The sequence below is a fragment of the Brachybacterium sp. AG952 genome (genome assembly GCF_004362645.1).
In the GTDB taxonomy this organism is placed as follows: Bacteria; Actinomycetota; Actinomycetes; order Actinomycetales; family Dermabacteraceae; genus Brachybacterium; species Brachybacterium conglomeratum.
The window spans coordinates 168,413-223,348 of sequence record NZ_SNXV01000005.1 but is presented as its reverse complement, the minus strand read 5'-3'; the positions used below and the strand labels follow the sequence as shown (position 1 = coordinate 223,348).

52 protein-coding genes and 1 riboswitch (2 of these 53 only partly in view) are annotated in these 54,936 nt (G+C 73.3%); of the genes, 18 read left to right on the top strand and 34 right to left on the bottom strand.

The genetic code is table 11. From position 1 onward, the window contains the following. Positions 1-381: the end of an extracellular solute-binding protein gene (locus tag DEU31_RS13440; RefSeq protein ID WP_133677512.1), read on the top strand. Its footprint begins 939 nt before the window's first position; only the last 381 of its 1,320 coding nucleotides appear in the window; its start codon lies off the left edge, out of view; its stop codon occupies positions 379-381. 66 nt (positions 382-447) lie between these two features. Here the strand turns inward: DEU31_RS13440 and DEU31_RS13435 are convergent, their stop codons facing one another. Next, the gene (locus DEU31_RS13435; protein WP_133677511.1) at positions 448-1,383 is read right to left on the bottom strand and encodes an acyl-CoA thioesterase II; all 936 of its coding nucleotides are present in this window, start codon (positions 1,381-1,383) and stop codon (positions 448-450) included. Between the two features lie 53 nt (positions 1,384-1,436). Between DEU31_RS13435 and DEU31_RS13430 the strand changes: the two genes are divergently transcribed. Further along, positions 1,437-1,967, top strand: a complete 531-nt coding sequence (locus DEU31_RS13430) for a thioesterase family protein (RefSeq protein ID WP_010551111.1) — start codon at positions 1,437-1,439, stop codon at positions 1,965-1,967. A 19-nt stretch (positions 1,968-1,986) separates the two neighbouring features. Here DEU31_RS13430 and DEU31_RS13425 read toward each other — a convergent pair whose 3' ends face one another. The 7 genes from DEU31_RS13425 to DEU31_RS13395 form a co-directional block, all read right to left on the bottom strand. Next, positions 1,987-2,286 carry a hypothetical protein gene (locus DEU31_RS13425; RefSeq protein WP_010551110.1) on the bottom strand — a complete coding sequence of 100 codons (300 nt, stop codon included), beginning with the start codon at positions 2,284-2,286 and terminating at the stop codon, positions 1,987-1,989. Between the two features lie 95 nt (positions 2,287-2,381). Further along, positions 2,382-2,885, bottom strand: coding sequence for a hypothetical protein (locus tag DEU31_RS13420; protein WP_133677510.1), 504 nt, complete (start codon positions 2,883-2,885; stop codon positions 2,382-2,384). Positions 2,886-2,975: 90 nt separating this feature from the next. After that, positions 2,976-3,428, bottom strand: coding sequence for a globin (locus DEU31_RS13415; protein WP_010551109.1), 453 nt, complete (start codon positions 3,426-3,428; stop codon positions 2,976-2,978). A 34-nt stretch (positions 3,429-3,462) separates the two neighbouring features. Then, positions 3,463-4,413 (bottom strand): mechanosensitive ion channel family protein, encoded by a 951-nt coding sequence (locus DEU31_RS13410; RefSeq protein ID WP_010551108.1) that lies wholly within the window; start codon positions 4,411-4,413, stop codon positions 3,463-3,465. A 70-nt stretch (positions 4,414-4,483) separates the two neighbouring features. Then, entirely contained in the window at positions 4,484-7,033 is a 2,550-nt protein-coding gene (pepN, locus tag DEU31_RS13405; protein ID WP_133677509.1) for an aminopeptidase N, read from the bottom strand. A 34-nt stretch (positions 7,034-7,067) separates the two neighbouring features. Next, on the bottom strand, positions 7,068-7,721 hold the full coding sequence (locus DEU31_RS13400; RefSeq protein ID WP_040367472.1) for a DUF402 domain-containing protein: 654 nt from the start codon (positions 7,719-7,721) through the stop codon (positions 7,068-7,070). A gap of 169 nt (positions 7,722-7,890) precedes the next feature. Next, positions 7,891-9,141, bottom strand: a complete 1,251-nt coding sequence (locus DEU31_RS13395) for a serine/threonine-protein kinase (protein WP_133677508.1) — start codon at positions 9,139-9,141, stop codon at positions 7,891-7,893. Between DEU31_RS13395 and DEU31_RS13390 the strand changes: the two genes are divergently transcribed. Further along, positions 9,140-10,441, top strand: coding sequence for a hypothetical protein (locus tag DEU31_RS13390; protein ID WP_133677507.1), 1,302 nt, complete (start codon positions 9,140-9,142; stop codon positions 10,439-10,441). The two genes, DEU31_RS13395 and DEU31_RS13390, sit on opposite strands and share 2 nt — an antisense overlap. Positions 10,442-10,676: 235 nt before the next feature. On the opposite strand, the gene DEU31_RS13385 is transcribed toward DEU31_RS13390, so the two are convergent. Together DEU31_RS13385 and DEU31_RS13380 are read right to left on the bottom strand one after the other, a co-directional pair. After that, entirely contained in the window at positions 10,677-11,768 is a 1,092-nt protein-coding gene (locus tag DEU31_RS13385; protein WP_010550913.1) for an acyl-CoA desaturase, read from the bottom strand. A gap of 63 nt (positions 11,769-11,831) precedes the next feature. Next, complete coding sequence (locus DEU31_RS13380; protein ID WP_133677506.1) at positions 11,832-13,664, bottom strand: histidine kinase; 1,833 nt, start codon at positions 13,662-13,664, stop codon at positions 11,832-11,834. Between the two features lie 56 nt (positions 13,665-13,720). On the opposite strand from DEU31_RS13380, the gene DEU31_RS13375 reads away from it, so the two are divergent. Beyond that, on the top strand, positions 13,721-14,416 hold the full coding sequence (locus tag DEU31_RS13375; RefSeq protein WP_010550915.1) for a response regulator transcription factor: 696 nt from the start codon (positions 13,721-13,723) through the stop codon (positions 14,414-14,416). Between the two features lie 19 nt (positions 14,417-14,435). Here DEU31_RS13375 and DEU31_RS13370 read toward each other — a convergent pair whose 3' ends face one another. Together DEU31_RS13370 and DEU31_RS13365 are read right to left on the bottom strand one after the other, a co-directional pair. Then, the gene (locus tag DEU31_RS13370; protein WP_243733842.1) at positions 14,436-16,301 is read right to left on the bottom strand and encodes an ABC transporter ATP-binding protein; all 1,866 of its coding nucleotides are present in this window, start codon (positions 16,299-16,301) and stop codon (positions 14,436-14,438) included. Then, positions 16,298-18,064 carry an ABC transporter ATP-binding protein gene (locus tag DEU31_RS13365; protein ID WP_133677505.1) on the bottom strand — a complete coding sequence of 589 codons (1,767 nt, stop codon included), beginning with the start codon at positions 18,062-18,064 and terminating at the stop codon, positions 16,298-16,300. Before DEU31_RS13365 ends, DEU31_RS13370 begins: the two co-directional genes overlap by 4 nt. 126 nt (positions 18,065-18,190) lie before the next feature. Between DEU31_RS13365 and DEU31_RS13360 the strand changes: the two genes are divergently transcribed. The 4 genes from DEU31_RS13360 to DEU31_RS13345 all read left to right on the top strand — a co-directional run bounded on the left by DEU31_RS13360 (position 18,191) and on the right by DEU31_RS13345 (position 20,899). After that, positions 18,191-18,811: a hypothetical protein gene (locus DEU31_RS13360; protein WP_010550918.1), complete on the top strand. Its 621-nt coding sequence runs from the start codon at positions 18,191-18,193 to the stop codon at positions 18,809-18,811. Positions 18,812-18,873: 62 nt separating this feature from the next. Then, the gene (locus tag DEU31_RS13355) at positions 18,874-19,362 is read left to right on the top strand and encodes a ribose-5-phosphate isomerase (protein WP_010550919.1); all 489 of its coding nucleotides are present in this window, start codon (positions 18,874-18,876) and stop codon (positions 19,360-19,362) included. Further along, complete coding sequence (locus DEU31_RS13350) at positions 19,362-20,393, top strand: DNA-formamidopyrimidine glycosylase family protein (RefSeq protein ID WP_010550920.1); 1,032 nt, start codon at positions 19,362-19,364, stop codon at positions 20,391-20,393. Before DEU31_RS13355 ends, DEU31_RS13350 begins: the two co-directional genes overlap by 1 nt. Before the next feature lie 29 nt (positions 20,394-20,422). Continuing rightward, entirely contained in the window at positions 20,423-20,899 is a 477-nt protein-coding gene (locus DEU31_RS13345) for a GNAT family N-acetyltransferase (RefSeq protein ID WP_243733841.1), read from the top strand. A 16-nt stretch (positions 20,900-20,915) separates the two neighbouring features. Here DEU31_RS13345 and DEU31_RS13340 read toward each other — a convergent pair whose 3' ends face one another. The 6 genes from DEU31_RS13340 to DEU31_RS13315 all read right to left on the bottom strand — a co-directional run bounded on the left by DEU31_RS13340 (position 20,916) and on the right by DEU31_RS13315 (position 27,602). Next, positions 20,916-21,317: an ankyrin repeat domain-containing protein gene (locus tag DEU31_RS13340; RefSeq protein ID WP_133677503.1), complete on the bottom strand. Its 402-nt coding sequence runs from the start codon at positions 21,315-21,317 to the stop codon at positions 20,916-20,918. Between the two features lie 12 nt (positions 21,318-21,329). Continuing rightward, positions 21,330-23,387 carry an ATP-binding cassette domain-containing protein gene (locus DEU31_RS13335; RefSeq protein WP_133677502.1) on the bottom strand — a complete coding sequence of 686 codons (2,058 nt, stop codon included), beginning with the start codon at positions 23,385-23,387 and terminating at the stop codon, positions 21,330-21,332. A gap of 26 nt (positions 23,388-23,413) precedes the next feature. Next, complete coding sequence (locus tag DEU31_RS13330) at positions 23,414-23,995, bottom strand: ECF transporter S component (RefSeq protein WP_010550924.1); 582 nt, start codon at positions 23,993-23,995, stop codon at positions 23,414-23,416. A gap of 47 nt (positions 23,996-24,042) precedes the next feature. Beyond that, positions 24,043-24,148: riboswitch (TPP riboswitch) on the bottom strand. 31 nt (positions 24,149-24,179) lie between these two features. Further along, complete coding sequence (locus tag DEU31_RS13325; protein WP_133677501.1) at positions 24,180-24,746, bottom strand: hypothetical protein; 567 nt, start codon at positions 24,744-24,746, stop codon at positions 24,180-24,182. Then, positions 24,743-26,767, bottom strand: a complete 2,025-nt coding sequence (locus DEU31_RS13320) for a M13-type metalloendopeptidase (RefSeq protein WP_133677500.1) — start codon at positions 26,765-26,767, stop codon at positions 24,743-24,745. The genes DEU31_RS13325 and DEU31_RS13320 overlap by 4 nt, the downstream gene beginning before the upstream one ends. A gap of 31 nt (positions 26,768-26,798) precedes the next feature. Beyond that, positions 26,799-27,602 (bottom strand): hypothetical protein, encoded by an 804-nt coding sequence (locus DEU31_RS13315; RefSeq protein WP_133677499.1) that lies wholly within the window; start codon positions 27,600-27,602, stop codon positions 26,799-26,801. A 70-nt stretch (positions 27,603-27,672) separates the two neighbouring features. Here DEU31_RS13315 and DEU31_RS13310 point away from each other — a divergent pair, with 70 nt between their 5' ends. Then, entirely contained in the window at positions 27,673-28,728 is a 1,056-nt protein-coding gene (locus DEU31_RS13310; protein WP_133677498.1) for an ADP-ribosylglycohydrolase family protein, read from the top strand. Beyond that, positions 28,725-29,462: an endonuclease/exonuclease/phosphatase family protein gene (locus DEU31_RS13305; protein ID WP_166649515.1), complete on the top strand. Its 738-nt coding sequence runs from the start codon at positions 28,725-28,727 to the stop codon at positions 29,460-29,462. The genes DEU31_RS13310 and DEU31_RS13305 overlap by 4 nt, the downstream gene beginning before the upstream one ends. A gap of 18 nt (positions 29,463-29,480) precedes the next feature. Here the strand turns inward: DEU31_RS13305 and DEU31_RS13300 are convergent, their stop codons facing one another. Continuing rightward, positions 29,481-30,239, bottom strand: a complete 759-nt coding sequence (locus tag DEU31_RS13300; RefSeq protein ID WP_133677497.1) for a PIG-L family deacetylase — start codon at positions 30,237-30,239, stop codon at positions 29,481-29,483. Then, entirely contained in the window at positions 30,236-31,444 is a 1,209-nt protein-coding gene (locus DEU31_RS13295; RefSeq protein ID WP_133677496.1) for a glycosyltransferase, read from the bottom strand. The genes DEU31_RS13300 and DEU31_RS13295 overlap by 4 nt, the downstream gene beginning before the upstream one ends. A 125-nt stretch (positions 31,445-31,569) precedes the next feature. Here DEU31_RS13295 and DEU31_RS13290 point away from each other — a divergent pair, with 125 nt between their 5' ends. Beyond that, entirely contained in the window at positions 31,570-32,169 is a 600-nt protein-coding gene (locus DEU31_RS13290) for a class I SAM-dependent methyltransferase (RefSeq protein ID WP_010550932.1), read from the top strand. 60 nt (positions 32,170-32,229) lie between these two features. Here the strand turns inward: DEU31_RS13290 and DEU31_RS13285 are convergent, their stop codons facing one another. The 5 genes from DEU31_RS13285 to DEU31_RS13265 all read right to left on the bottom strand — a co-directional run bounded on the left by DEU31_RS13285 (position 32,230) and on the right by DEU31_RS13265 (position 37,797). Then, entirely contained in the window at positions 32,230-34,077 is a 1,848-nt protein-coding gene (locus tag DEU31_RS13285) for an HNH endonuclease (protein WP_010550933.1), read from the bottom strand. 287 nt (positions 34,078-34,364) lie between these two features. Then, positions 34,365-35,006: a response regulator transcription factor gene (locus DEU31_RS13280; RefSeq protein WP_010550934.1), complete on the bottom strand. Its 642-nt coding sequence runs from the start codon at positions 35,004-35,006 to the stop codon at positions 34,365-34,367. After that, a complete protein-coding gene (locus tag DEU31_RS13275) occupies positions 34,994-36,313 on the bottom strand; it encodes a sensor domain-containing protein (RefSeq protein WP_133677495.1) in 1,320 nt (439 codons plus the stop codon). Before DEU31_RS13275 ends, DEU31_RS13280 begins: the two co-directional genes overlap by 13 nt. Before the next feature lie 99 nt (positions 36,314-36,412). Beyond that, positions 36,413-36,832 (bottom strand): SRPBCC family protein, encoded by a 420-nt coding sequence (locus tag DEU31_RS13270; RefSeq protein ID WP_133677494.1) that lies wholly within the window; start codon positions 36,830-36,832, stop codon positions 36,413-36,415. Further along, positions 36,829-37,797 (bottom strand): NAD-dependent epimerase/dehydratase family protein, encoded by a 969-nt coding sequence (locus DEU31_RS13265; RefSeq protein ID WP_133677493.1) that lies wholly within the window; start codon positions 37,795-37,797, stop codon positions 36,829-36,831. The genes DEU31_RS13270 and DEU31_RS13265 overlap by 4 nt, the downstream gene beginning before the upstream one ends. 109 nt (positions 37,798-37,906) lie before the next feature. Between DEU31_RS13265 and DEU31_RS13260 the strand changes: the two genes are divergently transcribed. Beyond that, the gene (locus DEU31_RS13260; RefSeq protein ID WP_133677492.1) at positions 37,907-38,602 is read left to right on the top strand and encodes a TetR/AcrR family transcriptional regulator; all 696 of its coding nucleotides are present in this window, start codon (positions 37,907-37,909) and stop codon (positions 38,600-38,602) included. Here DEU31_RS13260 and DEU31_RS13255 read toward each other — a convergent pair. After that, positions 38,586-38,924: a hypothetical protein gene (locus DEU31_RS13255; RefSeq protein ID WP_133677491.1), complete on the bottom strand. Its 339-nt coding sequence runs from the start codon at positions 38,922-38,924 to the stop codon at positions 38,586-38,588. The two genes, DEU31_RS13260 and DEU31_RS13255, sit on opposite strands and share 17 nt — an antisense overlap. A 145-nt stretch (positions 38,925-39,069) precedes the next feature. Between DEU31_RS13255 and DEU31_RS13250 the strand changes: the two genes are divergently transcribed. Beyond that, on the top strand, positions 39,070-39,846 hold the full coding sequence (locus DEU31_RS13250; RefSeq protein ID WP_133677490.1) for a class I SAM-dependent methyltransferase: 777 nt from the start codon (positions 39,070-39,072) through the stop codon (positions 39,844-39,846). Between the two features lie 16 nt (positions 39,847-39,862). Here the strand turns inward: DEU31_RS13250 and ilvD are convergent, their stop codons facing one another. From ilvD to DEU31_RS13235, 3 genes are read right to left on the bottom strand one after another with little or no spacing between them, the layout of a single operon-like run. Continuing rightward, on the bottom strand, positions 39,863-41,596 hold the full coding sequence (gene ilvD / locus DEU31_RS13245) for a dihydroxy-acid dehydratase (RefSeq protein WP_133677489.1): 1,734 nt from the start codon (positions 41,594-41,596) through the stop codon (positions 39,863-39,865). Between the two features lie 50 nt (positions 41,597-41,646). Beyond that, a complete protein-coding gene (locus tag DEU31_RS13240; RefSeq protein ID WP_133677488.1) occupies positions 41,647-42,906 on the bottom strand; it encodes an alpha-hydroxy acid oxidase in 1,260 nt (419 codons plus the stop codon). A gap of 47 nt (positions 42,907-42,953) precedes the next feature. Further along, positions 42,954-44,639, bottom strand: a complete 1,686-nt coding sequence (locus DEU31_RS13235; protein ID WP_010550943.1) for an L-lactate permease — start codon at positions 44,637-44,639, stop codon at positions 42,954-42,956. 254 nt (positions 44,640-44,893) lie between these two features. Between DEU31_RS13235 and DEU31_RS13230 the strand changes: the two genes are divergently transcribed. Further along, positions 44,894-45,679, top strand: a complete 786-nt coding sequence (locus tag DEU31_RS13230; RefSeq protein WP_133677487.1) for an FCD domain-containing protein — start codon at positions 44,894-44,896, stop codon at positions 45,677-45,679. 27 nt (positions 45,680-45,706) lie between these two features. On the opposite strand, the gene DEU31_RS13225 is transcribed toward DEU31_RS13230, so the two are convergent. The 4 genes from DEU31_RS13225 to DEU31_RS13210 are packed head-to-tail and all read right to left on the bottom strand — an operon-like array spanning position 45,707 to position 50,071. Beyond that, complete coding sequence (locus DEU31_RS13225; RefSeq protein WP_133677486.1) at positions 45,707-46,873, bottom strand: bifunctional 2-methylcitrate synthase/citrate synthase; 1,167 nt, start codon at positions 46,871-46,873, stop codon at positions 45,707-45,709. A 5-nt stretch (positions 46,874-46,878) separates the two neighbouring features. Further along, positions 46,879-47,832, bottom strand: a complete 954-nt coding sequence (gene prpB / locus DEU31_RS13220) for a methylisocitrate lyase (RefSeq protein WP_133677485.1) — start codon at positions 47,830-47,832, stop codon at positions 46,879-46,881. Beyond that, positions 47,832-49,349 (bottom strand): MmgE/PrpD family protein, encoded by a 1,518-nt coding sequence (locus DEU31_RS13215; RefSeq protein ID WP_133677484.1) that lies wholly within the window; start codon positions 49,347-49,349, stop codon positions 47,832-47,834. Before DEU31_RS13215 ends, prpB begins: the two co-directional genes overlap by 1 nt. Next, the gene (locus DEU31_RS13210) at positions 49,346-50,071 is read right to left on the bottom strand and encodes a GntR family transcriptional regulator (RefSeq protein ID WP_133677483.1); all 726 of its coding nucleotides are present in this window, start codon (positions 50,069-50,071) and stop codon (positions 49,346-49,348) included. Before DEU31_RS13210 ends, DEU31_RS13215 begins: the two co-directional genes overlap by 4 nt. Before the next feature lie 376 nt (positions 50,072-50,447). On the opposite strand from DEU31_RS13210, the gene nagE reads away from it, so the two are divergent. Beyond that, entirely contained in the window at positions 50,448-52,388 is a 1,941-nt protein-coding gene (gene nagE, locus DEU31_RS13205; RefSeq protein WP_029360548.1) for an N-acetylglucosamine-specific PTS transporter subunit IIBC, read from the top strand. 116 nt (positions 52,389-52,504) lie between these two features. Here the strand turns inward: nagE and DEU31_RS13200 are convergent, their stop codons facing one another. Next, positions 52,505-53,350: a fused MFS/spermidine synthase gene (locus DEU31_RS13200; protein WP_133677482.1), complete on the bottom strand. Its 846-nt coding sequence runs from the start codon at positions 53,348-53,350 to the stop codon at positions 52,505-52,507. A 72-nt stretch (positions 53,351-53,422) separates the two neighbouring features. Here DEU31_RS13200 and DEU31_RS13195 point away from each other — a divergent pair, with 72 nt between their 5' ends. From DEU31_RS13195 to fmdA, 3 genes are all read left to right on the top strand, one after another. Next, positions 53,423-53,905 carry a GNAT family N-acetyltransferase gene (locus DEU31_RS13195; protein WP_010550951.1) on the top strand — a complete coding sequence of 161 codons (483 nt, stop codon included), beginning with the start codon at positions 53,423-53,425 and terminating at the stop codon, positions 53,903-53,905. A gap of 172 nt (positions 53,906-54,077) precedes the next feature. Continuing rightward, positions 54,078-54,362, top strand: coding sequence for a zinc ribbon domain-containing protein (locus DEU31_RS13190; RefSeq protein WP_133677481.1), 285 nt, complete (start codon positions 54,078-54,080; stop codon positions 54,360-54,362). Positions 54,363-54,420: 58 nt separating this feature from the next. Further along, positions 54,421-54,936, top strand: the 5' portion of a protein-coding gene (gene fmdA / locus DEU31_RS13185) for a formamidase (protein ID WP_133677480.1). It continues 741 nt past the right edge of the window; 516 of the gene's 1,257 nt are visible here — the first part of the coding sequence; the start codon lies at positions 54,421-54,423; its stop codon lies off the right edge, out of view.

Here is a 54,936-nt window from a genome sequence, read left to right as displayed (position 1 = left end):
CCCGAGGGCGCCCGTCCGCTGGTGCACTCCGTCGCGGCCGCCGGTGTGGATCCCGACGACGAGGACCGCGCCGCGGCGATCGGGAGGCTGCTGGGCTGGCTCGGCTCGGTCGAGGGGCAGCGGTCGCTGGCCGAGAACCGCCTCGGGATCCCCGCGCACCGCGACCTGCGCGGCGCCTGGGAGGAGAGCTGGGCGGGCGTCGGCGTGGACGTCTCCGCGGTGGAGGTGCCGCAGGATCCGGCCCTCCCCGAGCACGGGGCCCGCTCCGCGGAGGCGACCGGCGAGGCCCTCGCGATCATCGCCGAGGTGTTCCGCGGCGACACCACGGCGGAGGAGGCGCTGCCCCGCGCCCAGGAGGCCGCCCGCACGGTCATGTCCTGACCGGCGGCGGCCGCGCCGGATCACAGTCCCGCCGGATCACGACCCCGCCCGATCAGCCCCGGCGGATCAGCCCCGGCGCGGCGCGCGGATCATGCCCTCCTGCGTGACCGTCGCGACGAGCTCCCCGGACCGGTCGAAGATCTGCCCGTGGGTGAGACCGCGCCCGCCCGAGGCGGAGGGGGAGCGCTGGACGTACAGCAGCCACTCGTCGGCCCGCACGTGGCGGTGCCACCAGATCGCGTGATCGATGGTCGCCATCTTCAGACCGGGCGTCATCCAGCTCAGGCCCTGCTTGCGCAGGATCGGCTCGAAGGGCGTGTAGTCGCTGGCGAAGGCGAGGATCGCGTCGTGCAGTAGCGGGTCCGCGTCCACCGGGGCGAGGGTGCGCATCCACACCATCTGCGCGTCGATCGTGCCGCCGTTCGCGTCGGGCCGCAGGTAGATCGGGTCGGTAACGTGGCGGATGTCGATCGGCCGCTGCCTGGACCAGTACTCGGCGACCGGGTGCTCGATTCCCGCGAGCACCTCGGCGGTCGTCGGCAGCCCCTCGGGGTCCGGGGCCTCGGGGGAGTGCTCGGCGTGCTCGAGCCCCTCCTGCTCCTCCTGGAACGAGGCGGTCATGGCGAGGATCGTGCGCTCGCCCTCCTCCTCGGTGCGGCCGGGCTGGGTCGCGAGCACGCGTCGTACGGAGAAGGAGCCGCCGTCGCGCAGCGCGTCGACCTCGAAGCGGATCGGGTGCGCGGGATCGCCCGGGGCGAGGAAGTAGGAGTACATCGAATGGATCCGACGGCCCTCCGGGGCGGTGCGGCCCACCGCAGTGACGGCCTGGCCCATCACCTGGCCGCCGAAGACGTGACCGCCGGGCTGCGGGGAGGAGTCCCCCTCGTAGACGGCGATGGCGGTGGGGGAGGATGCCGCCCCCGCGGCATCGACGGGACGGAGGTCCAGCAGGTCGACGAGGCCCGCGGCGATGCGCGCGTGGTCGGGGTTCGAGGCGGTCATGCCCCGATCGTACTGGTCAGGCCGTGCCGGTCCGGCGAACTAGCATGAGCATCATGCAGTTCTCGATCACCACCGACGCCACGCCCGAGCACCCCGCACCGCTGGACGTGCCCGTCCCCGTGCGCTGGACCGACCTCGACGCCTACGGGCACGTGAACAACGCCGCCATGGTGCGCCTGCTCGAGGAGGCCCGCATCGCCGCCTTCTGGCAGCCCGCGCCCGATCAGCTCGCGCTCGGGGCGCAGCAGCCGCCCGCCGCCCTGCCGGTCAGCGGCGCCGGTACCGAGGACACGGACATCGCCACGGTCATCGCTTCTCAGCGGATCGAGTACGTCCGTCAGCTCGGCCACCGCCGCGACGGCGTGGTGGTGCGGCTGTGGCTCTCCCGGATCGGCGGGGCGAGCCTGACCGCGGACTATCTCGTCCTCACCCGCGACGACCCCGAGGGGAGGGCGCCCTACGCCCGCGCCCGCACCGTCATGGTGCTGGTGGACGCGGAGACCGGCTCCCCGGTCCGCCTCGAGCAGGAGGCCCGCGAGTCGCTGCGCGCCTTCACGGGCGAGCCGCTGACCTTCCGGGACTGACTTCGGTGGAGGCCACCTATCAGAGCCCCGCAGCCTGCAGCAGGCCCACACCGAGAACCTGCGCGCGCAGCGCCTGCATCCCTATGTACAGCGCGAAGCCGGTGCTCAGAAGAAGTGCCACGCCGAGTGCGGTATGTGCGAGCACCGTTCGCCTGCTCTTGGCAGGCGAGCGGTACCAGAAGATGCACGCCACGCCCGTCGCCAGCTGGAGTGCCGCGGACCACTGAAATCCGGGCGCCAGGCTCGGATCGCGGATCAGCTGGCAGAAGCTCACGGTGGAGATCAGTCCCAGAGGGATGAAGATCAACGCCGCGATCACCGGGAATCTTTTGGCCCGAGAGAGTCCGGCCCACCACCGTTCGAGACGGTGGCGCCTATCGGTGTGCTGACCCTGTCGGGCAGGGGTGGATTCATTCATTTGCAGAGGCGTCCCGCTTCCGTGATCATCGCTGAGGTGATGACGCCCGCTCCCGCCCCGACGAGCGATCCTGCAAGAGTCGGTGCGGCAGCGATCGTCGCAAGTGTCCACACGATGCCATTGGCATACCCTGCGGCGGAGAGAATGTTCTTGCATGTCTCGACGCTCACTCGCTGGGGTGAGATCGCGCCCGGCGTGGCAGCGGCCGCGTCCGAGGTGAGGTCCCTCAGGACGTCTTCGGGGACTGTCACCACTTCTCGATCTCCCCGAGTATTGGTGACGGTCAATGTCTGTGCGGCTGGGTCGAGCGTGAAGGTGACCACGGTGCCATCTTCTGCGGTAAGAGACTGCTGATATGGATCAGTTGCCGACGTCGACTCGATGGGATTCGCTGTTGCAGCTTTGCTGGTGTCGGCATGGGCTGACGTGAGACCGGCGGTCATTGCAAGAATTGCGGTCGCAACCAGTGTGGTCGCTTTTGCAACATTGCGGGTGTTCATGTGGCTCCCCTCCCCCTGATTCTCATGAAGAATGCTGTTCCCAGACGCTCTCATAGGCCGGGGGGGGGAAAAGCAAACCATCGACCGTTCTCAGGCGAGCCGGTCGGGGACCTGCTGCCCGGCCGCGGGCGCCTCGCCGCCGTCGACCGTGTTGAGCATCGAGTGGGCGGCCCGCTCGAGATAGTCCCACAGCGTCTGCTCGTGCAGCGGCGCGAGCTCCAGCTCGTCCAGGGCCACGCGCATGTGGCGGAGCCAGGCGTCCCGCGCCGAGGGGGAGACCGGGAAGGGGGCGTGGCGGATCCGCAGCCGCGGATGCCCGCGCTCGGCGCCGTAGGTCTTCGGCCCGCCCCAGTACTGGGCGAGGAAGGTCTCCAGGCGGTGCTTCGCCCCGGTGAGGTCCTCCTCGGGGTACATCGGGCGCAGCAGCGGGTCCTCGGCGACGCCCTCGTAGAACCGCTCGACCAGCCGGGCGAAGGTCGGCGCGCCGCCGACGGCGTCGTAGAAGCTCTGCTGCTCGGGCGAGCGGCCTGCGGGAGTGGTCATGGTCGTGCTCCGTCTCTTCGGGTGCGGGCGGGGGTCACTTCCCCGCTTCGACGAAGCGGGGCAGGGCGAAGGCGACGTGGGCGGAGGCGAAGCCGGCGCGGATCCGTGACCGCAGCTCCCGTTCGACGCCCCACTGCTGGCCGGGGACGGTCTGCACCACGACGCGGCGCTGGTAGCGGTTGCCGTCGACGTCGAGGATGCCGCTGATGTCCGCCGGGGCGAGGATCGGCTCCTTCCACTGCGGGTCGGCCTGGAGATCGGCGGTGACCTGCTCGAGGATCCTCGTGACCGTCTCATCGTCGGCACCGGCGTCGATGTCGAGGGTGACCACTGCGTTGGAGAAGCCGCGCGCGTAGTTGCCCACGCGGATGATCTCGCCGTTGCGCACCGTCCACAGCACGCCGTCGATGCCGCGCACCTGGGTGGCGCGCAGGTTGATCGACTCGACGGTGCCCTCCGCGTACTCGAGGTCCACCCAGTCGCCGACGGCGACGATGTCCTCGAAGAGCATCACGATGCCCGCGACGACGTCCTTGATGATCGTCTGCGCGCCGATGCCGGCGGCGAGGCCGACCACGCCGAGGCTCGCGATGACCGGGGCGATGTTCACGCCGATCTCGGAGAGGATCATCATGAACGCGATCGCCCAGATCACGGCGCGGGCCACGTTCCGGGCCACGTTCGAGAGGGTCTCGGCGCGCTGCTCGCGACGTGCCTGGGCGGCCTTCTGCGAGCGGGGATCGCGCTTGATGACGGTGCTCGCCGCGTTCGAGATCCGTGAGCCGGACTGCACCATCGTGGTGAAGAAGCGGCGCAGCAGCCAGCCGGCCACCAGGCTGAGGACGGTGGCCGCCACGAGGATCACGACGATCTTCACGCCGCTGGTGGCGAGCCACCGGAGCAGCTGGTCGGCGAGGCTCAGCGCCTCCTCGGTGGAGGGTGTCGCGAGCAGAGGACCGAGATCGGGAGGGAAGTCGTCAGGCATGTCCTCGACGATATCCTCGCCCCGCCGGGGACGTCATGGCCCGGACGGGGCGAGGCTCGTCACCGTCGGCTCACTCGACGTCCGCGGCGCGCACCCGCTCCTGGCGGGCGACGGTGTCGCGGCCCTCGATGATGATGCGGCGCAGGCCGAAGGGAGCGTCCTCGGAGTCGGCGAGCCACTGGTCCGCGGCGTCGAGCACGCCCTGCCCGCCGTAGGAGTGCGGGAAGTAGCCGGAGACCAGGCGGGTCGCGATCTCGTTCGAGCGCTCCGCCCAGATCCGGGAGATCTCCTCGAAGTAGCGCGGACGGTACGGGGCGATCAGCGTCTCGTCGGTGACGCGGCGGAAGCCCTGCACCACCGCGGTGACCGACTCGTTGGCCAGCGTGTCCTTCTCGACCGTGCGGCGCCACGCCTTGGCCTTGGCGACCTCGGTGGGCAGCGCGGCACGGGCGGTGAGGGCGTGCTTGCGGCCGGACTGGGTGTCGTCGGCCGCGAGCTGCTCGTCGATGCCGGCGGCGTCGATCCCGCCGAGCACGGCCAGGGAGATCACGAGCTTCCAGCGCAGATCGGTGTCGATCTCGCGGCCGGGCAGGGCGATGCCGCCGCCGAGCAGCCCCTCGAGGGTGCTGCGGTGCTCGGTGGTGCGGGCCAGGCGCGCGAAGCTCTCCAGCAGCTGCAGCTGCGTGTCGGAGCCGGCCTCGGCCTCCTGGGCGAGGGCCCAGACGGCGTCGGCCGCCTGCTCGGTACGGCCGGCGCGCTCCTCCGCGGCGGCGTACGGGCCCGCCACGGACTCGAGCTGCTGGAGCAGGGTGCGGACCACGGAGGAGGAGCTCTCCCCGGTGAGGTTCGCGAGCACCAGCTGCTGGAAGCGGCGGCTGGGCAGCTCGGCGTCGCGCACCATGTCCCAGGCGGCGGACCACAGCAGGGTGCGGGCCAGCGGGTCCTCGAGGTCCCGCAGGTGCTCCATCGCGACGGCGAGGGAGTCGGCGTCCAGGCGCACCTTGGTGTAGGTCAGGTCGCCGTCGTTGAGCAGCCAGAGGTCGGCGCGGCGTCCGGCGAGCTCGGGCACCTCGGTGAGCTCCCCGTCGACGTCGAGCTCGAGCGTCTCGGTGCGCACCAGCGTCCCGTCCTGCAGGGAGAAACCGCCCACCTGCAGGCGGTGCGGGCGCAGCACCGGGTGCTCCGCCGGGGCGGTCTGCCGGATCGCGAAGCGGGAGACGGCGCCGTCGGCGTCGTGCTCGATCACGGGGGCGAGGGTGTTCACCCCGGAGCGCTGCAGCCACAGCTGCGCCCAGCGGGTCAGGTCGCGGCCGCTGGTGGCCTCGAGCTCGGTGAGCAGGTCGCGCAGCTCGGTGTTCCCCCAGGCGTGCTTCGCGAAGTAGGCGCGCACGCCGGCGAAGAACTCCTCCCGGCCGACGTAGGCGACCAGCTGGCGCAGCACGGAGGCGCCCTTGGCGTAGGTGATGCCGTCGAAGTTCGTCTCGACGGCCTCGAGGTCGACCATGTCGGCGACGATCGGGTGGGTGGAGGGCAGCTGGTCCTGCTGGTAGGCCCAGCTCTTCTCCGACAGGGCGAAGGTGGTCCAGGCGTCGTCCCAGCGGGTCACCTCGGCGCTGGCGAGGGTGGAGGCGTACTCGGCGAAGGACTCGTTCAGCCACAGGTCGTCCCACCAGCGCATGGTCACCAGGTCCCCGAACCACATGTGGGCGAGCTCGTGGAGGATGGTGAGGTCGCGCCGCTCGCGCACCGCGTCGGCGACGTCGGAGCGGAAGACGTAGGACTCGACGTAGGTGATCGCGCCGGGGTTCTCCATCGCGCCCATGTTGTACTCGGGCACGAAGACCTGGTCGTACTTGCGGAACGGGAAGTCCTGGTCGAAGGCCTGCTCGTAGAAGTCGATGCCGGCCTTCGTCACATCGATGACGTTCTGGGCGTCGACGTGCTCGGCCAGCGAGGCGCGGGCGAAGACGCCCATCGGGATCGTGCGGCCGTCGCGCGCGGTGACCTCGCCGGTCCCGCCCTGGTAGTTGCCGGCGATGAGCGCGATGAGATAGGTGGACATCCGCTCGGTGGGGGAGAAGGTCCAGGTCGCCGTGCCCTCGCCCGCGACCGACGGCTCCGGGGTGGGGGAGTTGGAGATGACGCGCCAGTGGTCGGGCGCGGTGACGGTGAGCTGGTAGGTCGCCTTGAGGTCGGGCTGCTCGAAGCAGGCGAACATGCGCCGGGCGTCGGAGACCTCGAACTGGGTGTAGAGGTACACCTCGTCGTCGACGGGGTCGACGAAGCGGTGCAGGCCCTCGCCGGTGTTCATGTACCGGCCGGTGGCCAGGACGCGCACGGTGTTGGCGCCCTCGGCGAGGGCGGGCAGGCGGACGCGGGCGCCGTCGAAGCGGGAGGCGGGATCGGGCAGGAGCTCTCCGTTGAGCTCGATCTCGTGGACCTCCTCGGCGATCAGGTCGAGGAAGGTCTCCTGCGCCTCCGCGGCGTCGAAGCGCAGCGTGGTCTCCGTGCGGAAGGTCCGCTCGTCGGTGGTGAGGTCCAGCCGGATCTCGTAGGCATCGGTGCTGAGGAAGGAGGCGCGGCGGCGCGCCTCGTCCCGGGTGAGGTTCTCTGAGGACATGGGGCCATCCTGCCACCGGGCCCGGCCCCTGCGCTCAGCGTCGGGTCAGGTCCAGGTCCCAGCTGTAGTGCTCGGGCAGCCGCGGCAGCTCCCAGGTGGGGTCCGGGAAGAAGTACTCGTAGCCGGCGGAGAAGGGGTAGGTCCACTCGGCGATGTGCTGCTCGGCGTCGCGGCCGGCGGCGCGGATCCCCTCGACCTCCTCGGGGCTGAAGTAGCCGGTGCGCTCGGCGCCCTCGAGCTCGTCCTCGTCCTTGTAGTGCCAGTCGCGGCGCGGCAGGACCACCAGGTCGAGCACCAGGTCGCGGGTGCGCAGGCCCTCCTCGGTCCGCTCGTAGGGGGTCTCGAGGTTGACGTAGTAGCAGCCCAGCGAGCCGTCGTCCTTGTAGAACAGCCAGATCGAGTAGGGCTTGTCGGGCAGGCCGATCATGAGGATCCCGTTGCCGGTCCAGAGCTGCTTGGACTGCACGCGGGGCGCGGTGAACATGCCCTCGTCGCCGGCGCGGCGCAGCGCCGCCCCGGACTCGAGCACGGGCAGCAGCACCTCGGTGCCGGGGGCGATCCACACCACCACGCCGCGGTCGTCGTCGAGCACGACGGTGCCGGGGCGGACGGTGCGGGTGGGGTGCTGCGGGGTGTAGTAGGTCCAGGTCACCTGGTCGCCGGGCGACCAGCGCGGGGTGGAAGACATGGTGGCGGTCCCGGCCGGATCGGCCTCCGCGGACGCCCCGTACCGACCGGCCACCGGGCCGGGGCTGCGCTGCCCGTGGAGGGGTAGGCGTATGGGGCGACCCTACCTCGTCGTCATCTCAGCCGGTGGCGGCACGCCGTCGCGGAGGGCGCCGAGTCGGTGCGTCGGCTCAGGTCAGCGCGGTCCAGGCCAGGCCCGCCGCGCCGAGGAGGCACAGCAGCGCGAGGAGGAGCAGCAGCACGCCGAGCCCGAGGCGGCGCCGCGAGGGCGCGGGTCGGGGGTCCTCGGCGGTCGGCGCCTCGGCGACGCGCTCGGTGGTGGTGGCGTCCTCCCACCGGGCCCGGACGGTCGGGGCGGGCGGGGTCCCGGCGGCCGACGTCGACGGCGCGGGTGCCGGCGCGGGCGCGGCCGATGCCGCGGGCGCTCCCGACACCGCGGGCGCGGACTGCGCCGCGGAGCGCGCGTCCAGGCGCTCGTGCAGGCCCGGCGCCGCACCGGCGAGCGACCCGGGGCCCTCGAGCGGCACCTCGGCCCGGCCGTCGCCGGCCACGATCCGGTCGTGCACCGCGAAGGGCGCCCCGGAGGCGCTGCGGGACCACTGCTCGACCGGCCCGAGGTCGGAGGGGATCGTGTCCCGGGCCTCTGCGGCGCCCGGCCGCCGCGCGGGGTCCGCGGCGAGCAGCGAGTGCAGCAGCGCGCCGAGCCCTGCGGCGGAGGGGTCGGCGCTGCCGCGCAGCGCCCGCTCGAGCCGGTCCAGGGCACGGGCCGGCTCGGGCCGCTCGCGGGGAGGGCGCGGGTCCAGCGCCTCGAGGGCGCAGGCCCCCGCCGCCCAGACGTCCTGGGCGGCCGAGCCGGTGTCCCCCTCGAGCGCCTCCGGGGCCATGAAGCCGGGGGTGCCGTGGACGAGGCCCGTCTCGGTCAGGCGGATGTCGCTCTCGTGCAGCGCGATGCCGAAGTCGGCGAGCAGCAGGTGCGGTGCTCCGTGGCCGGTGCTGTCCAGCAGCAGGTTCGCGGGCTTCACGTCGCGGTGCACCCAGCGCGCCGCGTGCATCGCCGCGAGCGCGTCCAGCAGCTGGCGCAGCAGGTGCGCGACGAGGGAGGGGGAGAGGGGGCCGTGCTCGGCGACGGCGCTCGCCAGGGTCCCGCCGTGCACCAGCGGCATGACCAGCACGATCGTGTCGTCCTCGGCGACCCAGGTGTAGGGCGGCAGCAGGTGGGGGTGCGCCCCGATGCCGCCCGCGGCCTGCTCGCGCACGAAGCGGAGCACCTCGGCGCCGTCCCGCTGACGCATCACCTTCGCGGCGCACACCGCGTCGAAGCGACGGTCCACGGCGCGCCACAGGGAGCCGGAGGCGCCCCGGGCGAGGGGTTCGAGCAGCGCGATGCGGCCGGCGATGACATCGGACATGATGGTGGTCATGCTAGGGCACCGCCTCCCGCCCCGCGCCGCCCCGCGACTGCTCGCGGCAGGCGGCGCCCTCGTGCTCGCCGCGCCCGTCCTGCCCGCGCTCGCCGGTCCGGTCCCGGAGCTCCCGGTGCTGGCCGAGGGGGAGCCGCCCGCGATCGCCTACGCCGCGCAGGGCCCCGAGGTCTCCGGCGGCGCCTCCCTCGCCGAGGCCCCGTTGCTCGAGCCCGGCCTGCACCGGGACGTCCTCGAGCGCGGCGGCGCCGAGAGCGGCGAGGACGGCACCGTGAAGTACTACCGGATCGCGGTGGAGGACGGCCAGCGGGTGCATGCCGCGGCGACGATCGCCGCCCCGCCCGTCGCAGGCGGTCTGCCCGAGGAGAGCACGCCGCTGACCCTCGACGTCTCCTTCCTCACCGCCGGCGGCGAGGCGTGCGACGACACGGGCCGCACGGACGTCGGTGAGTCGCAGGAGGGCGATGGTCCGATCACCACCACCGCGGTCTCCGAGGCGATGGGCCCCGACGGCTGCGCGGGCGAGGAGCTGTTCGTGAAGGTCGCCCGGGAGGGGCCGAAGGACCGCGAGGACCCGCTGCCCGTCGAGCTCCAGCTCGCGGTGCAGCCGGCCGGCCTCGGCGGCGGCGCCCCCGCTCTCGAGGAGCCGCTCGAGGACGACGGCGCCCGGCCCGTCGCCCCCGAGGACCCCGAGCCGCTCGAGCCCGGCCGCTCGATCGCGGACGCGACCGAGGTCGCCCCGGGCTCGCACGTGCTGGAGCTCGTGCCGGGCGAGACCGCGCTGCTGCGCCTTCCGGTGCAGGAGGGCCAGCGCCTGCGCTGGCGCACCGAGATCGTCTCGGCGCCGGAGGACGAACCGGGCCAGCTCTCCCTGCGGGTCCTGGACGCCGTCCGCGCCCCCGTGGCGGTGAACGGCGGGCGCTCGGCGATCGGCTCCGCCGGCACAGTGCGCGGCGGCGGGATGGCGGCGCCCGTCGACCTCGGCAACCGCGCCTCGGACCAGGACTCGATCCGCAGTGCCTGGCTGCCGGGCACCCACACGATCCAGATGCACCGCATGCAGCGCACGGCCGGGGCCGATCCCGCCGGGGACGAGCGCGTGCGCCTGATCCTCACCCTCGAGGTCGAGGGCGATCCCGCCGACGACGCCGCCGAGGGTCCGGTGCTCGAGCTCGGGGACATCCGGACCGGCCCCGGAACGGCCGTCGTGCTGCGCCTGGCCGGGGCGGGCGCTCTGGGTCTGGTCGGCCTCGCGCTCGCCGCGGCCGGGGCGTTCGTGCTGCGCCCCCGCCGCACCTGAGCGCACCGCCGCGGCGTCAGCCGGCCCGGGCCTCCCGCAGGCGGGCGCAGTCCCCGCCGCGGGCCATGAGATCTTCGTGCGTGCCCTGCTCGAGGACCGCCCCCTCGAACATCATCAGGATCCGCTCGCGCCCGTCCTCGCCGTAGGCAAGGGCGACCTGCTCGAGCCGGATCGAGGGGTCGCGGGGGCTCTTCGTCGCCGGGGCCGTCGGCGGCGCGCCGACCGGTGCGGTCCGTCAGGCCCCGACCGGTGCCCCGCGCAGCTGCGCGGCCAGCGGGCAGTCCATGGGATCCGCGTAGCCGAGCCCCACCCGGTTCAGGTAGCGGATGATGACCCGGTAGGAGGAGACCAGATCGGTCTCGGTGTAGGTGATGCCGCGCTCGGCGCAGAAATCCTTGACGATCGGCTGCACCTTGCGCAGGTTCGCCGAGGGCATCCGCGGGAACAGGTGGTGCTCGATCTGGAGGTCCAGACCGCCCATCGCGATGCTCATCAGGCGGCCACCGGTGATGTTGCGGCTCGTGAGCACCTGGCGTCGCAGGAAGTCCACCTCGAGGTCCTTCGGGATCAGCGCCATGCCCTTGTGGTTGGGGGCGAAGGACCCTCCCATGGTGATGCCGAAGACGGCGAACTGCACTGCGAGGAAGGCTGCACCGAGGCCGGGACCGAGGGTGAGCAGCACGATCGCGGGGAAGCCGAGGATCCGCACGAGCACCAGGGTCAGCTCGAGAGCACGGTGCTTGACCCGGTCCCGGCGCAGCAGGGTGGAGATCGCCTCATAGTGCAGCACGAACGCGAACAGGCTCAGCAGCGGGATGAACGCGTACCCCTGGTGACGGGCGAGCCACCCCATGAACCCGGTGCGCCCCTCCTGGTCGCCCGGGACGAACACGAGCACGCCGCCGGCGATGTCGCCGTCGCGGCCGATCGTGTTCGGATGGGCGTGATGCTTGCTGTGCTTCCGGTTCCACCAGGCGATGCTCAGCCCCACCACGAGGCTCCCGATCACCCGCGAGAACCACTCGTTGCGGCGACCGTTGGAGAACACCTGCTGATGCGCGGCGTCGTGGCCCAGGAACGCGGCCTGGGTGAACAGGACCCCGAACAGTGCGGCGACGGCGAGCTGCCACCAGGTGCCGCCCAGCGTGAGCAGCAGGACGAACGCGCCGATGAGCGCGGCGGCGAGCACAGCGGTGCGCACCATGTAGGTGCGCACGTCGCGGCCCATCAGGCCCGCATCCTTCACGCGCTGCGTGAGCTCGAAGAAGTCCCGGGTGTGCGCGGCGGCGCGATACGGGCCCGCGGCCGGAACGGCGGTGGTGGTCATGGTGTCGACGGTAGGCGACGGGCGCCGTCATCCGCGTCCCCCGCCGGAGCGAACTTCGGGCCCCTACCCCGGTAGGGGTCCCGCGAGCGGGATCCGCACGCGCAGCGCGAAACCGCCGTCCGGCGTCGGCCCGCTCTCGACGCTGCCCCCGAGCGCGCGCACCCGTTCCCGCGTTCCGGCCAGGCCCAGCCCGGCGCCCGGGATCGGGTCCTGCAGGGGGTCCGAGGCCGGCGGGGGACCGTTCAGGACGCTGATCACCAGGGTGGAGTCCCTGACGCGCACGCGGACCTCGATCTCCGCCCCGCGCGCATGGCGCAGCGCGTTGCTGAGCGCCTCCTGCACCGCGCGGTAGCCGGTGAGGCCGACCGTCGGCGGAGCCTGAACCTCCTCGAGCTCTGCGGTGATCCTCGCACCCGTGCTCCGGGAGGAGGCCACCAGGTCCTCGACGTCGTCCAGCCCCTGCATCGGCATCTCGTCTAGGGAGTCCTCGGTGCGCAGGATCGCGAGCAGCGCGCGCATCTCGCCCAGCGCCTGGCGGGAGGAGGCGGCGATGTCCTCGAACTCGCTCACGGTCGCCTCGTCCAGGTGCTGCAGGCGGAACCTCGCGGTGCCCGCCTGGACCGTGATGACCGACATGGAGTGCGCGACCACGTCGTGCAGCTCGCGGGCGATGCGCCCGCGCTCCTCCAGCTCGCGCCGTCGGCGCATCTCCTCGGCGCTGACGGTCCGCGCGCGTTCGACCTGGCCGCGCACCAGGATCCACTGCCGCGCGGTGAGGCCCAGCAGCACGACCCCGCCGCTGATCGCGACCAGGACCACCCCGTTGGTCATCACCGCGCGCAGGGTGCCGTCGGGCATCTCGGAGGAGTCGGTCACCAGCAGCGACACCAGGGTCAGCACCGCCCCGGCGGACCAGGCCGACAGCACCCAGTACCAGCGGTGGAAGACGGCGAGGACCGCGAGGGTGAGACAGTGGGCGAGCAGCGCGGTGACCGGCCACGGCCAGGGCGCCGCCTGGTGCGCGGGGGCGGTGGCGAGCATCATCGCGAGCGCCGCCACGGCCGAGAGGGAGAGCCCCGCCCACGGCCAGCGTGCACCGGCCACGGCGGCGGCGCCCGCCGCGGTGGTCACGACCATCGCGACGGCCGGATGGACGTCGTAGACCACCGCCGTGACCGGCCAGGCGACGACCACCAGCACGAAGGCGAGGAAGGCGATGGTCATCCGGCTCCACGCGGTCTCGCGCGGCACCGGCTCCGAGGAGGTCGGGAGATCCGCCGGCATGCTCCCCGACCAGGCGGGGAAGCGAGGTCCGGTGACCTCACCGCCCAGCAGGGGAGCGGTGACCACCGCGTCGAAGCGGGCGAGCAGGTGCACCACGGCGGGCAGCGTCAGCGCGAGCAGGAGTCCGGCGACCAGGGCGAGCGCCCACTGCCCGGGGACCTCCCACAGCTGCGGGGGCAGCAGCCGGCCCCAGATCGCGTAGCCGAGCCCCGCGAGCGCCCCCAGGGCCCAGGCCAGCGTCGCGGTCGCGGTGAGCACCCTGATCGGCAGCGCGACCAGACCCTCGAGGACGAGGTCCAGCCAGCGCCGTGGGTCGCCGAGGCGGCGCAGCTGACCTCGGGCCCCGGGCTCGGTCGGCCGGTACCGCGCCTCGGATATCCCGAGGCCCCAGCGCCGCAGGCGGATGCGGTCCCAGCGGGCGAACACAGAGGAGAGGGTCAGCGTCAGGGGGAACAGGAGCACCCCCACCCAGAGGATCGCCAGGGCGGCGGAGATCGCGGCCAGGGGCAGCAGCAGCGCCGCGGCGAGCAGGGTCAGCGGGAGCCCGGTGAACAGCAGCGCCAGGTCCGGCCCGAGCCGGCGCAGGCTGCGCCGGTCAGGGACCAGGAACATGGCAGCGCGCCGGACTGGGGAGGGGAGCCGTCCTCCGGAGGGAATACCGTGGCCTTATGGACCGTGCCCCCGTGGACCCCACCGCGCAGGACCCCATCCGGGTGCTGGTCGTCGACGACCAGTCGATGATCCGAGGTGGGTTCGCGGCGCTCCTGGACGCCCAGGAGGGGATCGAAGTGGTGGGGACGGCGGCCGACGGGGCGGGCATCACCGAGACGGTCCGGACGACTCGTCCGGACGTGGTGCTGATGGACATCCGGATGCCGCAGGTCGGAGGGCTCGAGGCGACCCGAGCGGTGCTCGCGATGCCGGGGACGCCGCCGAAGATCATCATGCTCACCACCTTCGATGCGGAGGAGTACGTGTTCTCGGCGCTCCGGGCCGGAGCGAGCGGGTTCCTGCTCAAGGATTCCACACCCGAGGAGCTGGTCCAGGCCGTGCGTGTGGTCGCCGACGGGGAGTCGCTGCTCGCTCCCCGGGTCACCAGGGCCCTCATCGCTGACTTCGTGGCGCGTCCCGAGCGGGCGGCGGGTGCCGACCTGAGCATGTCGGTGCTCACCGAGCGCGAGCTGGACGTGCTCCGAGCGGTCGCGCGGGGGCTGTCGAACCGGGAGATCGCCGCCGAGCTGGTGATGGCGGAGCAGACGGTCAAGTCGCACGTCTCGCGGATACTCGGCAAGCTCGCCCTGCGCGACCGTGCTCAGCTGGTGGTCGCCGCCTACGAGTCCGGGCTGGTGCGACGGGGGGAGTGACTCCCGCGCGGGCCCGGGCTCAGCCGGCCCAGGCCTCCCACAGCCGGGCGTAGTCCCCGCCGCGGTCCACGAGCTCCTCGTGCGTGCCCTGCTCGACGACCGCCCCGTCGGACATCACCAGGATCCGGTCGGCGACCCGCGCCTGAGAGAGGCGGTGGGCGACGATGATCGTGGTGCGGCCGCGGGCGACCTCGAGCGCGGCGCGCTCGAGCACCCGCGCCCCGGAGGAGCCCTCGTCGGCCGTGGCCTCGTCGAGGATCAGCACGGCCGGGTCCTGCAGCGAGACCCGGGCGAGGGCCAGCTGCTGGGACTGCTCGGCGGTGAGCCGCTCGCCCTTCTCGCCCACCTCGGTGTCGAGGCCCTGCGGCAGCCGGTCCACCCACGCGAGCGCCTCCACCCGCGCCAGCGCCACGCGCAGCAGCTCGTCGGAGGCGTCGGGCGCTGCCAGCTGCAGGTCCTCCCGCAGCGTGCCGCGGAAGACGTGCACGTCCTGGGAGACGATCGAGGCATGGCGTCGGACGGCCTCGAGATCCGCGCTCGCGAGATCAGCACCGCCGTGCAGCACCCGGCCGTGGCGCGGGACGAGGGTGCCCGCCATGATCGCGGCGAGGGTCGACTTGCCCGCGCCGGAGGCGCCCACCAACGAGACGGTCTCGCCGGGGGCGATCTCGAGGTCCAGCGGCCGCAGCACGATCCGCTCGTTGCCGTCCTCGTCCTCGCCGTAGGCGTGGGAGACCTGCTCGAGGCGGATCGAGGCGTCGCGGGGCACCTCGTTGCCGGGCGAGACCGCCGGGTCGATCGAGGTGATCACCCCGACCATCCTCGCCAGGCTCGCCAGCGCCGACTGGACCTCGTCGAGGTTGAAGATCACCGCCATCATCGGCCAGAACAGGGTCACCAGGTACACCGCCGCCGCGGTGACCAGGCCGACGGGCGCCGCACCGGTCTGCACCAGCACGAAGCCGACCCCGATCACCATTGCCAGCGCCAGGTTCTCGGGCACGTTCAGGCCCAGCACCAGCCGGCTCACCAGGTGCATCACGCGCATGTTCAGCAGCGCGGCGGTCTCCGAGAGCACGGCCACGTGGCGGGTCTCGCGCCGCTCGATGCCGTAGGCGTGCACGGTGGGGATGCCGTGGATGGCGGAGAGCAGGCCCTGGGCGCGGGCGCCCATCGCGATCCGCTCGCGGCGGTAGATCGGGCCGGTGCGGCGCAGATACCAGGTCGCGGCCAGCACGTACATCGGCACGATGATCACGACCATGAGCAGCAGCCACGGCGAGAGCACCGCCATGCCGCCCAGGGTGATCAGCACCAGGAATCCGAGCTGGATGAGGTTCGGGACGAGGTTGTTCACCGCCCGGGCGGCGACGTCCACGTCGTCGGCGACGCGGGAGAGAGCGTCGCCGATGCCGGTGCGCTCCATGGTCTGCGCGGGCAGGTCCAGGGCGCGGTCGATCACGTCCTCGCGCATCCCGGCGAGGATCCGCTGGCCGAGCGCGGAGATCATCGACCAGCCCGCCGCCATCAGCACCGCCTGGAGCACCCCGACCCCGAGGATCCGCAGCCCCAGCGACCACACCTCGGCGCTCGAGCCGCCGGTGGCGACCACGTCCACGGCGGAGCCGATCAGACGGGGGAGGATCGCGGCGGCGACCGCGCCGCCGACGGTGATCAGCAGCGTGGCCGTGGCCGAGAGCCAGTGCTCCCGCAGCCGCGCGAGCATGAAGCGCATCGAGGCGCCGGGGCCCGCGATGGGCAGCAGCTGCGCGTGCTCGGCCAGCTGACGGCGCGCGGTCGCGTCCTCGCCGAGGACCTCCTCGAGCGGCCGGTCCCAGTCCAGGCCCGGCATGCGGGTCCCCTGGAATCCCTGCGATGCGCTCATCGCCGTACCACCTCCCGGTACTGCTCGTGTCCCATCAGATCGTTGTGCTCGCCCTCGGCGGTGATCCGCCCGTCGCGGACGAAGACCACGCGGTCCGCCGCCTGCAGCAGCGCCGGGGCGCGGGTGACCAGCAGGGTCGCCCGGTCGGTGCGGTGCCGTGCGGCGACCAGCGCCTCGGCGATGTTCTGCTCGGTGACGGCGTCGACCGCGGTGGTCGGGTCGTGCAGCACGAGCACCGGCGCGTCCGCGGCGACGGCGCGGGCGAGCGCGATCCGCTGCCGCTGCCCGCCGGAGAGGTTCGCGCCGCGGTCCAGGATGCGGGTGTCGTAGCCCTCGGGCAGGATCCGCAGCAGGTCCTCGGCGCCGGCGGCGTGCAGCGCCGCGTCGGCCCAGCCGTCGTCGCCGGTCTCCGGCGAGGGGCCCTGCTCGGGGGCACGGGTCGCGAGCTGCTCGCGCAGGGTGCCGTCGAAGAGGTCCACGACGTGCGGCTCGACGAGCAGGTCCGCCCGCAGGCCCAGCCGGTCCTCGGGCGTGATCGCCACCTCGCCCACGCGGGCGCCGCCGTCGACGCGGCCGCTGACCGCGTCGATCACGTCCGCGGCGTCGGCCGGATCCGCGCAGGCCAGCGCCACCACCTCGCCGTCGGCGACGGACAGCAGCGGCAGGTGGAGGCCGCCGGCGGCGCCGCGTCGGCCCGTCCCGCGGCTGCCGCGCTCGTCGCGCTGCGTGGTGAGCACGTCCAGCGTCAGCTCCGGGTCGTCGACCGTGCGGCCGAGGTCCGTGTACAGGTCCCGCACGCGACGCGCCGAGGTGGACATGCCGGCCCACCACACCGGGGCGCCGGAGAGGCCCTGCAGCATCCCCATCACGTAGCGGGCCAGGCCCACCACGGCGATCAGCACGCCGAGGGTCAGCGCGCCGTCGAGGGTGCGCAGCGAGGCGAGGACCACGACCGCCGCGAGCATCGTCCCGGTCACCAGGGTCGTGAGCCCCGAGGAGAGGCCCGAGTAGCGGGCGTTGACCAGCGCCGCGTCCAGCGCGGTGCGGGAGCGGCGGCGGTAGGTCGCCCGTGCCCGGCTCTGCACGCCCAGGCCCTGCAGCACCCGCAGCCCGTGCACGAGGTCGGTCGCGGTCGCGGCGGCCTCCGCGGCCTGGGACTGCTGGTCGTCGTAGCGGGCGGACAGGGTCGGGGTGATCACGCTGATCACCACGACCATCACCACGATGCCCAGCCCCATCGCGAGTCCCAGCCACAGGTCCATCGCGGCGAGATAGGCGGTCGCGCCCAGCACCGCGAGGGTCGAGGGGACCACCCACGGGATCATGTCCATCACGTCGGAGGCCTTGTCTGCATCCGACGTCGCGATCGAGAGCACCTCGCCGGCGGGGCGGCGCACCGTGCGCGAGCGCGGGTCGAGCACCGCACCGGTCAGGCCCACCCGCAGCCGGTGCCGCTCGTACATGACCGCCTTCTGCGAGAGCAGGAAGGTCCACACCCACAGCAGCACGCCCAGCACGCGCAGCAGGATCAGCCCCGCCGCGCCCAGCACCGTCAGCCGCAGATCGCCGGCGAGGATGCCGTGGTCGATGAGGAGGCCCAGCACGATCGGCATGAGCATCTCGACGCCCTCGGACACGGTCGCCAGCGGCAGGATGAGCGCGAGGGTGCGACGGTGGGTGCGCACGATGGAGCGCAGCACGCCGGGGACGGGGCGCGCCGGGGAGGAGGTCGCCGCGGCCGCGGCAGGGGAGGAGTCGAGCACTCGTCCGATCCAACCCGTCCGGGCCCTGCGGGGCAAGGCGTTTTCCCCCGACGTGAGCGGACCGACGCACGGCGGGCGCGCCGGTGCGACAATGGGGGCTCATCACCCCCGATCCGAGGAGAGTCCATGACCGCCCGTCGTGTGGAGCTGTTCGTCGACCCCGTCTGCCCGTTCGCCTGGATGACCAGCCGCTGGCTGCTGCACGCCGCCGAGGTGCGCGAGATCGATCCGGTCTACTCGGTGATGTCGCTGTCCGTCCTCAACGAGGGTCGCGAGCTCGATCCCGGCTATCGCGCCATGCTCGATGACTCCTGGGGCCCGGCCCGGCTGGCGATCGCGATCCGCGAGGCCGAGGGGAACGAGGCCTTCGCCCGCTGGTACACCGCCTGGGGCGAGCGCTATCACGTCGGCGGTCAGAACGAGGACCGTCGTGCCACCGCGGTCGCCGCGCTCGCCGACGTGGATCTGCCCGCCGAGCTGATCGAGGCCTACGAGCCGGTCGCCGGCGACGGGATCGACACGGCGCTGCGCGCCTCGCACGAGGGCGCCATCTCCCGCGTCGGCGACGACGTGGGCACCCCGGTGATCTCCTTCGGCGAGGGCACGGCCTACTTCGGCCCCGTCGTCTCCCCGGCCCCGAGGGGCGAGGAGGCCGGGAAGCTGCTGGACGCGCTCGCGACGCTCGCCTCGATCGACGGCTTCTACGAGCTCAAGCGCTCCCGTTCCGGCGGCGTCGACTTCAGCTGACCGCACAGTTCGTCCCCGACGGGCCTCCTCGCCCCTCCCCACGACAGGAAGACATCCACGACATGCGCGTGCACATCGGTACCGACCACGCCGGCTTCGAGCTGAAGAACCGCCTGGTGGCCCAGCTGGAGAAGAAGGGACACGAGGTCACCGACCACGGCGCCCACGAGTACGACGCCCTGGACGACTACCCGCCCTTCTGCACCGACGTGGGCGAGGCCGTCGTCGCGCAGCCCGGCTCCCTCGGCATCGTCATCGGCGGCTCGGGCAACGGCGAGCAGATCGCCGCGAACAAGGTTGCCGGCGTCCGCGCGGCGCTGGTGTGGAACGAGGAGACCGCGCGCCTGGCCCGCGAGCACAACGACGCGAACGTGATCTCCGTCGGCGCGCGCCAGCACTCCGAGGAGGAGCTCGAGGCGCTGATCGACCTGTTCCTGGCCGAGCCGTTCTCCGGCGAGGAGCGCCACCAGCGCCGGATCGACCTGGTGGCCCGCTACGAGACCACCGGCGGCTACAGCGAGGATCAGGGCGCCGGCGCCGACGCGCGCTGATGCCGGAGGGCCATACCGTCCATCGGCTCGCCGCCGTCTTCGCGCGCGGCTTCGGCGGGCAGCGGGTGCGCACCTCCAGCCCCCAGGGACGCTTCTCCGACGCCGCACGGCTCGACGGCCAGGTGCTGCTCGGCGCCGAGGCGGTGGGCAAGCACCTCTTCCTGCCCTTCGCGCCGTCGGCCGAGGTCGACCCGGCGGACCCCTCGGTGCGGCACGTCCACGTGCACCTGGGCCTGTACGGGTCCTGGACTTTCGCGGGCGACCCCGGCTTCGCAGGCGCCCACGCGATCGGCGCACCGCGGCTGCGCGTCGGCGAGCGGGAGGAGGAGAGCGAGGGCACCGTCGACTGGCGGCGGATCGTGCCGCGGGAGACGGTGCGGCTGCGGATCGCCGGCCCCCGCGGCCTCGCCGACCTCACCGGCCCCACCGCCTGCGAGGTGCTGGACGCCGAGGGCCGGCAGCGGGTGCTGGACCGGCTCGGCCCGGACCCGCTGCGCCCGGACCCCGACGGCTCCGCGCGACGCCGCTTCGTCGAGGGGATCCGGCGCTCTCGCACCACGATCGGCGCTCTGCTGATGGACCAGAAGGTCGTCGCCGGGATCGGGAACATCTACCGCGCCGAGCTGCTGTTCCGGGCGAGGCTGGATCCCTTCGTGCCCGGCCGCGATCTCACCGCCGGGATGTGCGAGGAGATGTGGGAGGACCTGGTCGCGCTGATGGCCTACGGCGCGCGGACGGGGCGGATCGTCACCACCCAGCCCGAGCACCGGCAGATCGAGGCGCGGATCGTCGAGCGCTCCCGCGGCACCCGCCAGAACGGGGACGAGGACCCGGACGTCGTGCCGCGCGAGGAGTCCTTCTACGTCTACCACCGCCAGACCCTGCCCTGTCGGCTGTGCGGGACGACGGTGCGCTCGGGCGAGATCGCCGCGCGCACGGTGTTCTGGTGCCCGCGCTGCCAGCGGGTCCGCAGCCGCCGCGCGGGCTGGACCCGCGAGCACCCCGCCGCGCCCTGGGCGCTCGCGCGGTGATCGGTGCCGACGGCAGTACCCTGACGCCCATGCCCGACCAGCCCGTCGCCCCGCCCGGCCTGCACCGCGCCGTCCTCGACGACCTCTCCGCCCGCACCCTCTACCTCCTGGCGACGCTCCGGCAGGACGTGTTCACGATGGAGCAGGGCGCGACCGACGCGGACCTCGACGGGCGCGAGCTCGAGCCGACCACAGAGCTGCTGTGGCTTGAGGAGGAGGGCGCGCCGATCGCGCACCTGCGCCTGCTGCGGGAGGCCGACGGCACGCTCCGCATCGGCCGCGTCGCGGTACGCGCGGACCGCCGCCGCGGCGGCCACGGCAGGCGCCTCATGGTCGCGGCGCTCGAGCGGGCCCGGGAGCTCGCCCCGAGCGCCGAGGTGCACCTCGACGCCCAGGCGTATCTCGAGACGTGGTACGCCTCGATGGGCTTCGAGACGGTGAGCGACGTGTTCCTCGAGGCCGGGATCGAGCACGTCGCGATGGTGCTGCGTCCCGCGAGCGCCTGAGCCCGTCCCCGTCGGCTCAGGCCCGGCGCGCCTCGATCAGCTCCACGATCTCGGCCCGCTCGAAGTAGCGCGCCGTCGCCAGGCCGCTCGGCTCACCGAGGTCCGGGTCCGCCCCGGCCTCGAGCAGCGCCGTCGCCACCTCGGTGAAGCCCTTGAAGGCGGCGCCGGCGAGCGGGGACTGGCCGCGGTCGTTGAGCAGGTCCACGTCGGCGCCGCGGGCGGCGAGCTCGGTCACCAGCGCGGCGTGCCCGTGATAGGCGGCGAGCATGAGCGGGGAGTTCCCGGAGGCGTCGCGCAGGTTTGCCGGTGCGCCGTGGTCGAGGAAGGCGCGCACGGGCTCGGCGTCGCCCGTCCGGGCGGCGTCCAGCAGGGCATTGGCGAGGTCGATGAGCTCGGGATCCAGGGAGTCGTCGGTCATCGCCCCAGCGTATTACGCAGCACCGACGAGCATCTCTGCCAGCAGCGGCCACACCAGCAGCCCCGCCGCGATCACGACCCCCAGCAGGTCCGCGGGGCCGACGGGGCTCGGCGCCGCCCAGGTGCGGTGCGTCGCGGTCGCGAAGCCGCGGGAGTCCATCGCCAGGGCCTGCTGCTCGGCGCCGCGCAGCGTGTCCACGAGCAGGGCGAGGGTTGCGCCCGCGAGCACCCGGGGGGAGCGGGGACCGCCGAGGCCGCGGCGAGTGCGGGCCTCGAGGATCGCAGCCCACTGCCGGCCCAGATGCCCCACCCGCACCAGCGCGATCACGGAGGCGGCGACAGGCCGTCCGGGCAGGTGCAGGCGCTGGCCGAGCGCGTCCCCGAGCGGGGTGGGGCGCACGGAGGCGAGAGCCAGCACCCCGGGGGCGACGAAGGCGGTGATCCGCGCGGCCTCCTTCAGGCCGATGAGCCATGCCTCCCCGGACAGCGCCGGCGCCTCGCCCAGCAGCGCCGTGGTCCAGGCGAGCCCCGCCGCGGAGAGCAGGATCGGGAGCAGGCGCAGGGCCGCGCCGCGCAGGCTCCGCACCGCCAGCGGGGCGAGCAGCACTGTCGGGGCGAGGGCGAGCAGCCCGCCCTGCCAGCTCTGCACGGCGAAGGAGCCGATCGCGGCGAGGATCCCGATCAGGCTCAGCGTCAGCGGGTTCAGCGCGTCGGCCGGGATCCGGCGGGGCGCGGGCGTGGGGACCGCGCCCGGCGCCGGGGCGGGCAGGTCGTGGCGCGCGTCGGCCGCGGCGACGAGGAGCTCGTCGTGGCTCGCGGCGAGCACCGCCGCGCCCCGGTCCCTCGCCTCGCGCAGCAGCTCCAGCACCTCACGGCGCCGCCGGACGTCCAGGCCCACGGTCGGCTCGTCCAGGACGAGCAGGTCGGGGCGCTGGGCGAGGGCCGCGACGATCGCGAGACGGCGCTGCTCGCCGCCGGAGAGGCGGTGGGGATGGGCGCCGGCGAGCGGGGCGAGGCCCGCCCGCTGAAGGAGCTCGTCCGCGAGGTCCTCGTCCGTGGCCCAGGGGGAGGCGAGGACCTCCTCCCGCACGGTCGTCGCGACGAAGGAGTGCTCGGGGTCCTGGGGGACGAGGGCGATCTGGGAGGGCTCGGGGCGGGACACGGCGCCCGCGCCCGGCTCCGTCGCGCCGACGAGGACGCGCAGGAGGGAGGTCTTGCCCGCACCGGACGGGCCGGTCAGCGCGGTCAGCCGCCCAGCGCGCAGCTCGAGGTCCTGCGGTGCGGTGAGTCCCCGGGCGGGCACGGTGACGCCGCGCAGCGCGGCGACGGTCTCGCCGGGCCCGACAGGGCCCGGTGCCTCCTCGGCGGCGGCCTCGTCCTCCAGCACTCCCGCCTCGATCAGCACCTCGCGACGGTGGGAGAGGAGCTGGTCCGGATGCCCGTCGGCGAGCACCCGGGCGCGGGAGCCGAGCACGATCAGCCGGTCTACGTGCGGCAGCCAGGGCCCGATCCGGTGCTCGGCGACGACGAGGGTGCGGCGGCCCGTGACCGCGAGGATCGCCCGGCGCACCTCCTCGGCCGTCGGGGCATCGAGCATGGAGGTCGGCTCATCCAGGAGCAGCAGGTCGGGGCGCAGGGCCAGCGCGCCGGCCAGTGCGATCCGCTGCTGCTGGCCGCCCGAGGCGTCCAGCGGCGCCCGCTCGGGGTCGAGGTCGACTCGCGCTGCCTCGAGCGCCCGGGCGGCGCGCTCGGTGAGCTCCGGCCGGGGCAGTCCCGCGTTCTCCGGTCCGAAGGCGGCGTCGCGGGCGACGGTCGCGCCGACCAGAGCGTGCACCGGGTTCTGCAGCAGCAGGCCCCGCTCCCCGGGCCGGCTGGGGGCGGGGACGAGCCCCTCGCCGTCCCCGTCCTCGGGGTCCAGCAGCCCGGCCAGCGCCCGCAGCACGGTGGACTTCCCACTGCCGCTCGCCCCGGCCAGCAGCACTCGCTGCCCGGGCGGGATCTCGAGGTCGAGCCCCTCGATGGTCGGCTCGCGCCGGCTGAGCGGCCGCCAGCGCAGCCCGTCGACGTGCACGGACGCCGCCGGGACGGTCCCGGTGCTCAGGCCTCCACCGCGCGGGCCGCCTCCCGGCCGGAGGCCAGGGAGTCCACCGCGCCGGTCGCGATCAGCGCCCGGCTCGCCGCCCAGCCCAGCACCCCGCACAGCAGCGCCCCCGAGAGCAGGAAGAAGGCGAGCATCGTGCCGGAGAAGGCCCAGCTCATCTCCTGGTAGTAGGCGACCTTCTCCCATCCCCATTCGAGCACGGCAGAGAGCACGCCGCCGAGCACCGCCACGGGCAGGGTGAAGCGCCGGTAGCGGGTGAGCAGGAAGGCGAGCTCGACCCCACCGCCCTGCATGAGACCGGACACGGCGGTGCCCCAGCCCCACTGGCTGCCCAGCAGCATCGAGAGCACGGCGGCGACCATCTCCGCGAGCAGGGCGGCGCCGGGCTTGCGCACCAGCAGCGCGGCGAGCACGGCCGGCAGGAACCAGATCCCCGCCAGCAGCCCCTCGGCAGGCTTGAACGCCGCGGTCAGCGGGCCGATCAGGGTGTAGAGCTGGCCGTAGCCGAGGAAGGCGACCCCGAAGGCCGCCCCGATCAGCACGGTCACCAGCAGATCGACGGTGCGATAACGGGTCATCACGTCTCCTCCCAGGTCCTGGAAGGGGCGCGGAGCACCGGCGGTGCTCCACGGAAATCCCGACTCCCTACGCCGGTGCGAGCCGGATCAGGTTCGAGGGTCTGCGCCGTCGGCGCACTCTCAGCACCGGACGGTGCTCCCCTGTCAGTGGATGACGAGCAGACAGTCTAGCCCAGGAGCACGCTCAGCGGCGGGCACGGATGGCCTGGTCGATCGCATCGGCGGCCGCCTGGGGGTCGACGGGGGAGAGGATGTAGCAGGTGTCCTTCGTCCCGATGATCTCCACGCTCGTGCCCGGCCGGGTGACCAGCATCCGGTAGGGCCGCTGCTGCTCGGAGAGGGTGAAGATCTTCCGCCGGCCGACGGGGGTGAGCTCCTCGGGCTTCGGGGTCATCGCCCTCCCGCGCCGCCAGCCGTAGCCGCCGAGGGCGACGCCCACGGTGCCGGTGGGGATCTCGCGCAGCTGCACGGTGCGGAAGTCCTCGACCGGCCAGACCCGGCGGGGGAGGAAGCCTCCGAGGCTGACGGTGACCCCGTTCTCGTCGACCACGAAGCGGGTGGCCTGGCCCATCCACGTCCACAGCGCCAGCAGCGCGAAGGCGGCGAGCACCGCGATCGCACCCGGAGCCGAGCCGCGCTGCAGCAGCAGGCCCGACACGATCAGGCCCGCCACCACGGTGACGACGACGCGGGTCCAGCCCACGGAGGAGGGCACCGTCCGCCCGACGTGGAAGGGCGCATCGGGCCTCACCAGATGCTCACCCGCTCCTCGGGAGCGCGGTACATGCCGTCGCCCTCGCGCACGTCGAAGGCCTCGTGGAACTCGTCGAGGTGCCCGGCGACCGTGTTGCAGCGGAACTCCATCGGCGCGTGGGGGTCCACGGCCAGGCGGCGGATCGCCTCCTGGGGCCGGTTCCGGCCCCGCCACACGGTCGCCCAGGACCAGAACACGCGCTGCAGGCCGGTGAGCCCGTCGAGCTCGGCCGCGGCCTGCTCCTCGGAGCGGCTGGCGAGATAGGCCTTGACCGCGATGGAGAGCCCGCCGAGGTCGCCGATGTTCTCGCCGATGGTGAGGGCGCCGTTGACGCGGTGGGAGTCGTCGAGCTCGCGCGGGGAGAGCTCCGAGTACTGCGCGATGAGACGGGCGGCGCGGGCGTCGAAGGCCTCGCGATCCTCCGCCGTCCACCAGGAGACGAGGTTGCCGTCCCCGTCGTACTTCGAGCCCTGGTCGTCGAAGCCGTGGCCGACCTCGTGGCCGATCACCGCGCCGATCCCGCCGAAGTTCACGGCGTCGTCGGCCTCCGCGTCGAAGAACGGGGGCTGGAGGATCGCGGCGGGGAAGACGATCTCGTTCCGGCCGGGGTTGTAGTAGGCGTTGACCGTCTGCGGGGTCATGTGCCACTCGGTCTCGTCCATCGGCCCGCCGACCTTCGAGAACTCGAAGTCCGCCTCGAAGCGACGGGAGGCGCGGACGGACGCGACGAGGTCGCCGGGGACGAGCTCGAGGCCGTCGTAGTCGCGCCACTTCTCCGGGTACCCGATCTTCGGGGTGAACCTCTCGAGCTTCGCGAGCGCCTTCTCGCGGGTGGCCGGGGTCATCCAGTCCAACGAGCTGATCGAGTCGCGGTAGGCGTCCATCAGCGCGTCGACCAGCGCGGTCATACGCTCCTTGTGGACGGCGGGGAAGTGGCGGGTGACGTACTCGCGGCCGACGGCGAAGCCGACCGCGCCCTCGACCAGGGCCACGCCCCGCTTCCACCGCTCCTTCAGCTCCTCCGCACCGGAGAGGACGCGACCGGAGAAGTCGAAGTCCTCCTCGACCAGCGCGGCGGGGAGATAGGGGGCGTAGGAGGAGACGGTGTGCAGGGCGAGCCAGGTGCGCAGCACGGCGAGGTCCTCGCCGGCCAGCAGCTCCGCGGCGGCGGAGACGAACTCGGGCTGGCCGACGGAGACCACGTCGAAGGCCGTGGCCGGTGCGCCGGTGCCCTCGATGAACGCGTCCCAGGGGAAGGCGGGGGCGAGCTCGCGGCGCTGCGCGGCGTCCATGGGGTTGTCGGACTTCTCCCGGTCGCGCAGGCGGACCACGTCGACGTGGCAGGCGGCGAGGCGGGTCTCGAAGTCGAGCACGGCGCGGGCGAGCTCTTCCGGGCCGCCGGCGGCGAGTCCCGCACGGCCGGGCAGCTCGGCGAGGCGGGCGAGGTTCGCCAGGTGCGCGGCATAGGCCTCGCGGGTCTCGGCGTGGTGCTCCTCGCGGTAGTAGGACTCGTCGGGCAGGCCGAGGCCCCCCTGATGGATCTTGACCTGGTACTGGGAGGAGTCGTGGTCGTCGGTCCACACGTAGGCGAGCACCGCCGAGGCCCCCGAGTCGGGCGCCGCCATCCGGCGCACGAGGCCCTCGAGGTCCCGGGTCGCCCCGATCTCATCGAGCAGGTCGGCGAGGCCGGACAGGCCCGCGGCCTCGATCGCCTCGGTGTCCATGAACATGCGGTACAGCGTGCCGATCCGGGCGTGGTCGGTGGTCGGGACCGGCAGGGTCCCCGTCTCGTCCGCGGTGCGCGCGACGTCGTCGGCCGCCTCCTCGACGATCTCCCGCACCCGCTCCTCGGACAGGTCGCGCAGCGCGTGGAAGGCGCCGTCGCTGGACCGGTCGGCGGGCATCACGTGCTCGGCGAGCCAGCGGCCGTTGACGTGGCCGAAGAGGTCGTCCTGGGGGCGGGCGGCGGCGTCGACCTGATCGAGGTCGAGTCCGGAGGGGAGGGCAGCGGTCATCATCGGCTCCTGCGGGGGTGGTGGGGTCGGTCGGTCAGAGGCTCAGCAGTCCGAGCACGGCCAGGGCGAGGGTCAGCGCACCGAGGGCGACGGGCATGTACGCCCAGGGGGTGCGGGAGCGCTCCGCCGGCGGCCTGCGCTGGAGGACGAGGGTCGACAGCCCGGTGCCGATCGAGAGCACGGCGGTGCCGACGGCGAGCACGGGCGAGAGGATCACGAGCACGGTCGCGCCGAGCTGGAACATCACGGTGCCGAGCACGTCCAGCAGGCGCATCACGACGGCCTCACGGGCGCCGACGCGCTGGGAGAGCAGGGTCGAGATCGCCTCCTCGGACCAGTCGCCGGGCTCGGCGATGCGGCGCCGGGTCGCGATGGTCTGCGCGGTCGCCAGCACGATCCACACCAGCGCGCAGCCGGCGCCCACCCACACTCCGAGCTCGGAGCGGATGTCGGCCGGCCACAGCACGAGAGCGAGCAGCACCGCGGCGATGCGCAGCACCTCCTCGAGCACGCTGCGCACCGCGACCAGCCCCGGGTTCACGGCGAGCTGGCGGCGGGTGCGGGCGACGAAGAGGCTCGTCGCGACGAGGGAGACGAGCTGCAGGGCGCCCAGCCCGATGCCCAGCAGCAGCGGCACCGGCGTGGTGGGGGCGAAGGGCAGGATCGCCACCAGCATCACGATCGCGAGGGCGGGGATCAGCAGGGCCTGGATCGACAGGCCCTTGACGAGGTCCCGGACGAGATCCGCCCCGGTGGGGGGATGGTCATGACCGGTGTGGTCATGGGGATCGTGGGGGTCGTCGCAGTGCGGGCGGGGCTCCGCGGGGGTGTCGGTCATGGGGCTCCTTCTCGGTCCCCACCAGGGTAACGGGGCTCGGCCCGGGGCTGACCTGTGGAACCATGGGCTCGTGAGGACCCACGAGAAGCTTTCCCAGGCCCCCGGGCTGACCGCGGCGCAGCGGCAGCGGGCGGTCGGCGCCGTCGTGGCCGCGGCGACCGGGGACGCGCTCGGAGCGCCCTACGAGTTCCAGGCCCCCGTCGTCGACTCCGAGGAGATCGACATGATCGGCGGCGGCGTGCTCGGCTGGCAGCCGGGGGAGTGGACCGACGACACCTCGATGGCGATCGTCGTGCTCGAAGCCGCTCTAGCCGCCTCGGACCACCATGACCTGCGGCTCGAGTCCGCGCAGGACCACATCGCGCGCGAGTGGTACTCGTGGTCGCTGGGCACCCCGGACATCGGGAACCTCACCTCCCACGTGCTGCGCTCCGCGGCGGACATCGGCCGCGCGGCCGGCCACTACGCGCCCCGCGCGGTCGACTTCCGGGCCGCGGCCGCGAAGGCGCACGAGGACCACCCGACCTCCGCGGGCAACGGCTCCCTGATGCGCGCCCACGCCTCGGTGCTGCCCTATCTGCTCTCCCCGGACGCGGACGCGGCCGAGGCGATCGCCTCGGTGTGCCGCTTGACACACGTGCATCCGGACACGATCGAGGCCTGCATCCTGTGGGGCTTCGCCGTGCGCCACGCGATCCTCACCGGCGAGCTCGACGTGCGCGTCGGCCTCGACCAGCTCGAGCCCGAGCGCCGCACGGTCTGGCAGGACCGGATCGAGGAGGCGGAGGAGTCGACCCCGGTCATGTTCCGACGCAACGGCTGGGTCGTCGGCGCCTTCCAGGCGGCGTGGGCGGCGATCGCCGGCGTCGGCCCGATCCCCGAGGGGAAGTTCGCCCAGCGCGATGCACTGGTCGCCGCTCTCGAGGCCGCGGCCCGGGCCGGCTACGACACCGACACCGTCGCCTGCATCACCGGCTCCCTGATGGGGGCGGCGCTCGGCCACAAGGCCGTCCCGCCCGAATGGAGGCGAGTCCTGTTCGGCTGGCCCGGCTACGAGGTCGAGGAGCTCACGAACCTCGTCGAACGGGTCATCGCCCCGCAGGTGGCCGAGGAGCCGAGCCCGTGAGCGCCGCCCGAGGCAGTTCGGGGCGCGGCGGCTGGGACCTGCGGATCCTGACCTGGAACCTGTGGGAGCTGCGCGGCGACCTGCACGCGCTGATCGAGGCTGTCGAGGATCTCGACCCCGACCTGCTGCTGGTCCAGGAGGCGCCCCGCTTCGTGCTGCCCACGACGCGGCTGGCCTGGTTCGCCCGGCGCATCGGCCGACGGGTCCTGGTCGGCGGGCTCGGCGGGCGGGGCCTCGCGATCCTCGCGACCGAGGACGTCGCCGCGCAGGTGATCCGCCGCGGCATGCACCCGGTCGCGCAGAGCGTCACGGACCTGAACTCGACCTACCCGCGCGGGGTCGCCGCGGTGCGGCTGTCGGTGCCCGGCGGCGGCGAGGTCGTCGTCTCCTCGCTCCACTTCGCGCTCCAGGAGGACAACCGTCTGCGCCATGCCGAGCACGTCGCGGCGCTGGTGCGCGGGGCGGGGGCGCCGGTGATCGTCGGCGGCGACCTCAACGAGACCGCCGACGGCGCGGCGCGGCGTCTGCTCGATCCGCTGCTGCGGGACCCTGCCGGGCAGTCCGAGCACACCTTCCCGGCCGCCGGACCGGTGCGCCGGATCGACGCGATCCTCGTCGGCGAGGGCGTGCAGGTGCGCGACGCACGGGCCGTCCGCTCCACCGCGCGGGTCGGCGAGGAGCGGCTCTCGGGCGCCAGCGATCACCTGCCGACGCTGCTGGACGTCAGCCTCTGACGCCCCTGAGCGGGGTGCTCAGCCCCTGAGCCCGGCGCGCAGGGCGACCATGTCGTCCTGCCCTCCGACGTGCCGGATCGCGAACCCGCCCTCGACCGGTCCGCGCAGCGTGAGCTGGGTCCGGTAGGAGTCCACCGCCCGCTCCACCGCGTCCGCGGTCTGCGGGAGATCGCGCACCACGGTGCCCGGTGCCGCGACGTCGCTCGCGATCTGCACCAGCGGCACGCCGGTCCGCTCGGCCGCGGCGACGGCGACGTGGTGGGCGCGCACATGGTCGGGATGCCCGTAGGTGCCCTCGTCGTCGTAGCCGATCAGCACGTCCGGGCGGGACTGCTCCACCAGGGCGACGAGGTCGTCCGCGGCTTGCTCGAGCGGGACGAGGGAGAAGCTGTCGGGGCCGGCGTCGGGGGAGGGGCCGGCGAGCCCCTCGCGCACCCAGGCCATGCCGGAGTCGCGATAGCGGCGAGGGGCCGCGCCGGCCGCGAGAGCAGGAGCGGTGCCCAGCCAGTGCCGCTCGGCGATCCCGAGCGCGGCGGTCGCGGCATCGATCTCCTGCTCCCGGATCTCCTCGAGGGGGCGCTCGTCCCCGTCGGCGACCGCGCCGGGGACGATCTCGCCCTCCTCGCCGCGGGTCGCGGTGACGAGCACGACGCGGATGCCGTCGGCGGCGAGCGCGGCGAGCAGCGCGCCGGTGGAGAGCGACTCGTCGTCGGGATGGGCGTGGACGGCGAGCACGGTGCGTGCGGTCCCGAGCAGCTGCCAGGGGTCGGTGCTCATGCGCGCTCCTCCACGAGACGGGTGTACTGGGAGGCGAGCGCCTCGGCGGTCGCCTCCCAGGTGCGGGAGGCGGCGAACTCGCGGGCGGCGCGGACCGCCGCCGCGTAGCGGTCCTCGTCGGCGAGGAGCGCTTCGAGGGTCTCGGCCCAGACGTCGGGGTCGCGGCTGCCCTGCACCAGGCCGTCGGGCGCGACGGCCTCCCGCACCCCGCCGGCCGCGCGCCAGGCCAGGACGGGGGTGCCGCTCGCCTGCGCCTCGAGGGCGACGAGGCCGAAGGTCTCCGACCAGCTGGTCAGCAGCAGCGCGCCGGCGCAGCGCATCGCCTCGGCGAGCTGATCGCGGTCCAGGGTGCCGACCATCTCGACCCGGTCCTCGACGCCGAGCTCCTTCGCCAGCGCCCGCAGCGACTCGAGGTACTCGGCGAAGGCGGGGGCGGCGGAGCCGGCCAGCACGAGCCGCGCGCCCCGTGCGGGGTCGAGCCGGGCGAGGACCTCGAGCGCCAGGTCGGGGCCCTTCAGCGGCTCGATCCGCGCGGTGAACAGGAGGGTGGGGCGGTGGCGCCGGGCCTGCACGTCCTCGCAGGGGTGGAAGCGGTCCACGTCCACGCCGGGGCGGACCACGGCGAGGCGCTCGCCGGGGACGCCGTAGCGCTCCACGACGGTGCGCGCCTCCGCGTCGGAGACGGCGATGACAAGGTCGGAGCCGGTCGCGGCGAACTGCTCGCCGGGGATGCGGCCCTCGGACTCGGCCGGCTCCCCGGCCTCGAGCGTCGAGGAGCCCTCGGGCGCCGCGACCGAGTGGAAGGACTGCAGGTGGGGGAGATCGAGCTCCCGCGCGAGGGGCAGGGCGGAGACGCCGCTGAACCAGTGGTGGGAGTGGACGAGGGAGTACTCGCCGCCCGCGAGGTGCGGCCGCAGCTGCTCGCGGAAGGGCCGGATCATCGCGTCCATGTCGCCCTTGGCGACGGGGGCGGCGGGCCCGGCGTCGAGGTGCAGCAGGCGCACCCCCTCGGCGACCTCGACCACGGCCGGGGCGTCGGGGTCGGAGCGTCGGGTGAAGAGGTCGACGCGGTGGCCCAGCCGGGCGAGGGCGAGGGACTGCTCGAGCACCACGACGTTCATGCCGCCCGCGTCCGCGCCTCCGGGCTCGGTGAGCGGTGAGGTGTGCAGGCAGACCGCGGCGATCCGCAGGGAGGTGGCCGTCATCCCGCCATCCTAGAGGGGCCGCGCGGCGGCGCTCCGAGGGGCCGCTGTTCGCCCGTGACGAAATAGGACGCGGCCTGGGTCACGGGAAGTTGAACTGGGAATGAGCATGGTGGAGCCTGACAGGCATGGACACGGCGGAGAAGGTTGATTGGGCGGCGCTGAACGCCCACGCCGCGGGCCGTCCCGCCCGTCGGCTCGTGGGGAAGGCGATCTCTGCGGCCGGAGGTGACCGCCGTCCCGGGGTCGTGCTCGATCTGGGGGCCGGCGCCGGTGCCGACTCCCTCCAGTTCGCCCGGCGCGGCTGGCAGGTCCATGCCTACGACAGCGACGACACCCTCGCTGCCCGCCTGGTGGAGAACGAGCGCATGAGCGGCTCGGTGACCTTCCACCACACCGATATCCAGGACGTGGCGGAGTTCCCGTCCGCGCAGATCGTCTACTCGACCTACACCCTGGGCCTGCTCGGCCCGGAGGCGCTGCCGGAGGTGTGGGCGAAGCTCGTCGGCGCCCTCCCGCGCGGCGGCGTGATGGCCGTGGACTTCTTCGGCCCCAACGACTCCTGGGCGGAGCTGCCCGATGTCGCCACGCTCCCGCTCCACGAGATCGACGCGATGTTCCGCGACTTCCACGTGATCGATCGCTCGGTGCGCGACGAGGACGGCCGCTTCCTCGCGGAGAAGAAGCACTGGCACGTCATCACGACGCTGGCCCGGAAGGTGCGCTGAGCCGGGATCCAGTCGGTCCGTCGGCCGTCAGCGCGAGCGTAGGCGGCGGGGCGGCGGGAGTCACGGAGTTTCTGCATCGCCGCCGAGCGGGGAGCCCCCGTCTTCCGTCGGGGCGGAGTCGTCCCCAGAGGTATGAGAGGACCCTTCGGCGCGGAGGGGCGGAGGGACCACGCTCGGCGGGGACGAGTAGCCGACGGCTCCGTGCGGGCTGATCCAGCGATGTCGGGTCGCGCCGTCGGCCCCGGCCCCGGCCTCCGCGTCGGCTGCCGTGACCTCCCACTGCCCGTGCTCCTTGGCCACGTTGCAGCGCACGCACAGGCCCTGGCCGTTCTCGTAGCTGGTCGGCCCGCCGCGGTGATAGGGCACGACGTGGTCGATGTGGCGGATCACCGCATTGCACCAGGGCGTGCGGCAGGTGACGTCCCGCAGACGGATCAGCCGGGAGAGCCCGACGGGGAAGGCGCGCGCCCGGGACTCCATCGCCACCAGCTCGCCCGGGCGCGGACTCGCGTACAGCCGACGGAAGACGGCGGCGGCTTCCTGGTCGGGGTGCTCGATCGAGGCGGATGGGTCCGGTGGATCGCTGGCACCGGCACCGTGTGGATCGTTGGTCCCTACGGGATCGTCGGCGTCGAACGGACCTTCCGCAGCAGGAGTCCCGCTGATGACCGGCGGATCCTCGGACCCCACCTCGCGAATCCGTCCCGGAGGCCGGCCCTGCAGGGTGTCGGTGATGACGTGGGCGGGGATCGTTCCGTAGCCCTCGAGCAGGGCGCACTCCTCCTCGTCACCGCGACCGAGCAGCGCCCTGTCGGTGATGACGATGCCGAGGTCGAGCCGTGGCCGGGAGGCGGTGGGGGTGAGGGCGGTGCGCCTGGGGGCTGCTCGCAGCACGGCATCCACCAGCAGGTCCGCCTCGAGGGCGCGTGCGGGTGTGCGGGAGCCGGCGGCGCGGAGCGACTCGGCGCGGGCCCGGAGGGTCTGCATCACGGAGGTCGCCTCGAGCCCCGGCAGCACCGCGCTGAGCCGCGCCATCCCGTCGGCCAGCGGCGTCATCGTCACGTGGCGTGCGCGTGCGGCGCGCTCGGCCCGGGCCCGTGAGCCCTCGGGCTCGAGCTGCTGGACCATGCCGCGCAGGTCGGAGGCCAGGCGCCTGCGTCCGCGTCCCTGCAGCGCGTCAGGGTCCTCGGCGATCAGCCGGTCGATCCGTGCACAGGTCTCCGGGGAGGCGCCGTCGAGCGTGGTCGCGACGGTCGAGGCCTGCTCCGCGGTGAGTCGTCCGCTCCGCAGCACCGAGGCAGTGCCGGGTAGCTGCTGGACGAGCCGCCTCGCCGCGGCGAGGGAGTAGGAGCCGGAGGAGGGCGAGACGCGACGGGCGAGCGAGATCTCGTGGGATGCGCCCTTGCCGCGTCGGGAGGCCGGGACATCGCGGGCCTCGTCATCTCGAGCGATCCGCTGCTCGGCCCGCACCTGCCAGATCGAGTCGATCGCGGCGAGCGCGGAGCGCAGGTGGTCGAGCCCGGCGAGCACGGCCAGGGCCTCCTCCCCGCTGCCCGGAGCGGTGTCCGGCAAGGGGTCGCGCGTGGAGTGCGTGCGGGTGAAGGCGTGGAGCGTGGAGGTGACGATCTCGGCGAGGACCGCGCGGGCCGACGGGTCGGCACCGAGGTCTGCGAGCTGCGCGGCGGCCTGGTCCAGCGCGTCGACCGTTCCACAGCTGTCGGCCGTCCCGGAGCTGCCGGCCGCCGCAGCACGGCCGGCAGGGCCGGACGCGCCGGCAGCCCCGGACGTGCCGGCAGCCCCGGACGCGCCTGGCGGCCCTGACACGTCGGCCGACGAGGGTGCCGCGCCGGGGTGGGGAGCGTCCCCACCGGGGCAGTCCCCGTCATCCTGCGGTGTCGTGTTCTCCATTCCTCCAGCGTAATGAGCGTCGATTTCTGGCGACAGGCCAGGAAGGATTCTGTGGATGACGCGGTCGACGCGCTGAGCTATGTGGATGAAAGTGTGGAAAAGGTGGGTGTGTGGAGGAATCGTCAGAGCGGTTGCTGCGATGCCAGCGCGGAGGTGCCGCCCGGATGCGTTTCCGAGAAGTCGCTCTGCCGGAATTGCGAGGCGGCTCCTGCGTCAATGTCCTGAAAGGAATTGTGCACGACCCCCGACCGTGGAGGAAAGATTCGCCGTGCGACGCGACGGATTGACTATTTCCCTAGCAGCGTCAGCACCGCCGTCACCCGCCGGTGCACGCTCGCGTCGTCGCTCAGCCCGAGCTTCGCGAAGAGCCGCTGGGTGTGCTTCTCGATCGCCCCGGTGCTGAGGAACAGCCGCTCGGAGATCGCGGCGTTCGTCAGTCCCTCGCCCATCAGCTCGAGCACCTCCCGCTCGCGCGGCGTGAGATCGTCCAGCGGTGAGCGACGCCGGGAGGCGATCACCTGAGCGACCACGTCGGGATCGATCGCGACCCCGCCCGCGGCGACCCGCTCGATCGACTCGAGGAAGGAGCGGATGTCGAACACCCGGTCCTTGAGCAGATAGCCCGTCGCCTCCGCGCCGGACTCGATGAGCTCGGTCGCGTAGCCCACCACCACGTACTGGCTCAGCAGGACGATCGGCGCCTGCGGCCACGCCGCCCGGATCTCCTTCGCGGCCCGCAGTCCCTCGTCGCTGTGGGAGGGAGGCATGCGGATGTCCGAGATCACCAGGTCGGGCCGCAGCTCGAGCGCCCGGGCCACGAGCTCCGTGCCCGTCGCGGCGGTGCCTACCACCTCGTGCTCCGCATCCTCCAGCAGCAGGCGCAGCCCCTCGCGCAGCAGCGCCGAGTCGTCGGCGATCAGGACGCGCACGGGATCACCGCCTCCACCCGGGTGCCGTCGCCCTCGGGGGAGTGCACGCTCAGCCGGCCCTCGAGCGAGGCGACCCGTCCCGCGAGCCCGGCGAGCCCGCCGCCGGTCCGCATCTCCGCGCCGCCGCGTCCGTCGTCCTCGATCCTCACCCGCACATCCTCGCCGATCCGTGCCACCTCCACCACGACGGACCCCGCCCCGGAGTGCTTCGCGGCATTGGTCAGCGCCTCCGAGACGACGTAGTAGACGCCGATCTCGACATGCTCGGGCAGGTCCAGCTCCGGGGCCTCCACCGTCGTGGGCAGCGGGGAGATCGCCGCGAGCTCGGCGAGCGCCGCCGGCAGGCCGCGGTCCACCAGGATCGGCGGGGCGATCCCGCGCGAGAGCCGACGCAGCTCGTCGAGGGTGAGACCCAGCTGCTCTCGCGCCTCGCGCAGCACGGCCTGTGCCCGCTCGGGATCCTTCTCGGTGAGGGACTCGATCCGGGCGAGGTCCATGGAGGCGCGCACGAGCCGCTGCTGCGGGCCGTCGTGCAGGTCCCGCTCGAGGCGGCGCAACGCCGCGGACTCCGCCGAGCGGCCCGCAGCACGGGACTCCTCCGCGCGCGCCAGGCGCTGCTGCTCCTCGTGCCGCGAGCTCAGCAGCCCGCGGCCGACCCCCTGATGAAGCGCGGTCAGCCCCCGTACCACGGGGCCGACGGTGAACAGGAAGAACAGGCCCGCGAGAAACTGGAGCAGGACATCGGCCGGGAGCACGTAGGGTTCGGGCACGCCGAGCAGGGTGCCCAGCCCGTCGGTCTCCTCCGGCGGCAGTACGTTCTCGAGGATCAGCGTCGCCACCGGCCCGCCGACCGTGGCGATCGCCCCGAGCGTCCAGCCGATCACGAGTGGGAAGCTGATCAGGGCGAGCAGGAAGTTCACCAGCACCCACAGCGAGTCCAGCCAGCGCTGCGGATCGGTGAGCGGAGTGAGCATCCGACGCACCCACCCGGCGCCGGCGCGCGGCTGCTTCGGCAGCGGCGTGGGCAGGTGCGTGCCGAGGATCGCGGACTGCAGGGCCCGCTCGGCCGCCGCGAAGCCGCGGGCGACGAGCACCCCGCCCACCAGGATCGGCAGCCCGACCCACACCACCACCGTCGCCGCGCCCGCCGAGAGCAGGGTGATGACGAGGGAGAAGCCGATCGCGCCGAGCACCAGGGCGAGGAACGAGTAGCCGAGGAAGCGGCCGAGCCGGGACGCCCAGGCGCCGACGCCCCGGGCCGGGGCGGGGGTCTCGTCGGCCGTGCGGGGCAGGGTCATCGTGGTCATGCCTCCACTCTCGGGCCGGATCGCCGGGAGGCCCATCCTGTCACCGGGACGGTCGGTGTCGGGCTGGCCCGACACCTCTGGGCATCCCTGCCCGGAGGATCAGCCCTGCTCGCAGATCTCCTTCAGCGTCTCGAGGTCGGCCCGGACAGCCGCGGCGTCCTCGTCGAACTCGGCCTCGCTCATCGAACCGCGGCGCAGGGTGAACACCACCTCGCAGCTCTCCTCCGTCAGCGTCAGCACCCGCAGCGGGTTCAGCACGGACTCGCCGGTGGGGAGGGTGACGGTGTGGTCCACTACGCCCAGATCGTTCTCCGGCACGAAGCTGACCAGCACCCGTCCCATCGGCGAGCTCATCGACCACTGGGTGACCTCGCGCTGCACCTCGCTCCCGGCGAGCCCCGCCGCCCAGCGGGGCAGGTTCCGCGGATCGCTCACGTACTCGTACACGCGACGCCAGGGGCGGTCGATCACGACGGAGAGATGGAGGGAGGGGCCGACGGGGGCAGCGGAGTCGCTCATGGGGCGACGCTAACAGCCCCCGCATCGCGGGCGCCCTGCGCCGCCCTGACCGTCGCGCCGACCGCGTCCTCCCAGCTCGTCGCGACGAGCCCCTCCTCCCGTCCGAGACGCCCCGGCACCTGCACGCACGGCCCGTACCAGAGTCCGGAGATCCCGTGGAGCTCACGGGTGAAGGTGTTGAAGGGTGCGAGCAGGGAAAGTGCTGCACGGGGGATCGGGATCGGCCGACGGGCGGACGTGCCCACGAGCCGGGACACCTCCGCGATCAGCTCCCGCTGGGTGCGGGCGGGGGCGGCAGGGGCGTTCAGCACCGCATCGCCCGCGGCTCCGGTCAGGTGCTCGGCGCGGCGGGCGGCGTGGAGCATCGCCGCCGCGAGATCCGGCACGTGGGTGAGGGTGTGCGGCGCGTCGGCCCGGCCGAACAGGATCGCGCGGCGCCCGGCGAGCAGCGGCTCGATCACCATCGCGGTCGCGACCGCCGCCCCGGTGCCGACGGTGCTCGGCCCGATCAGGTCCGAGGCGATGACGCTGAGGGTGCGGGCCCGGTGCGCGCGGCGCGCGGCCAGCAGCTCCACCCGCACCCGTCCCTTCTCGTCCTGCGGACTGGGCGAGGCGTCCTCGGCGAGGGATGCGGCGCCGCCCTGGAAGCCGTAGAAGGACTCGGGGAGGACGACGGGGATCCCGCGCTCGGCGGCCGCGTCGAGCACGGCGAGCTCGCGGGGCGGGAGCTGCTCGCGCCAGAGCCGGGCGTCGTAGGGGGCGTGGAAGGTGGCGTGGACGGCGCCCGCGCCGTCGATCGCGGCCCCGAGCGCCGCCGGGTCGAGCACGTCCCCGGCGACGCGCCGGATCCCGGGGGAGGGGTCCTTCGCGGTGCGGCGCAGCACGGTGACGGTGTCGCCGTCCGCGAGCGCCCGCTCGATGATCGCGCGGCCGATCTGTCCTTCTCCGATGACGAGGTGATGCATGACTGCCTCCCGGAAGTGAGCACTGCTCTCTGTTCTGTCGAGAACAGTGAACACCGCTCTCGATCCGACGTCAAGAGCAGTGCTCTCGGAATGTGGGAGGATGCGGAGCATGAACGCCGCACCGACATCCCGCGCCCTCGCCCGGGAACGCACCATGGCCCGCATCGTCGAGCTCGGGAACGCCCAGCTCGCCGAGAGCGGCGTCGCCGGCCTCAGCGTCCGCGAGATCGCCCGCGGCCTCGGCATGGTCTCCTCGGCGGTCTACCGCTACGTGGCCAGCCGCGACGAGCTGCTGACCCTGCTGATCGTCGACGCCTACGAGGACCTCGCCGCCGCGGTCGAGGAGCGTCTTGCGGGCGCCGGCGACGCGCCGCGCGAGCGCTTCCTCGCCCTCGGCGGGGCGATGGCCGCCTGGGCGCTCGCCGCGCCGGAGCGCTGGTCGCTGCTGTACGGCACCCCGGTCCCGGGCTACGCGGCGCCGTCGGAGACCACGAACGCCCCCGGCACGCAGGTGACCCGCGAGGTGCTCACGATCGCGGCCGACGCGGCCCGAGGGGGTCGGCCGCTCGGTGACCCGCCGGCGCTCGTCCCCTCCGTCGCCGAGCTGCTCGCACAGCACCTCGGGGAGTTCGACCTCGACGCCGACGCGGCCACCGCCGCCCGCGCCGTCACGGCCTGGTCCGGGCTCGTCGGCGTGATCAGCGCCCACCTGTTCGGCCAGCTCGGCCCCGATGCGGTCGCCCTCGGCGAGGACATCCTCCGCCCCCAGATCGAGATCCTCGCGGACCTCATCGCACCGCGCTGAGCGACCTGCCCGTCGCGTCCTCGTCGAGCGCGGCCAGGACGACCCGGACGATCGCGTCCGGCGTCGCGGGCTCTCGCACCCGCGCGCCCGCCGCCGACGGGGCGACGACGACCCAGCGGGACGTGCCTCGTCGGCGCATCCGGCCGATCTCGACGCTCCCGCCCCTGCGCAGCGGGATCACGAGCGCACCGCTCGGGCCGACGGCGAGGCGAGCGCCCAGCTCTGGACGTTGCGCGAGCAGGAGCGCGCGGATCCGCTCGCGCTCGGCCCGCACCGCATCGGCGGGGGCGGAGTGCGCAGCGGTGCGGCGCGACGGCGACATGCTCACGAGCCTAGGAGCGGGGTGTGACAGAGGGGCGGAGCGACGCGGGCGGTCCCACCGTTCCCCCGTACGGGGGAGCGCGGTCGCTCGCGGGAGGGAGGTGGGTGGCGCGGGTGGGGGCGGTCCCCTCACTAGGCTGACACCCATGGCACAGCGCAGGCAGGACGGCAGCGCGGGGGACGCGGACTACGGCGCCCTCGGGTCCACCTACTCCCGCTACCGACGCCCCGACCCGCGGCTCGCCGCAGTGATCGCGCAGGCGCTCGGCGAGGCGCGCACCGTGCTGAACGTCGGCGCCGGGGCGGGCTCCTACGAGCCGACGGACCGGGAGGTCACCGCCGTCGAGCCCTCCGCCGTGATGCGCGCCCAGCGCCCCGCCCACCTGTCCCCGGCCGTGGACGCGACCGCCGAGCAGCTGCCCTTCGCCGACGACTCCTTCGACGCCGCCATGACCACCTTCAGCGTCCACCAGTGGCAGGACCTTCCTGCGGGCCTGGCCGAGCTGCGACGCGTGACGCGCGGCCCGGTCGTGATCCTCACGTGCGACCCGAGCCGCGTCCAGGAGTTCTGGGTGCGGGAGTACGCGCCGGAGGTGCTCGAGGTCGAGGCGCGCCGCTGCCCGTCGCCGGACGCGCTCGCCGACGGGCTCGGCGGCAGCATCTCGATCAGCACCGTGCTCATCCCGCAGGGCTGCACCGACGGGTTCTCCGAGGCCTACTTCGGACGGCCCGAGCACCTGCTGGATCTCGAGGCGCAGCGCGCCTGCTCCGCCTGGTCCCTGGTGGAGCCCGCGGTGATCGACCGCTTCACCCGGGAGCTCGCCGGGGACCTGCTCGACGGGACCTGGGACGCCCGTCATGGCGCGCTGCGCACCCTGCCGCGCTACGAGGGGTCCCTCGTGCTGCTCGTCGCCGAGCCCTGAGCCGTCCTCGCCCCGCTCAGTCCCCGAGGATCGCGCCGCGGGAGGCGGACTTCACGAGCTTCACGTACTTGCCCAGCACGCCCTTGGTGAACTTCGGCGGCAGCGGCTCCCAGCCCCCCCGGCGCGCGGCGAGCTCCGCCTCGTCGACCAGCAGGTCGAGGGTGCCCGCGCCGACGTCCAGACGGATCCGGTCCCCGTCGCGCACCAAGGCGATCGGGCCGCCGTCCACCGCCTCCGGGGCGATGTGGCCGACGCACAGGCCCGTCGTCCCGCCGGAGAAGCGGCCGTCGGTCATCAGTAGCACGTCCTTGCCGAGCCCGGCGCCCTTGATCGCGCCGGTGATCGCGAGCATCTCGCGCATGCCCGGCCCGCCCTTCGGGCCCTCGTAGCGGATCACCACCACGTCGCCGTGGTCGATCGTGCCGTCGTTCAGCGCGTCCAGCGCATGCTGCTCCCGCTCGAACACGCGCGCGGTCCCCTCGAAGACGTCCTCCTCGAAGCCGGCGGACTTCACCACCGCGCCCTCGGGGGCGAGCGAGCCGTGCAGGATCGTGATCCCGCCGGTGGGGGCGATCGGCGCGGTCGCGGGGCGCAGCACGGTCCCGTCGGCCGGGCGGGGCGAGAGGACCTCGAGGTTCTCGCCGATCGTGCGACCGGTGACGGTCAGGCAGTCCCCGTCCAGCAGGCCCTCGTCCAGCAGCGTCTTCATCACCACCTGGATGCCGCCCACGTGGTCCACGTCGTTCATGACGTAGCGGCCGTAGGGCTTGAGGTCCGCGAGGTGCGGCACCTTCGCGCCGATCCGGGCGAAGTCCTCGAGGGTGAGGTCCACGCCCGCCTCGTGCGCGATCGCGAGCAGGTGCAGCACCGCGTTGGTCGAGCCGCCGAAGGCCTGCACCACGCTGATCGCGTTCTCGAAGGCGGCCTTGGTCATGATGTCGGAGGTCGTGATGCCCTGCCTCAGCATCCCCACCACGGCCTCGCCCGCACGGCGCGCGTCGGCGTCCCGGCGCCGATCGGCCGACGGGGGAGTGGCCGAGCCGGGGATCGACATGCCGATCGACTCCGCGACAGTCGCCATGGTGTTCGCGGTGTAGAAGCCGCCGCAGGCGCCCTCGCCCGGGCAGATGGAGCGCTCGATCCGGCCGACGTCCTCCCTGCTCATCAGCCCGCGGGCGCACGCACCGACGGCCTCGAAGCCGTCGATGATCGTCACGTCCTTCTCGGTGCCGTCGGAGAGCGAGGCACGCCCGGGCATGATCGTGCCCGCGTAGACGAAGACGCTCGCGAGGTCGAGCCGCGCCGCGGCCATCAGCATCCCCGGCAGGGACTTGTCGCAGCCGGCCAGCAGCACCGAGCCGTCGAGCCGCTCGGCGAGCATCACCGTCTCGACGCTGTCGGCGATGATGTCGCGGGAGACGAGGGAGTAGTGCATGCCCTCGTGCCCCATCGAGATCCCGTCGGAGACCGAGATGGTGCCGAACTGGAGCGGGTACCCGCCGCCGGAGTGCACGCCCTCCTTCGCGGCACGGGCCAGCCGGTCCAGCGACAGGTTGCAGGGGGTGATCTCGTTCCAGGAGCTCGCGATGCCGATCTGGGGCTTGTCCCAGTCCGCATCGCCCATCCCCACCGCGCGCAGCATGCCGCGGGAGGTGGTGGCGGAGAGGCCGTCGGTGACCGTGCGGCTGCGCGGCTTGATGTCCGGGGCGTGCTGGTCGGCGGGAGCGGCTGGGGCGGCGTCGTCGGTCATGGCCCGACCCTAGGACTCCGCGCCGCAGATGTACACGGGCGGCGGGGCGGTCAGAGCACCCGGGGGCGACTCTCCTCCTCGCCGAGGCGGGTGAGGCGGCTGAGCTGCGTGACGTGCTGGGGGCCGAGATCGGCGAGGGTGGGGACCTGCAGCAGCTTCATGGTCTGCTCGACCTGGCTCGCGAGGATCTCGATGGTGCGGTCCACGCCCTCCTTGCCGCCGGCCATGAGCCCGTAGAGGTAGGCGCGGCCGATCATCGTGAAGTCGGCGCCGAGCGCGATCGCGGCGACGATGTCGGCACCGCTGCGGATGCCGGTGTCCAGGATGATCTCGACGTCCTTGCCGATCTCGCGGGACACCTCGGGCAGAAGATGGAAGGGCACGGGGGCGCGGTCCAGCTGGCGGCCGCCGTGGTTGGAGAGCACGACCGCGTCGACGCCGAGGTCGGCGAGCTTCTTCGCGTCCTCGAGGGTCTGGACCCCCTTGACCGCGAACTTCCCGGGCCACATCTTCCGGATCTCGGCGAGGTCCTCGAAGTCGATCGAGGGATCCATCGCGGAGTTCAGCAGCTCCCCGACGGTGCCGCCGGTCTCCGAGAGTGAGGCGAACTCGAGCTTCGCCGTGGTCAGGAAGTCCCACCACCACCAGGGGCGCGGGATCGCGTTGACGACGGTGCCGAGGCTGAGCTGCGGCGGGATCGAGAACCCGTTGCGGTAGTCGCGCAGCCGCGCACCGGCCACGGGGGTGTCCACCGTGAAGAAGAGGGTGTCGAAGCCCGCCTCGGCCGCGCGCTCGACCAGGCCGTAGGAGATCTCCCGCTGGCGCATCACGTAGAGCTGGAACCAGTTGCGACCCAGCGGGTTCGCCTCCTTGACGTGCTCGATCGAGGTCGTGCCGAGCGTCGAGAGGGTGAAGGGGATGCCGGCCTCGCCGGCCGCCGAGGCACCTGCGATCTCGCCCTCGGTCTGCATCAGGCGGGTGAAGCCGGTGGGGGCGATGCCGAAGGGCTGCGCGGAGCTTCCGCCGAGGATCTGGGTGGTGGTGTCCACCGAGGAGACGTCGTTCAGGATCGAGGGGTGGAACTCGATGTCCTCGAAGGCCTCGACGGAACGGCGCATCGAGATCTCCCGTTCGGCGGCGCCGTCGGTGTAGTCGAAGGCCGCGGCGGGAGTGCGACGCTTCGCGATCGTGCGCAGGTCCTCGATCGTGAGCGCCGAGGAGAGCCGTCGCCGCTTGGGGTCGAGGTCGATCTTCTTGAACTTCATGAGCTCGAGGAGCTCGGAGGGGCGGGGGATCTGACGCTGGACCATGGGTCCTCCTTCGTGTCGGACGGTCGTATCGGGCGTGCGGGAGCGGGTCAGGGGACGGGGATCATCCAGGACAGCACGTTCGACTGCAGCCCGACCAGCAGGCACAGCGCGACGAGCATGCCGAGGCTCCACCAGATCACACGGCGGAAGATCGCGGACTCCTGACCGACCAGGCCCACTGCCGTGGCCGCGATGGTGAGGTTCTGGGGGCTGATCATCTTGCCGACCACGCCGCCGGAGGTGTTCGCGGCCACCAGCAGCGCCGGGTCGAGGCCGGCCTTCTCGGCGGCGGTCTGCTGGAGCGTCGCGAACAGGGCGTTGGCGCTGGTGTCCGAGCCGGTGACCGCGGTGCCGAGCCAGCCCAGGATCGGGGAGAGGAAGGCGAAGGCGGCGCCGGTGCCGGCGATCCATGTGCCGATGGTGATCGTCTGGCCCGACTGGTTCATGACGTAGGCGAGCGCGAGCACTGCGGCGACGGTGAGGATCGACCAGCGCATCTTCGCGAGGTTGGTGACGTACACGTCGACGGCGTCCCGCGCGCTGAGTCGGTAGACGAGCGCCACCACGATCCCGGTGAGCAGCAGCAGGGTGCCCGGCGAGGAGAGCCACTGGAGGGTGTACACGGTGCTGGTGGAGACCTCCCCGGCGGCGGTGAGCACCCGGCCGTCCAAGCCCGGCCAATGGATCTTCAGATCCGTCGAGGCGAGGAAGGCGTTCAGCGCGGGCACCAGCTTCGAGGCGGAGAAGACGAGGATCACCAGCAGGTAGGGGAACAGGGCCATCAGCACGCGGCCCGGGGTCAGGGCGGTGTCGGGTCGGGTGCGGGTGGCGACTGCGCCGCCGCCGGTCGCGTCCTGCGGGGCGTCGGCCTGCTCGGTCTCGCGCTCGCGACGCATGTTCGCCAGGGCGTCCTTCCCGCCGACGGGCGTCCACACGCGCAGCATGAGCACCGCGGCGCCGAGCCCGGCGAGGGAGGCGATGATGTCGGTGAGCTCGACGGAGATGAAGTTCGAGGAGACGTACTGGCTGATCGCGAAGACGAGGCCGACCACGAGCGCGAGCGGCCACAGCTGGCGCACCCCGCGTCGGCCGTCGACCAGCAGCACCAGGAACAGCGGCACCACGGCGGCGAGGAACGGCGCCTGGTGGCCGATGATCGCGCCGATGTGCTGGTAGGGGATGCCGGTGAGGTTGCCGGCGGTGATGATCGGGATCGCGATCGCGCCGAAGGCGACCGGGGCGGTGTTGGCGATGAGCACCACGGTCGCGGCGCGCATCGCGGTGAAGCCGACGGCCATCAGCATCACGCCGGTGATCGCGACGGGGGCGCCGAAGCCGGCGAGGGCCTCGAGCAGTCCGCCGAAGCAGAAGGCGATGATGATGGCCTGGACCCGGGGGTCGTCGGAGATCTTGTCGATCACCAGGCGGAGGTCCTCGAAGCGTCCGCTGCGAACGGTGAGCTCGTACAGCCAGATCGCGTTCAGCACGATCCACATGATCGGGAAGAGGCCGAAGGCGAAGCCCTGAGAGGCGGAGAGGGCGACGAGGTCCAGGGGCATGCCGTAGACGAGCGCGGCGACGAGGCCGGCGACGGCGAGCGCGGACAGGCCCGCCCAGTGGGCCTTCCAGCGCAGCACGCCGAGGGTCACGAAGATCGTCAGCAGCGGCAGGATCGCGACGAGCGAGGACAGCATCAGGCTGCCGGCCAGCGGTGCGAGGTCTGGGGTGTACATGGGAACCTCCGAGGCACGTCAGCGGCGGTGCTGCACTGCATCGCCGTCGATGTCGTGCCTGGTGAGTCGTGAGGGGAGTGGGAGCGGGGGACCACGGTGTGGTCCGACCACATAGCGATGGTAGGGCCAGGGCGGCGGCGAGGCAAGCCCCGGGGAGTCCCGGACGGGACGGGCCCGGGGCGTGACGCGTCGAGCGCGGGTCGTCGGAGAGAGGGGCCGTGCACGCGCGGAGCCGGCTGTGCTAGAACGGGCCCATGGTCGAGAACGCGCACCTCTCGGAGGTCGGACCGCATCGGAGCACGGCCGGGGCCGGCGGCGCGGCCTGGGGACCCGTGTCCCGTCGCAGCACCCACGAGCTGGTGATCGACGCGATCGAGGACCAGATCATGAGCGGTGCGCTGGCCGTCGGGGACCTGCTCCCGCCCGAGCGGGAGCTCGCCTCCCGGCTGCAGGTGAGCCGCACCGGGGTGCGCGAGGCGATCCGGGTGCTCGAGGCCCACGGGGTGCTCCGCTCCGAGGTCGGCTCCGGACGCGGGGCCGGCACCTTCGTCGCCGCGCTGCCCCGCGCCGCCCTCGAGCGCTTCCTGCGACTGCACGTCGCCCTCGCGAACTTCCCCGTCCACGACGTGGTCGAGACGAGGGTCCTGCTCGAACGGGCCAGCGCCGCGCTCGCCGCGGAGCGCGCGGACGCGGAGGCGCTCGCGGAGCTCGAGGAGCTCCTGGCGAGGATGGACCGTCCCGGTGCGAGCCGCGAGGACTTCAACGACGCGGACACCGAGTTCCACGTCGCGATCGCGCGGGCCGGGGGCAATGCGCTGTTCGCGGAGATGACCGGGGCGATCCGCGCCTCGCTGCGCGCGCCGATCCTCGAGGCCTTCACCAAGGTCGAGGACTGGGACGCGATGGCCGGCATGCTCCGCGCCCAGCACCGCGAGATCCTCGACGCGCTCCGGGCGGGGGAGTCGGAGGAGGCCGCGAGACTGACCGCGGAGCACATCCGCGCAGCCGCCGCGGCCCTGCCCGACCTCCCCGGCGCCTGAGCGCCACGCCTCGCGGCGCAGGCCGGATCAGGCGCCGGGGACCGGCCGCTCGTCCACCCCGTCGTACTGCGACAGCGGACGGATCAGCGCGTTCGACGCCCGCTGCTCCATCACATGGGCCGTCCACCCGGTCACCCGCGCCGCGATGAACAGCGGCGTGAACAGCTCGGTGTCGAAGCCCATCAGGTGGTAGACGGGACCGGCGGGATAGTCGAGGTTCGGCTTGATGCCCTTGGCCTCGTCCATCGCCTGCTCGAGCCCGTCGTACAGGCCCAGGATCTCGTCGCGGCCGGTGTGGGCGATCATCGCGTCCAGCGCCTGCTTCATGGTGGGCACGCGCGAGTCGCCGTGCTTGTAGACGCGGTGGCCGAAGCCCATCACCTTCTTCTTCTGCGCGAGCGCGTCCTCCATCCAGGCCTTCGCCCGCTCCTTCGCTTCGGCGCCGGACTCCTCGGGCCGGATCCCGATCTCGTCGAAGGTGTGCATGACCGCCTCGTTCGCCCCGCCGTGCAGCGGGCCCTTGAGCGCGCCGATCGCCCCGGTCACGGCCGAGTGGAGGTCGGCGAGGGTCGAGGTGATCACGCGCGCGGTGAAGGTCGAGGCATTGAAGGAGTGCTCGGCGTAGAGGATCAGCGAGACGCGGAAGGCGTCGACCACCTCCGGCGCCGCCTCCTCGCCGAAGGTCATCCACAGGAAGTTCTGGGAGTGGTCGAGGTCCTCGCGGGCCGGGACCGGCTCGGTCGGTCCGCCGGCGCGGCGCCGACGCTGCTCGTAGGCGATCACGGCCGGCAGCTGCGCAGTGAGCCGTTCGGCCTTGGCGAGCTCGCTCCCGGGAGAGGAGTCGTCGGCCTCGGGATCTCGTGCCCCGAGGACCGAGACGGCCGTGCGCACCGAGTCCATCGGGTGGCAGGTCGTCGGCAGCGCATCGAGGGCCTGCTTGACCGTCGGGTCGAGGTCGCGGTGGGCGCGGAAGCGTCCCTGCAGCGCGGTGAGCTCGTCCGCGTCGGGCAGCTCCCCGGTCCACAGCAGATGGGCGACCGCCTCGAAGGACTGCGTCGCGGCGAGCTGCGGGACGGGATAGCCGCGGTAGAGCAGCGAGTTGGTCTCGGGGTTCACCTTCGAGATCGCGGAGACGTCGGCGACGACGCCGTTCAGGCCCTTCCTGATCTCGGAGGTGTCGGTGGCGTGGTTCATGGGGCTCACTCCTTCGTCGACGGCGGTGTCCGGTCGGGGGCGTGCGGGTCGGTGCCGTGCGCGGCGGGGACCTCGAAGTCGAAGACCGAGGCGTCGAAGCGGCTGTAGGACTCATAGTCCACCAGTTCGTACAGCCGCGCACGCGTGAGCATCTCCGGGACACGGGATTCCTGCGTGCCGGTCTCCAGGATCGTCTCCAGCACCCGCTCGGTCGCGCCCATCGCGGCGCGCAGCAGGGTGACCGGATAGATCACCATCGCGACGCCCGCCTCGGCGAGCTGCTCGCGGGTGAGCAGCTGGGACTTCCCGAACTCGGTCATGTTCGCCAGCACCGGGACGTCCAGCGCCGCGCAGACCTGCTCGAACTCGCCGAGGTCCGCCAGCGCCTCGGGGAAGATCGCCTCGGCTCCCGCGTCCACCAGCGCCTTCATCCGGTCGATCGCGGCGGGCAGGCCGTCGGTCGCACGCAGATCGGTGCGGGCCATGACCAGGAAGCCGGGGTCGCGCCTGCCGTCGGCGGCGGCGCGGATCCGCTTGGTCGCCGTGTCGAGGTCGACCATGGTCTTGCCGTCCAGGTGCCCGCAGCGCTTGGGGTTGACCTGGTCCTCGATGTGGCAGCCGGCGAGCCCTGCGTCCTCGAGCTCCTGGATCGTGCGGGCCACGTTCATCGGCTCGCCGAAGCCGGTGTCGGCGTCGACCAGGCAGGGCAGGTCGGTGGCGCGGGCGATCTGGGCGCCGCGCGTCGCGACCTCGCTGAGGGTGGTCAGGCCGGTGTCCGGCAGGCCCAGCTCGTTCGCGATCACGGCTCCTGAGATGTACGCGCCTGGGAAGCCCTTCTCCTCGATGAGCTTCGCGGACAGCGGTGTGAACGCGCCGGGGAACGGGGCGGCCGCACCGGGGGTGAGCAGGGAGCGCAGGTCCTGGCGCTTCTGGGCGGGGGTGCGGGTCGAGGACAGCATCAGAACAGTCCCTTCGGGGCGGCCGACGGGTCGATCACGCCGGGCGCGGCCAGGACGTTCAGGCGGTGCAGCTCCCCGGCGGGCAGCGCGGCGAGGTTCTCCGCGGCGTCGAGGAAGCGGGCGATCTCGCGCTCCTCGAGCACGCCGTCGGCGAGGCTGCGGAACTTGTCGACGTACTGCCTGCGGGCGAAGGGGCGGGCGCCCTGGGGGTGCGCATCGGCCACCGCGATCTCGTCGCGCAGCGTCGTGCCGTCGGCCAGGGTGATCACGACCTCGCCGCCGAAGGCCTTCTCGGTGAGGTCCAGGGAGTGGTAGCGGCGGGTCCACTCCGCGTCCTCCTCGGTGGTGACCTTCTGCCACAGCGCGACGGTGTCCTCGCGGGCGGCGCGCTCGGGGGCGTAGGAATCGACGTGGTGCCAGGTCCCGTCCTGCAGGGCGACCGTGAAGATGTACGGGATCGAGTGGTCGAGCGTCTCGCGGGACGCGGTCGGGTCGTACTTCTGGGGGTCGTTCGCGCCCGAGCCGATCACGAAGTGGGTGTGGTGCGAGGTGCGCAGCAGGATCGAGTCGACGTTCGCGGGGTCGGCGAGCTCGGGGTGCTCGGCATGCAGGCGCCGTGCCAGGTCGATCCAGGCCTGCGCCTGGTACTCGGCCGAGTGCTCCTTGGTGTAGGTGTCCAGGATCGAGCGCTTGGCCTCGCCGGGCCCGGGCAGCGGCACCATGTAGCGGGCGTCCGGGCCGCCCAGCAGCCAGGCGATCACCCCGTCCTCGCCCTCGTAGATCGGGACCGGGGAGGTCTGGCCGCGCATCGCGCGGTCCACCGCCTCCACGGCCATCTTCCCGGCGAAGGCGGGGGCGTGCGCCTTCCAGGTGGAGATCTCGCCCTTGCGGGACTGGCGGGTGGCAGTGGTGGTGTGCAGCGCCTGCCCGATCGCCTGGAAGATCGTCTCCGCGGGAAGGCCCAGCAGCGTGCCGATCCCGGCGGCGGCCGACGGGCCGAGGTGGGCGACGTGATCGATCTTGTGCTCGTGCAGGCAGATCGCGCGCACCAGGTCCACCTGCAGCTCGTAGCCGGTGGTGATGCCGCGCAGCAGCTCGGCGCCGGTGCGGCCGGCGTGCTCCGCGACGGCCAGCAGCGGCGGGATGTTGTCACCGGGGTGGGAGTAGTCCGCGGCCAGGAAGGTGTCGTGGTAGTCGAGCTCGCGCACGGCGACGCCGTTGGCCCAGGCGGCCCATTCGGGGGAGGTGCGCGTCTCGAGGCCGAAGACGCTCGAGCCGGTGCCGCCGGCGGGGACGGGATGGCTGAGCGCCTGGGCGCGGGCGGAGACGATCGGGGCGCGCGCGAGGGAGGCGACGGCGACGGCGGCGTTGTCGATGACGCGGTTGATCACCATCTCGGCGACCTCGGGCTCGACCTCGGCCGGGTCGACGGCGACCTGCGCCATCTTCCAGGCCAGCTGGTCCTCGTGGGCGAGGTTCTCCTCGGAGCGGTGGACGCGGACGTCGTGGTCGATCATGCGGTGGCCTCCTGGTGGGCGGGTTCGGCGGATGCGGCGAGTGCGGTGGAGTCGGTGGGGATGCCGGCGCCCTGCAGGTGGGCGAGGGCGCGGCGGAGGTGGACGAGGGTGCTCGCCGCGGCGAGCTCGGGATCCCCCGAGGCGATCGCGCGGGCGATGTCGGCGTGCTCGCGGGCGGAGTCGGCGAGGCGGTCCGGGGAGTTGCGCGCCAGCCGTCGCAGCCGGCCCAGGTGCAGGCGGAGACCGCGCAGGGACTCGGCGAGATAGGCGTTCCCGCAGGCGGTGTCCAGCGCGGCGTCGAGCTCGCGGGTCAGGGCGTAGTAGGCGGTGGGGTCGGTGCCGGCGGCGAGGAGGCCGCGCGCCTGCGCGAAGCGGTCGGCGAGAGCGGCGAAGGCGTCGGCCCCGCCCCGCGCGCCGGATATCCCGTCGGACCGTGCTATGCGCTCCGCCGTTCGACGGGCGGCGAGGGTCTCCAGCGCGATGCGGAGGTCGAACAGCGGAGCGGCCTCCTCGAGGGAGACGGCGGTGACGACGATCCCGCGGCCCGCGGCAGGCTCGGCGAGCCCGTCGGAGACCAGTCGGGCCAGGGCCTCGCGCAGCGGGGTGCGGGACAGGCCCAGGCGCCGGGACTGCTCGACCTCGCCCAGCACGGCGCCGGGCGCGAGGGAGCCGTCGATGATCTCCTCGCGCAGCGCCGTGTAGGCGCGGTCACTGGCCCGCATGGCACGAGTGTATGCAGAGTCGCAGCCCCTGTGCGAGAGCAACGGTGATTCCGGGGGAATCGTGCCGTCGATGTATGCACTGCGCGGGGAATGGCTCGTCGTCCGGAGCCCGGTCCGTCGGGACCGGGGAACCGGCGTGATAGCGTCCACGCGGCCCGAGACCGCCGTCGGCCCCCGCACCGGGACCCTGCTCGGCGACGCCGCCGGTCCGACGGGCGCCTGGCAGGTCCTGCCGCGCCGCCACCGCACGTCGGCGCGATCCCGGACCGGGGAGCGGGACCCGCCGCGCCCCGCACCGACCCTGACCATCCTCGGGCGCGCTCCGCCTCGCGGCCCTGCCGCGGGCTCCGTCGTGCCCCACCTCCGAGAGGCAACGATGAAGTTCTTCCAGCGCCTGGGCAGATCGCTGATGCTGCCCGTGGCCGTCCTCCCCGTCGCCGCGATCCTCAGCGGGATCGGCTACTGGATCCTCACCGCCACCGGGAACGACGCGAACCTCGTCGGCGTGTTCTTCCAGACCGCCGGCGGCGCGCTCCTGGACAACCTGCCGCTGCTGTTCGCGATCGGCGTCTCGCTCGGCATGGCCACCAAACCCGACGGCACCTCCGCCCTCGCCGGCCTCGTCTCCTGGCTGGTGGTGACCACGCTCCTGTCCGCTGAGAACGTCGCCCTGTTCCAGGGCATCGACGAGGCGGAGGTGGACCTCGCCTTCTCGAACCTCGAGAACGTCTTCGTGGGCATCCTGTGCGGCCTCATCGGCGCCTGGTCCTACGACCGTTTCAAGGAGACCGAGCTGCCGGACGCCCTCGCCTTCTTCTCCGGTCGCCGCTCCGTCGCGATCGTCTCCGCGGGCCTATCCCTCGTGCTCGCGCTCGTGCTGTTCTTCGTCTGGCCGCTGGCCTTCGGCGGGCTGGTCGCCTTCGGCGAGTTCATCCTGACGCTCGGGCCGGTGGGCGTGGGCCTCTACGGCTTCCTCAACCGCCTGCTGATCCCGCTGGGCCTGCACCACGCGCTGAACTCCGTGTTCTGGTTCGACGTGGCCGGCATCAACGACCTGGGCAACTTCCTGGACGGCTCCGGCACCTACGGCGTCACCGGCCAGTACATGACCGGCTTCTTCCCGATCATGATGTTCGGCCTGCCCGGTGCGGCGCTGGCCATGTACGTCACCGCGAGGACCTCGCGGCGCAAGGTCGCCGCGGGCGTGCTCTTCTCCAGCGCCGTCGCCGCGTTCTTCGTGGGCGTGACCGAGCCGCTCGAGTTCGCGTTCATGTTCCTCGCCCCCGGCCTGTACGTGCTCCACGCGCTGTTCACCGGCATCTCCATGGCGATCAGCGCGCTGCTGCCGGTGCGGATGGGCTTCGGCTTCTCCGGCGGGTTCATCGACCTGGTCCTCGGCTGGGTGAACCCCATGGCGCAGAACCCGTGGGCGATCCCGCTGATGGGCATCTTCTGGTTCGCCGTCTACTTCCTCGCCTTCCGCTGGATCATCCTCAGGTTCGACCTGAAGACCCCCGGCCGCGACGACTCCTTCGACGGCCGGGTCGAGGGGGAGGACGCCGCGAGCGACGGCAGGTACGCCGCGACCGCGACCGCCTTCCTCGCCGCCCTCGGCGGCGCCTCGAACATCACCGACCTCGAGAACTGCGCGACGCGCCTGCGGATGGAGCTCGCGGACGTCTCCAAGGTCGACGAGGCGGCGCTGAAGCGCGCGGGCGCCGCCGGGACCATGAAGCCCGGCGGGCACTCCGTCCAGGTGATCTACGGGACCTCCGTCCAGTTCGTGAAGGACGCGATGGAGCGGATCATGAGCGGCACGGACCGGCCCGTCCTCGAGGAGGACGTCCGCGCCCTCGAGGAGCAGGACGCCGACGAGGCGGGAGGCGGGAGCGCCACCGCGCTGCGGGCCTCCTCCCTCGTGCGCCTGCGCCGGCCCGTCGAGGGCACCTCGGTGCCGCTCGACCAGGTGCCGGACCCGACCTTCGCCCAGGGGGTCATGGGTCCCGGCATCGCGATCGAGCCGAGCGACGGGCTCGTGCTCGCCCCGGCCGAGGGCACCGTCGCCCACGTGTTCCCCACCGGTCACGCCGTCGCGCTGACCCTCGAGGACGGCGTCGAGGTGCTGATCCATGTGGGCCTGGACACCGTGGAGATGAAGGGGCACGGCTTCGAGACCCTCGTGCAGACGGGAGACCGCGTCGTCGCCGGCACGCCGCTGCTGCGCGCCGACCTCGCCGCGATCCGCGCGGCCGGGCACCCGACCGTGACCCCGGTGATCGTGATGAACGATCCCGGCGCCCGGATCGAGCTGGTCTGAGCCGATCTCGCCACGACGGCCGTCGCCCCGTCAGCGGGGCGGCGGCCGTCATCGTCCCGGGCGGGGCCGGCCCGTCTGCACCGGCCGGGCAGGGGCGGGCGGACGGGGGCGACCTGTCAGGAGTGGCCGACGCGGCCGACGGCCTCCTCGGTCTCGTGAGGATCCAGCACGGCGGCCGGGTGCGGCCCGGCCGCGAGCCAGGCTGCGCGCCAGTCCTCGACCGCCGGGGAGGCGAGCGCACCGCCGGCCAGCAGCACCATGTTCCCGTCGGCCGGGCGGGTCAGCAGCTGCGCATCGGTGAGCGTCCACACCCCCGGCACGCCCACCACCGCAGCGGCGGCCTCGAGCTCCCGCACCTGCGCGGCGAGGAAGAGCTGCCCCGCGTCGTCGCCGACGTTCACCATCAGCAGCCCGTCGGCCCCCAGGTGGGAGAGGGCTTCGCGGTAGGACGCGGCCTCGGCGAGATGGGCGGGGGAGTCCTGGCCGGAGAAGACGTCGAGCACGATCACGTCGAACTCCCGCTCCCCGAGCGCGGCGAGCTCCTCGCGGGCGTCCCCGATGACCACCTCGAGCTCCGTGCCCTCCGGCAGCGGCAGCGCGGTGGTGACGAGGGTGGGCAGCTCCCGCTCGATCTCGATCACCAGCTGCGCGGAGCCGGGCCTGGTCGCCTGCACGTAGCGGACCAGGGTCAGCGCCCCGCCGCCGAGGTGCGCGATGCGCAGCGGTTCCCCGGCCGGCCGCACCTGGTCCAGCACGTTGCCCATCCGGCGCAGGTATTCGTGGACGAGCCGCGTCGGGTCCTCGAGGTCCACGTGAGACTGCTCCACGCCGCCGATGAGGAGGGTCCATCCGCCCACCACCTCGTCGGCGACGATCCAGGCCGGCTGGTCCGAGAAGGACAGCTGCGCGCTGCGGGGCGTGCCGGGGGAGAAGGGCGTGGCGGAGGACGGAGACGCGTTCATGGGGCCATTGTGCCGAGGACGGGTACCCGGAGCGCGTGCCCACCTCCTGACGGGCACACGCACAATGGCGTCATGACCGCTCTGGACATCCTGGACCTCCCCACCGGCCCCGTCGCACTGCACCGCGCGCGCGAGGCGGACCTGCCCGAGCTCGTCGCGCTGCTCGCCGACGACGTGCTGGGCCGGGAGCGGGAGGCCCCGGAGCTCGGCCCCTATCGCCGGGCCTTCGCGGCGATCGACCAGGATCCCGCGCATCTCCTGCTCGCGGCGCGCGACGAGGCGGGCGCGCTGCTCGCCACGCTGCAGCTCACCCTGCTGCCGTCCCTCTCCCGCGGAGGGTCGCTGCGCCTGCAGATCGAGTCGGTGCGCGTGGCCGCCGACGCGCGGGGGAGCGGCCTCGGGTCCGCGCTGATGCAGTGGGTCCATGGCTGGGGGCGCGAGCGCGGCGCCGCGCTCGCCCAGCTCACCACCGATGCGGCTCGCACGGACGCCCACCGCTTCTACACCCGGCTCGGGTACGCCCCGAGCCACTTCGGGTTCAAGCTCCCGCTCTGAGCCGGCTCCCGCCCAGTCCCTGCTCCGAGCCCGGCACCGGCCCCGCTCCGACCCGACTCCCGCCGCGCTCCCGCCCGGCGACCGCCCGGTCGTCGAAGTCGTCGCGGAACCGCCGCGAGTTGCCTATGGTGGGCCCATCCCGGCGATGTGACGCAGGCGACAGGAGGGTCCGGTGCCGATCTACGAGTTCCGCTGCCAGAGCGCGCACGAGTACGAGCGCTCGGTGCCCATCAGCGCCCGCGACGAGGACCTCCTCTGCCCCGACTGCGGTGCGCCGGCCCGTCGGCGGATGAGCGCCCCGCGCCTCGGCCGGCTCGGCTCGACCGCCGGACACCTGCTGGACCGCGCCGCGAGCAGCGCCCACGAACCCGCCGTCGTCGACCGCGTCCCCGGGGTCCGCCCCGCCGCGACCCGCACCTCGACGGACCCGCGCCACGCGCGGCTGCCGCGTCCCTGAGACCGGCCCAGGACCCGGCGGGGCCGATCCGCGGACCCGTCGCTGTGGAAGGAGAAGCATGCCCCAGAACGTGTTCCCCCTCGACTCCGCGAAGCCCTTCACCGAGCAGAAGATCCTCGGTCACAACCGCTGGCACCCGGACATCCCGCCGGCCGTCAGCGTCAAGCCCGGCGACACCTTCCGCGTGGACTGCCGCGAGTGGTTCGACGGCTACATCAAGAACGACGACTCCGCCGAGGACGTCGCCACCGCGCCCCTGCACACCGTCCACACCCTCTCGGGCCCCTTTCGCATCGAGGGGGCGAAGCCCGGCGACCTGCTGATCGTGGACATCCTCGACGTCGGCCCGATCCCGCAGGAGGACGACGGCCCGCTCGCGGGGCAGGGCTGGGGCTACACCGGCATCTTCGCCAAGCGCAACGGCGGCAGCTTCCTCACCGACCAGTTCCCCGACGCCTACAAGGCCGTGTGGGACTTCCGCGGGGAGAGGGCGACCTCCCGCCACGTCCCCGGCGTCGAGTTCACCGGCATGATCCACCCCGGCCTGATGGGCACCGCCCCCTCGCCGGAGCTG

Excerpts from the sequence above, each read along its gene's own strand:
- DEU31_RS13250 (WP_133677490.1), top strand. The coding sequence starts at position 39,070 with ATGGCACAGCGCAGGCAGGACGGCAGCGCGGGGGACGCGGACTACGGC.
- DEU31_RS13275 (WP_133677495.1), bottom strand. The coding sequence starts at position 36,313 with ATGACCACGATGACCCTGCCCCGCACGGCCGACGAGACCCCCGCCCCG.
- DEU31_RS13390 (WP_133677507.1), top strand. The coding sequence starts at position 9,140 with ATGCTAGGGCACCGCCTCCCGCCCCGCGCCGCCCCGCGACTGCTCGCG.
- DEU31_RS13195 (WP_010550951.1), top strand. The coding sequence starts at position 53,423 with ATGACCGCTCTGGACATCCTGGACCTCCCCACCGGCCCCGTCGCACTG.
- DEU31_RS13200 (WP_133677482.1), bottom strand. The coding sequence starts at position 53,350 with ATGAACGCGTCTCCGTCCTCCGCCACGCCCTTCTCCCCCGGCACGCCC.
- DEU31_RS13420 (WP_133677510.1), bottom strand. The coding sequence starts at position 2,885 with ATGAACACCCGCAATGTTGCAAAAGCGACCACACTGGTTGCGACCGCA.
- DEU31_RS13255 (WP_133677491.1), bottom strand. The coding sequence starts at position 38,924 with ATGTCGCCGTCGCGCCGCACCGCTGCGCACTCCGCCCCCGCCGATGCG.
- DEU31_RS13300 (WP_133677497.1), bottom strand. The coding sequence starts at position 30,239 with ATGAGCACCGACCCCTGGCAGCTGCTCGGGACCGCACGCACCGTGCTC.
- DEU31_RS13295 (WP_133677496.1), bottom strand. The coding sequence starts at position 31,444 with ATGACGGCCACCTCCCTGCGGATCGCCGCGGTCTGCCTGCACACCTCA.
- DEU31_RS13360 (WP_010550918.1), top strand. The coding sequence starts at position 18,191 with ATGACCGCCCGTCGTGTGGAGCTGTTCGTCGACCCCGTCTGCCCGTTC.
- DEU31_RS13240 (WP_133677488.1), bottom strand. The coding sequence starts at position 42,906 with ATGGTCCAGCGTCAGATCCCCCGCCCCTCCGAGCTCCTCGAGCTCATG.
- DEU31_RS13340 (WP_133677503.1), bottom strand. The coding sequence starts at position 21,317 with ATGACCGACGACTCCCTGGATCCCGAGCTCATCGACCTCGCCAATGCC.
- DEU31_RS13375 (WP_010550915.1), top strand. The coding sequence starts at position 13,721 with ATGGACCGTGCCCCCGTGGACCCCACCGCGCAGGACCCCATCCGGGTG.
- DEU31_RS13380 (WP_133677506.1), bottom strand. The coding sequence starts at position 13,664 with ATGTTCCTGGTCCCTGACCGGCGCAGCCTGCGCCGGCTCGGGCCGGAC.
- DEU31_RS13285 (WP_010550933.1), bottom strand. The coding sequence starts at position 34,077 with ATGGAGAACACGACACCGCAGGATGACGGGGACTGCCCCGGTGGGGAC.
- DEU31_RS13415 (WP_010551109.1), bottom strand. The coding sequence starts at position 3,428 with ATGACCACTCCCGCAGGCCGCTCGCCCGAGCAGCAGAGCTTCTACGAC.
- DEU31_RS13315 (WP_133677499.1), bottom strand. The coding sequence starts at position 27,602 with ATGACCGACACCCCCGCGGAGCCCCGCCCGCACTGCGACGACCCCCAC.
- DEU31_RS13410 (WP_010551108.1), bottom strand. The coding sequence starts at position 4,413 with ATGCCTGACGACTTCCCTCCCGATCTCGGTCCTCTGCTCGCGACACCC.
- DEU31_RS13395 (WP_133677508.1), bottom strand. The coding sequence starts at position 9,141 with ATGACCACCATCATGTCCGATGTCATCGCCGGCCGCATCGCGCTGCTC.
- DEU31_RS13235 (WP_010550943.1), bottom strand. The coding sequence starts at position 44,639 with ATGTACACCCCAGACCTCGCACCGCTGGCCGGCAGCCTGATGCTGTCC.
- DEU31_RS13270 (WP_133677494.1), bottom strand. The coding sequence starts at position 36,832 with ATGAGCGACTCCGCTGCCCCCGTCGGCCCCTCCCTCCATCTCTCCGTC.
- nagE (WP_029360548.1), top strand. The coding sequence starts at position 50,448 with ATGAAGTTCTTCCAGCGCCTGGGCAGATCGCTGATGCTGCCCGTGGCC.
- DEU31_RS13260 (WP_133677492.1), top strand. The coding sequence starts at position 37,907 with ATGAACGCCGCACCGACATCCCGCGCCCTCGCCCGGGAACGCACCATG.
- DEU31_RS13265 (WP_133677493.1), bottom strand. The coding sequence starts at position 37,797 with ATGCATCACCTCGTCATCGGAGAAGGACAGATCGGCCGCGCGATCATC.
- DEU31_RS13330 (WP_010550924.1), bottom strand. The coding sequence starts at position 23,995 with ATGACCCGTTATCGCACCGTCGATCTGCTGGTGACCGTGCTGATCGGG.
- prpB (WP_133677485.1), bottom strand. The coding sequence starts at position 47,832 with ATGCTGTCCTCGACCCGCACCCCCGCCCAGAAGCGCCAGGACCTGCGC.
- DEU31_RS13215 (WP_133677484.1), bottom strand. The coding sequence starts at position 49,349 with ATGATCGACCACGACGTCCGCGTCCACCGCTCCGAGGAGAACCTCGCC.
- DEU31_RS13430 (WP_010551111.1), top strand. The coding sequence starts at position 1,437 with ATGCAGTTCTCGATCACCACCGACGCCACGCCCGAGCACCCCGCACCG.
- DEU31_RS13290 (WP_010550932.1), top strand. The coding sequence starts at position 31,570 with ATGGACACGGCGGAGAAGGTTGATTGGGCGGCGCTGAACGCCCACGCC.
- DEU31_RS13435 (WP_133677511.1), bottom strand. The coding sequence starts at position 1,383 with ATGACCGCCTCGAACCCCGACCACGCGCGCATCGCCGCGGGCCTCGTC.
- DEU31_RS13230 (WP_133677487.1), top strand. The coding sequence starts at position 44,894 with ATGGTCGAGAACGCGCACCTCTCGGAGGTCGGACCGCATCGGAGCACG.
- DEU31_RS13225 (WP_133677486.1), bottom strand. The coding sequence starts at position 46,873 with ATGAACCACGCCACCGACACCTCCGAGATCAGGAAGGGCCTGAACGGC.
- DEU31_RS13355 (WP_010550919.1), top strand. The coding sequence starts at position 18,874 with ATGCGCGTGCACATCGGTACCGACCACGCCGGCTTCGAGCTGAAGAAC.
- DEU31_RS13385 (WP_010550913.1), bottom strand. The coding sequence starts at position 11,768 with ATGACCACCACCGCCGTTCCGGCCGCGGGCCCGTATCGCGCCGCCGCG.
- DEU31_RS13400 (WP_040367472.1), bottom strand. The coding sequence starts at position 7,721 with ATGTCTTCCACCCCGCGCTGGTCGCCCGGCGACCAGGTGACCTGGACC.
- pepN (WP_133677509.1), bottom strand. The coding sequence starts at position 7,033 with ATGTCCTCAGAGAACCTCACCCGGGACGAGGCGCGCCGCCGCGCCTCC.
- DEU31_RS13370 (WP_243733842.1), bottom strand. The coding sequence starts at position 16,301 with ATGAGCGCATCGCAGGGATTCCAGGGGACCCGCATGCCGGGCCTGGAC.
- DEU31_RS13320 (WP_133677500.1), bottom strand. The coding sequence starts at position 26,767 with ATGATGACCGCTGCCCTCCCCTCCGGACTCGACCTCGATCAGGTCGAC.
- DEU31_RS13345 (WP_243733841.1), top strand. The coding sequence starts at position 20,423 with ATGCCCGACCAGCCCGTCGCCCCGCCCGGCCTGCACCGCGCCGTCCTC.
- DEU31_RS13350 (WP_010550920.1), top strand. The coding sequence starts at position 19,362 with ATGCCGGAGGGCCATACCGTCCATCGGCTCGCCGCCGTCTTCGCGCGC.
- ilvD (WP_133677489.1), bottom strand. The coding sequence starts at position 41,596 with ATGACCGACGACGCCGCCCCAGCCGCTCCCGCCGACCAGCACGCCCCG.
- DEU31_RS13210 (WP_133677483.1), bottom strand. The coding sequence starts at position 50,071 with ATGCGGGCCAGTGACCGCGCCTACACGGCGCTGCGCGAGGAGATCATC.